At 58.5% G+C, this 57,516-nt stretch carries 51 protein-coding genes and 1 pseudogene; 29 read left to right on the top strand and 23 right to left on the bottom strand.

The annotated features are described in order from the left end of the window. Nucleotides 1–687 precede the first annotated feature (687 nt). Complete coding sequence (locus tag AC27FC_RS20345) at nt 688–1,044, top strand: hypothetical protein (RefSeq protein WP_029740047.1); 357 nt, start codon at nt 688–690, stop codon at nt 1,042–1,044. A gap of 174 nt (nt 1,045–1,218) precedes the next feature. After that, nucleotides 1,219–1,776, top strand: coding sequence for a YceI family protein (locus tag AC27FC_RS20340; protein WP_033146331.1), 558 nt, complete (start codon nt 1,219–1,221; stop codon nt 1,774–1,776). Here the strand turns inward: AC27FC_RS20340 and AC27FC_RS20335 are convergent. The 3 genes from AC27FC_RS20335 to AC27FC_RS20325 are packed head-to-tail and all read right to left on the bottom strand — an operon-like array spanning nt 1,768 to nt 3,621. Continuing rightward, nucleotides 1,768–2,559, bottom strand: coding sequence for an anti-sigma factor family protein (locus AC27FC_RS20335; RefSeq protein WP_112778434.1), 792 nt, complete (start codon nt 2,557–2,559; stop codon nt 1,768–1,770). The genes AC27FC_RS20340 and AC27FC_RS20335 overlap by 9 nt on opposite strands. Beyond that, nucleotides 2,556–3,086, bottom strand: coding sequence for a sigma-70 family RNA polymerase sigma factor (locus tag AC27FC_RS20330; RefSeq protein WP_112778433.1), 531 nt, complete (start codon nt 3,084–3,086; stop codon nt 2,556–2,558). Before AC27FC_RS20330 ends, AC27FC_RS20335 begins: the two co-directional genes overlap by 4 nt. Nucleotides 3,087–3,093: 7 nt before the next feature. Beyond that, complete coding sequence (locus AC27FC_RS20325) at nt 3,094–3,621, bottom strand: tetratricopeptide repeat protein (protein WP_112778432.1); 528 nt, start codon at nt 3,619–3,621, stop codon at nt 3,094–3,096. Nucleotides 3,622–4,382: 761 nt separating this feature from the next. Here AC27FC_RS20325 and AC27FC_RS20320 point away from each other — a divergent pair. From AC27FC_RS20320 to nudI, 7 genes are all read left to right on the top strand, one after another. Then, nucleotides 4,383–14,438, top strand: coding sequence for a BapA/Bap/LapF family large adhesin (locus tag AC27FC_RS20320; protein WP_487160339.1), 10,056 nt, complete (start codon nt 4,383–4,385; stop codon nt 14,436–14,438). A gap of 81 nt (nt 14,439–14,519) precedes the next feature. Continuing rightward, complete coding sequence (locus tag AC27FC_RS20315; protein WP_196355029.1) at nt 14,520–15,923, top strand: TolC family outer membrane protein; 1,404 nt, start codon at nt 14,520–14,522, stop codon at nt 15,921–15,923. Continuing rightward, complete coding sequence (locus AC27FC_RS20310) at nt 15,920–18,118, top strand: type I secretion system permease/ATPase (RefSeq protein ID WP_196355028.1); 2,199 nt, start codon at nt 15,920–15,922, stop codon at nt 18,116–18,118. The genes AC27FC_RS20315 and AC27FC_RS20310 overlap by 4 nt, the downstream gene beginning before the upstream one ends. Nucleotides 18,119–18,128: 10 nt before the next feature. Beyond that, nucleotides 18,129–19,298, top strand: a complete 1,170-nt coding sequence (locus AC27FC_RS20305; protein WP_086374946.1) for a beta-barrel domain-containing protein — start codon at nt 18,129–18,131, stop codon at nt 19,296–19,298. Nucleotides 19,299–19,549: 251 nt separating this feature from the next. Beyond that, nucleotides 19,550–19,849, top strand: coding sequence for a type II toxin-antitoxin system RelE/ParE family toxin (locus AC27FC_RS20300; protein ID WP_033146338.1), 300 nt, complete (start codon nt 19,550–19,552; stop codon nt 19,847–19,849). Nucleotides 19,850–19,859: 10 nt separating this feature from the next. Further along, nucleotides 19,860–20,207: a HigA family addiction module antitoxin gene (locus AC27FC_RS20295; protein ID WP_109844720.1), complete on the top strand. Its 348-nt coding sequence runs from the start codon at nt 19,860–19,862 to the stop codon at nt 20,205–20,207. A gap of 44 nt (nt 20,208–20,251) precedes the next feature. Then, nucleotides 20,252–20,677, top strand: a complete 426-nt coding sequence (nudI, locus tag AC27FC_RS20290; protein WP_033146340.1) for a nucleoside triphosphatase NudI — start codon at nt 20,252–20,254, stop codon at nt 20,675–20,677. On the opposite strand, the gene AC27FC_RS20285 is transcribed toward nudI, so the two are convergent. Beyond that, a complete protein-coding gene (locus AC27FC_RS20285; protein ID WP_094935696.1) occupies nt 20,649–21,380 on the bottom strand; it encodes a helix-turn-helix domain-containing protein in 732 nt (243 codons plus the stop codon). The two genes, nudI and AC27FC_RS20285, sit on opposite strands and share 29 nt — an antisense overlap. A gap of 97 nt (nt 21,381–21,477) precedes the next feature. Between AC27FC_RS20285 and AC27FC_RS20280 the strand changes: the two genes are divergently transcribed. After that, a complete protein-coding gene (locus AC27FC_RS20280; protein ID WP_196355027.1) occupies nt 21,478–21,897 on the top strand; it encodes a nuclear transport factor 2 family protein in 420 nt (139 codons plus the stop codon). Nucleotides 21,898–21,899: 2 nt separating this feature from the next. Here the strand turns inward: AC27FC_RS20280 and AC27FC_RS20275 are convergent, their stop codons facing one another. From AC27FC_RS20275 to AC27FC_RS20260, 4 genes are all read right to left on the bottom strand, one after another. After that, nucleotides 21,900–22,088: a hypothetical protein gene (locus AC27FC_RS20275; protein ID WP_487160338.1), complete on the bottom strand. Its 189-nt coding sequence runs from the start codon at nt 22,086–22,088 to the stop codon at nt 21,900–21,902. Next, nucleotides 22,085–22,405 carry a hypothetical protein gene (locus AC27FC_RS20270; RefSeq protein ID WP_487160337.1) on the bottom strand — a complete coding sequence of 107 codons (321 nt, stop codon included), beginning with the start codon at nt 22,403–22,405 and terminating at the stop codon, nt 22,085–22,087. Before AC27FC_RS20270 ends, AC27FC_RS20275 begins: the two co-directional genes overlap by 4 nt. 84 nt (nt 22,406–22,489) lie before the next feature. Next, nucleotides 22,490–23,671 carry an aminotransferase-like domain-containing protein gene (locus AC27FC_RS20265; protein ID WP_094935694.1) on the bottom strand — a complete coding sequence of 394 codons (1,182 nt, stop codon included), beginning with the start codon at nt 23,669–23,671 and terminating at the stop codon, nt 22,490–22,492. A 20-nt stretch (nt 23,672–23,691) separates the two neighbouring features. Beyond that, entirely contained in the window at nt 23,692–24,579 is an 888-nt protein-coding gene (locus AC27FC_RS20260) for a LysR family transcriptional regulator (RefSeq protein ID WP_094935693.1), read from the bottom strand. Between the two features lie 97 nt (nt 24,580–24,676). Here AC27FC_RS20260 and AC27FC_RS20255 point away from each other — a divergent pair, with 97 nt between their 5' ends. Next, nucleotides 24,677–25,279 (top strand): short chain dehydrogenase, encoded by a 603-nt coding sequence (locus AC27FC_RS20255; protein ID WP_094935692.1) that lies wholly within the window; start codon nt 24,677–24,679, stop codon nt 25,277–25,279. Here AC27FC_RS20255 and AC27FC_RS20250 read toward each other — a convergent pair. The 7 genes from AC27FC_RS20250 to AC27FC_RS20220 form a co-directional block, all read right to left on the bottom strand. Next, nucleotides 25,273–26,007: a class I SAM-dependent methyltransferase gene (locus tag AC27FC_RS20250; RefSeq protein ID WP_048979788.1), complete on the bottom strand. Its 735-nt coding sequence runs from the start codon at nt 26,005–26,007 to the stop codon at nt 25,273–25,275. The genes AC27FC_RS20255 and AC27FC_RS20250 overlap by 7 nt on opposite strands. Nucleotides 26,008–26,184: 177 nt before the next feature. After that, on the bottom strand, nt 26,185–27,564 hold the full coding sequence (locus AC27FC_RS20245) for an amidohydrolase family protein (RefSeq protein ID WP_196355026.1): 1,380 nt from the start codon (nt 27,562–27,564) through the stop codon (nt 26,185–26,187). A gap of 1 nt (nt 27,565) precedes the next feature. Beyond that, complete coding sequence (locus tag AC27FC_RS20240; RefSeq protein ID WP_047059377.1) at nt 27,566–28,522, bottom strand: carbamate kinase family protein; 957 nt, start codon at nt 28,520–28,522, stop codon at nt 27,566–27,568. Then, nucleotides 28,519–30,099 (bottom strand): xanthine permease, encoded by a 1,581-nt coding sequence (locus AC27FC_RS20235; RefSeq protein ID WP_196355025.1) that lies wholly within the window; start codon nt 30,097–30,099, stop codon nt 28,519–28,521. The genes AC27FC_RS20240 and AC27FC_RS20235 overlap by 4 nt, the downstream gene beginning before the upstream one ends. An 11-nt stretch (nt 30,100–30,110) precedes the next feature. Then, the gene (locus AC27FC_RS20230) at nt 30,111–31,526 is read right to left on the bottom strand and encodes a YlbE family protein (RefSeq protein ID WP_196355024.1); all 1,416 of its coding nucleotides are present in this window, start codon (nt 31,524–31,526) and stop codon (nt 30,111–30,113) included. Further along, complete coding sequence (fdrA, locus tag AC27FC_RS20225) at nt 31,526–33,067, bottom strand: acyl-CoA synthetase FdrA (protein ID WP_196355023.1); 1,542 nt, start codon at nt 33,065–33,067, stop codon at nt 31,526–31,528. Before fdrA ends, AC27FC_RS20230 begins: the two co-directional genes overlap by 1 nt. A gap of 107 nt (nt 33,068–33,174) precedes the next feature. Next, nucleotides 33,175–33,780 carry an ankyrin repeat domain-containing protein gene (locus AC27FC_RS20220; RefSeq protein WP_039263421.1) on the bottom strand — a complete coding sequence of 202 codons (606 nt, stop codon included), beginning with the start codon at nt 33,778–33,780 and terminating at the stop codon, nt 33,175–33,177. A gap of 320 nt (nt 33,781–34,100) precedes the next feature. Between AC27FC_RS20220 and AC27FC_RS20215 the strand changes: the two genes are divergently transcribed. Beyond that, nucleotides 34,101–35,030, top strand: coding sequence for a LysR substrate-binding domain-containing protein (locus AC27FC_RS20215; RefSeq protein ID WP_045888794.1), 930 nt, complete (start codon nt 34,101–34,103; stop codon nt 35,028–35,030). Here the strand turns inward: AC27FC_RS20215 and AC27FC_RS20210 are convergent. Next, nucleotides 35,027–35,185, bottom strand: a complete 159-nt coding sequence (locus AC27FC_RS20210; protein ID WP_023308917.1) for a YqaE/Pmp3 family membrane protein — start codon at nt 35,183–35,185, stop codon at nt 35,027–35,029. The two genes, AC27FC_RS20215 and AC27FC_RS20210, sit on opposite strands and share 4 nt — an antisense overlap. Nucleotides 35,186–35,364: 179 nt before the next feature. On the opposite strand from AC27FC_RS20210, the gene AC27FC_RS20205 reads away from it, so the two are divergent. From AC27FC_RS20205 to AC27FC_RS20195, 3 genes are all read left to right on the top strand, one after another. Then, a complete protein-coding gene (locus AC27FC_RS20205; protein WP_029742056.1) occupies nt 35,365–35,664 on the top strand; it encodes an ArsR/SmtB family transcription factor in 300 nt (99 codons plus the stop codon). Between the two features lie 9 nt (nt 35,665–35,673). Next, the gene (locus AC27FC_RS20200; protein ID WP_196355022.1) at nt 35,674–36,195 is read left to right on the top strand and encodes a rhodanese family protein; all 522 of its coding nucleotides are present in this window, start codon (nt 35,674–35,676) and stop codon (nt 36,193–36,195) included. A gap of 79 nt (nt 36,196–36,274) precedes the next feature. After that, entirely contained in the window at nt 36,275–36,454 is a 180-nt protein-coding gene (locus AC27FC_RS20195; RefSeq protein ID WP_023308920.1) for a YodC family protein, read from the top strand. A 38-nt stretch (nt 36,455–36,492) separates the two neighbouring features. On the opposite strand, the gene stpA is transcribed toward AC27FC_RS20195, so the two are convergent. Beyond that, nucleotides 36,493–36,897, bottom strand: coding sequence for a DNA-binding protein StpA (gene stpA / locus AC27FC_RS20190; protein ID WP_033146355.1), 405 nt, complete (start codon nt 36,895–36,897; stop codon nt 36,493–36,495). 496 nt (nt 36,898–37,393) lie between these two features. Between stpA and alaE the strand changes: the two genes are divergently transcribed. Continuing rightward, nucleotides 37,394–37,843 carry an L-alanine exporter AlaE gene (gene alaE, locus AC27FC_RS20185; RefSeq protein WP_087823303.1) on the top strand — a complete coding sequence of 150 codons (450 nt, stop codon included), beginning with the start codon at nt 37,394–37,396 and terminating at the stop codon, nt 37,841–37,843. A gap of 32 nt (nt 37,844–37,875) precedes the next feature. Here alaE and AC27FC_RS20180 read toward each other — a convergent pair whose 3' ends face one another. Beyond that, entirely contained in the window at nt 37,876–38,220 is a 345-nt protein-coding gene (locus AC27FC_RS20180) for a DUF2002 family protein (protein WP_023308923.1), read from the bottom strand. A 160-nt stretch (nt 38,221–38,380) separates the two neighbouring features. On the opposite strand from AC27FC_RS20180, the gene AC27FC_RS20175 reads away from it, so the two are divergent. The 13 genes from AC27FC_RS20175 (at nt 38,381) to leuA (ending at nt 53,229) form a co-directional block, all read left to right on the top strand. Next, nucleotides 38,381–38,707: an ElaB/YgaM/YqjD family protein gene (locus AC27FC_RS20175; RefSeq protein ID WP_023308924.1), complete on the top strand. Its 327-nt coding sequence runs from the start codon at nt 38,381–38,383 to the stop codon at nt 38,705–38,707. 243 nt (nt 38,708–38,950) lie between these two features. Then, a complete protein-coding gene (gene nrdH / locus AC27FC_RS20170; RefSeq protein WP_045889183.1) occupies nt 38,951–39,190 on the top strand; it encodes a glutaredoxin-like protein NrdH in 240 nt (79 codons plus the stop codon). Further along, the gene (nrdI, locus tag AC27FC_RS20165; RefSeq protein ID WP_021241965.1) at nt 39,187–39,597 is read left to right on the top strand and encodes a class Ib ribonucleoside-diphosphate reductase assembly flavoprotein NrdI; all 411 of its coding nucleotides are present in this window, start codon (nt 39,187–39,189) and stop codon (nt 39,595–39,597) included. The genes nrdH and nrdI overlap by 4 nt, the downstream gene beginning before the upstream one ends. Continuing rightward, a complete protein-coding gene (nrdE, locus tag AC27FC_RS20160) occupies nt 39,570–41,714 on the top strand; it encodes a class 1b ribonucleoside-diphosphate reductase subunit alpha (protein WP_196355021.1) in 2,145 nt (714 codons plus the stop codon). The genes nrdI and nrdE overlap by 28 nt, the downstream gene beginning before the upstream one ends. A gap of 9 nt (nt 41,715–41,723) precedes the next feature. Beyond that, nucleotides 41,724–42,683, top strand: coding sequence for a class 1b ribonucleoside-diphosphate reductase subunit beta (nrdF, locus tag AC27FC_RS20155; RefSeq protein WP_048979798.1), 960 nt, complete (start codon nt 41,724–41,726; stop codon nt 42,681–42,683). A gap of 331 nt (nt 42,684–43,014) precedes the next feature. Next, nucleotides 43,015–44,226, top strand: a complete 1,212-nt coding sequence (gene proV, locus AC27FC_RS20150) for a glycine betaine/L-proline ABC transporter ATP-binding protein ProV (protein ID WP_196355020.1) — start codon at nt 43,015–43,017, stop codon at nt 44,224–44,226. After that, a complete protein-coding gene (gene proW, locus AC27FC_RS20145; RefSeq protein ID WP_094935687.1) occupies nt 44,210–45,280 on the top strand; it encodes a glycine betaine/L-proline ABC transporter permease ProW in 1,071 nt (356 codons plus the stop codon). The genes proV and proW overlap by 17 nt, the downstream gene beginning before the upstream one ends. A gap of 9 nt (nt 45,281–45,289) precedes the next feature. Next, nucleotides 45,290–46,285 (top strand): glycine betaine/L-proline ABC transporter substrate-binding protein ProX, encoded by a 996-nt coding sequence (proX, locus tag AC27FC_RS20140; RefSeq protein WP_094935686.1) that lies wholly within the window; start codon nt 45,290–45,292, stop codon nt 46,283–46,285. Between the two features lie 214 nt (nt 46,286–46,499). Next, the gene (locus AC27FC_RS20135) at nt 46,500–47,684 is read left to right on the top strand and encodes an MFS transporter (protein ID WP_045889178.1); all 1,185 of its coding nucleotides are present in this window, start codon (nt 46,500–46,502) and stop codon (nt 47,682–47,684) included. A 313-nt stretch (nt 47,685–47,997) separates the two neighbouring features. Further along, nucleotides 47,998–48,528 carry a transcriptional repressor MprA gene (mprA, locus tag AC27FC_RS20130; RefSeq protein WP_023333174.1) on the top strand — a complete coding sequence of 177 codons (531 nt, stop codon included), beginning with the start codon at nt 47,998–48,000 and terminating at the stop codon, nt 48,526–48,528. A gap of 126 nt (nt 48,529–48,654) precedes the next feature. Next, nucleotides 48,655–49,827, top strand: a complete 1,173-nt coding sequence (gene emrA, locus AC27FC_RS20125) for a multidrug efflux MFS transporter periplasmic adaptor subunit EmrA (RefSeq protein ID WP_023308934.1) — start codon at nt 48,655–48,657, stop codon at nt 49,825–49,827. A gap of 16 nt (nt 49,828–49,843) precedes the next feature. Further along, nucleotides 49,844–51,391 carry a multidrug efflux MFS transporter permease subunit EmrB gene (emrB, locus tag AC27FC_RS20120; protein ID WP_032660391.1) on the top strand — a complete coding sequence of 516 codons (1,548 nt, stop codon included), beginning with the start codon at nt 49,844–49,846 and terminating at the stop codon, nt 51,389–51,391. A 182-nt stretch (nt 51,392–51,573) separates the two neighbouring features. Next, nucleotides 51,574–53,229 (top strand): 2-isopropylmalate synthase, encoded by a 1,656-nt coding sequence (gene leuA / locus AC27FC_RS20115; RefSeq protein WP_196355019.1) that lies wholly within the window; start codon nt 51,574–51,576, stop codon nt 53,227–53,229. Here the strand turns inward: leuA and AC27FC_RS20110 are convergent. From AC27FC_RS20110 to yqaB, 5 genes and pseudogenes are all read right to left on the bottom strand, one after another. Further along, nucleotides 53,216–53,982, bottom strand: a pseudogene (locus tag AC27FC_RS20110) (AraC family transcriptional regulator). The gene leuA and the pseudogene AC27FC_RS20110 overlap by 14 nt on opposite strands. Before the next feature lie 54 nt (nt 53,983–54,036). Further along, complete coding sequence (gene luxS, locus AC27FC_RS20105) at nt 54,037–54,552, bottom strand: S-ribosylhomocysteine lyase (protein ID WP_014884972.1); 516 nt, start codon at nt 54,550–54,552, stop codon at nt 54,037–54,039. A gap of 153 nt (nt 54,553–54,705) precedes the next feature. Beyond that, a complete protein-coding gene (gshA, locus tag AC27FC_RS20100) occupies nt 54,706–56,250 on the bottom strand; it encodes a glutamate--cysteine ligase (RefSeq protein ID WP_023333180.1) in 1,545 nt (514 codons plus the stop codon). 83 nt (nt 56,251–56,333) lie between these two features. Beyond that, entirely contained in the window at nt 56,334–56,762 is a 429-nt protein-coding gene (locus tag AC27FC_RS20095) for a YqaA family protein (protein ID WP_008499541.1), read from the bottom strand. Further along, nucleotides 56,759–57,325 carry a fructose-1-phosphate/6-phosphogluconate phosphatase gene (gene yqaB / locus AC27FC_RS20090; protein WP_032648006.1) on the bottom strand — a complete coding sequence of 189 codons (567 nt, stop codon included), beginning with the start codon at nt 57,323–57,325 and terminating at the stop codon, nt 56,759–56,761. Before yqaB ends, AC27FC_RS20095 begins: the two co-directional genes overlap by 4 nt. Between the last annotated feature and the right edge of the window lie 191 nt (nt 57,326–57,516).

The raw sequence follows: 57,516 nt of genomic DNA, 5'->3' as shown, positions 1-57,516 counted from the left end.
TACTGCCCTACGGATAGAATTCAGTTTTGCAGAAAAACTACCGCATTCACTAATCGGTGAAAAGCAGATCCTGCTTGCGCAGTTCAGCTACCAGCAGGGAGTTGAACTGAAGAATTTGTTTCCTTTTGATACAATTCTCCAATCCGCTAATCGTGAGAACACATACCATTAAGATTTATGGTTCCTTTTTAGAACCACACATAAAATTCAAAGTTTAAATAATATTTAAATTCAATGGAATGAATGGTTAATTACAGGGACGCCAGCCCACCAAAATTCTCCATCGGCGATCACCAGAGTCGACTGATGAAGTCCTAAAAGCCCGCACGGCGTAAGCCCTGCGGGCTTTTTTGTGCCCCATGCCCACGGTTCCTTCCATCCCTTTGACAAACATCAACCCCTTCCCCCTTCTCCTGTGCAAAATTATCCACACCACCCAGCGCTACGGAATAGCCGCTCAACCCGGAAGGAACCCACCATGTACAGACCCATAACCGTTATTATCTTCATTCTCCTGACTCTCGCCGCCCTTGCTGAAATAGGCTTTTTATCCTTTGGATAATCCTCAGGCGAAATATCCTTCAGCAGGGCACATTGATCTCATTACAGTTTTTTCCTAAAGCCATCCCGTTTCGCCTGTGCCATGCTGAATCACGCTCATAACCGATAACGTTAAATGAGGATATTATGAAAAAAACAATTATCGCATTATCTGCCGTTCTGCTGGCTTCCCCAGTATTTGCTGCGACCACACATGCAACTGACGATACCGTCGCTGCGGCGAACGCAAACGCCAACGAGGCGAAGCAAAAACTGCACGAAGAGCAGAACAAAGGTGAAGAGCTGAAGCTGAAGCAAAAACATGCTGCGGAAGGTAAAAGCGAAAGCCTGGGCAGCAAGGTCAGCGAAGATTCCCAGAAAGCCTGGCATAAAACTAAACAAGGCACCGAGAAAGGGTGGGATGCCACCAAAGAAGGCGCTGAGAAAGGCTGGAACAAAACCAAAGAAGGTGCCAGCGAACTGGAAAAGAAAGTCACTGAGTAATCCCTTCGAAAGGCCGCGCAAGCGGCCTTTTTTATTCCCCGCAGCTCTGCGTTCTCAAGGCTACACTTGTCACCAGGTCCGGTTATCGCGCTCCGGTTGAAATAATGTCAACAAAGCCGAATAGATCCCGGGGGTGACGCGTTTACTCCCTGCCCCCCTAAAAGAGATCCTGAGATGCTGCGACGCCTGGTGATAGTGCTTGTTTTGGTTTGTCCGTGGGCGATGGCTGCCCCGAAGAGCTACATAATTGACGCCAATAACACCGCCATTCGGCTGTCGTGGCATGCCTTCGGCGGCATCCTCTCCTGGGCGACGTTCAGTGGCGTGACGGGCGCCGTGACGCTCAACCCGGAAAACGACGTCGACGACCATATTCACGTCACCATTCCCGTAGCGACTCTCGTAGCCTCAAACAAGCTGCTCACCTGGCAGCTGAAAAGCGATATGTTTTTTGAATCCGAGCGTTATCCAACTATCGAGTTCATCAGCTCTCGCGTGGTCGCCCAGGGCGACGGGCGGTTCAGGGTGTTCGGCACGCTGACCGTACGAAACATCGCCCGCCCGGTGATCCTGGAGGCTGTCGTGAAAGACCCGCACGCGCAGGCCCTCACGCTGGATGCCACGACGGCGATCTCGCGCGCGGCCTACGGGATGGATAAGTTTGCGCTGGTCGTGGACGATCGTATTGCCATCGCTATTGCCATTCAGACGAACGACGTGCCGTCATCCTGAGATGAGGCGCTGTAGCTGCTCCGCGTTTCCCCGCAGGTGAGACGGCGGGTTGCGGCCAATCAGGACAAACTGGTAGCCCGCCTCCTGCCACCACGCCAGGTTAATGCCGTGCCGCTGCTCCTGGCGCAGAGAGGCCATAGTCTTCTCATCTACAGGAGAGATACAGAGCGCCATCGGGCCGTAGTCGGCGTTAATCCAGGCAATCTGCGCGATCGAGGTGGTTTCATAGCGCAGCATTCGCACCATTTTCAGCTCTGCCCCCTGCAGGACAAGCTGCGACATGTGCAGCTTGATGCCGATGTCCTGCGCGGCTCGTTCCAGCCCGCGCTGCAGGACCGGCGTTGCGCTGTCCATATCCAGCAGCGTCTCAACGCTGTACAGGGACATATATTGCGCTTCGAGGTCGCGAATATGGGCATTCTCATCCGCTGGCGCGGAAGCGGGCCGCAGCAGGTAGCCCAGCCCGGATCCGACCATCAAAAAGCTGGCCGACGCGGCGATCAGCGCCCGCCTGCTGACGCCAGCCGGCGTGGAGGATTGTGGATCGGGAAGTGCCGCCAGACGCGCCTGCATTGCCTCCAGAGGTGCCTCATCCAGCAGGGGGGCAAACGCCCCGGCGAAATCCTGGCTGCTTTTCATCAGTTCGGCGGTTCGCCCTGAGAGGCGTTCGTCACTTTTCAACTGTTCTTCAAATTGCTGCGCGTCGGCGCGGCACATCTCGCCATCTATCCATGCCACGATAGCGTCGTCGTTATAGGGCGGTGCAAAACGGTGCGAGTTCAAGAGCGTTTCTCCTTTGCCGGAGGCAGTGCGTCAGCGGACCTGGCAAGCCGAGCCCGCGCCGTCGCCAGCCGGCTCATCACGGTACCGATAGGCACCGCCAGAGTGTCCGCCGCCTCCTGGTAGGTAAAGCCTTCGACATAAACCAAAAATACCGCGTTGCGCTGGGCTTCAGGCAGCGCGTTGACGCGCTGCATCACCTTCATGTAATGCAGGCGCGTCTCATCCTGTTCGCGGGTATCCGGCGCCAGAAGCTCGTCGCTGGCCACAAATCCCTGCCCCTGACGCACGTGTCGTGCCCGAAGCTCAGAGATCCAGATGGAGTGCAGTATCGCGAACAGCCACCTGTCGATGCGCGTGCCCGGCGTATACTGGCTGCTCCTTTCAAGCGCACGCACGCAGGTGGACTGAACCAGCTCTTCGGCGATATCCCTGTTTCGCGACAGCACCAGCCCATAGCGCCAGAGGCGCGGCAGGTGTGCGGCTAACTGTTGACGAACCTCACTGGTAGCGATGTGTTTTCCCTCCACGAGAAAATCAGGATTCCGGATGCCCGTTGATGGCGGCCTGCAGGTCACGGTACTCCTCGCAGGACTGGCCACAAATACCGGCAATCACCTTCAGCTGTTCTTTCGCGAGGTCAGGACGTCCTTTTACCATCCACGCTTCACCGAGATATTCCCGGGCTTTGGCATAATCCGGTGCGATAGCCAGCGCGCGCTGGTAGTAACCAATCCCTTCGTCCGTGCGGCCAAGCTTGCGCGTGGCGAACCCGCGATAGTTCCACGCTTCAGCCGTATTGCCATTTTTCAGCGAATCAAGCAGGTTCAGCGCCGCCTGGTACTCGCCTTTCTTCGCGAGATGGTACGCATAGTTGGTTTTGTCCTGGTCGCTGAGGCTGCTGCTCTTGTCCGGCACGCATTTCTGGGTGGCGCTGTCATACACCTGTCCGGAAGGACAATCGGGCGTTTTGCTCTCGGTACTATTATTGCCCATTGCCAGCACCAAGGGGGACAGCAGGGAAAAAATCAGCACCGGGATCAAACGAAACGAGATCGTGTTCATATAAAGCTCCAGGGTAAGAAGGAAGTGACGTCAGTAAACGCCCGACTGACGATTTTTATTCATTCTCCCCGTGAATTTTTTGCTGTCGCAAAATCATGCTGACGTCGTAGCACCAATGGAAATAAATCAGGTTATTTTACCCTTTACTTAACGCTATTATTTTCGCGTGATAGCAGAGTTTTAAGCCTGCATAAGAATATATTTTATTGTGTGAGTGACATAATATATCTTATATCAAAAACGTTACCCTAACTTAAATGCATATTAAGCGCGCTTAAACAATAACGTTTTATATTATATTAAAAATGTCCCCTACCAATTATCATACTGCGTAAATCATATTCAGAATCAACGTCACAGGTTAAAACTAAAATGATATAAAACAAAAGGTTGAGCCAAGTAAATTATTAACCACCCCAATACATTAATGCCCTCTTCATTGTTTTGGCACTTATTTACGAAAGCTTAATTTGCACAACCTTCGTTTTCTGTCTATATCATTTTTATATTCTAAAAAATAATTCCTCTATTAATTACAGGGTTTTACACGATACAAAACACCCATAAAAATTGTTCACTTTTATAAGTCATTAGATTCGCTCTGATGTTGCCACTCTGAATTCTGGCGGGCATCGTGCGCGCTAAAAACAACGGTCAGTGCTGCGTAATAACAGCGACTGCGCCGGGGGCGCCCTTTACCTTCTGCAGAGATGGCTCGTCTTGCTCGCCGTTCATGACACATCTGCTGGAGTAATGCCTAAATGAGCCAAATCTCTGTTATATCGAAACTTACTGGCGTGGAAACGACCACGGAAGGCACACAGGTTACCCTGAGCCATTCCTCTATCGTTGAGCTTAATGTCGAGCGAGCGAGCGTCTCCCACTTCGCGCGAAACGGTAACGATCTGCTGGTTACGCTGCACTCCGGCGAGGTGATCACCCTTAAAAACTTCTACGTCACGGACGCGCAGGGCGTGAGCCAGCTGGTACTGCAGGACAGCAACGGCGCATTATGGTGGATTGAAGATCCGACCGGAGCCGCCACGTACGAATCTATCGCGTCCACGGACGTGCTGCTAGCGGCCTCCGGGAGCGACGCCGGTGGTGCAGCCATCTGGCCATGGGCACTGGGCGGAATTGCCGCAGCGGGCGGCATCGCGGCGGCGGCAAGCACCGGCGGCGGTGATAGTGGCGGCAGTAACAATTCGGCCAATGCGGATACGACAGCGCCGAACGCGCCTTCCGGCCTTAAGTTCTCTTCAGATGGCAAAACCGTCACCGGTACCGCAGAACCCGGCAGTACCATCACGCTGAAAGACGCGAACGGCAACGTCATTGGCACAGGAAAAACGGGCAGCGACGGCAGCTTTACCGTCTCTCTCGGCACACCGTTGACTAACGGCGAGCAGGTGACCGCCACCGCCACGGATAACGCCGGGAATACCAGCCCGGGCACAACGCTCAACGCGCCGGACACCACCGCGCCCGATGCGCCAGCAATCACCAGCGTAACGGATGATATCGCCCCGCAGACGGGAGCAGTCAGCAACGGCGGCAGCACCAACGATCAGCGCCCGCAGCTTACCGGCACCGGCGAAGCGGGCTCGACCGTGACGATTTATGACGGCGGGGTCGCCATTGGTACAGCGGTCGTCACCAGCAACGGCACCTGGACCTTTACCCCGTCGGTTGATCTGAGCGAAAGCACTCACCAGATTACCGTGCGGGCAACCGACGCCGCCGGCAACACCGGGCCAGCGTCGCCGGTGTTTACCCTTACGGTGGATCTTACTCCGCCGGACGCGCCGAGCGCGATTGTGTTGACCGACGATACGGGCCTTATCAAGGGAACCATCACGTCTGTCGCGCCAACCGATGCTTCACTGCCCATCCTCGCGGGAACCGGCGAGCCCGGCGGAACCATCACCATCTACGATAACGGCGTGGTGGTTGGCACAACGACGGTATTGCCCAACGGCACCTGGAGCGTCACGCCGAACGGCCCGCTTCCGGACGGGACACACTCTATAACCGTCACTGAAACCGATGCCGCCGGAAACCTGAGCGCGACCTCAGAGCCCGTCATTTTCACCGTGGACACCACGCCGCCGTCTGCCCCAGGTAATCTCGAGGTTTCGAATGATGGCGGCACCATCAGCGGCATCGCGGAAGCTGGCAGCACGGTGACCATCCGTGAAGGTAATGTCACCCTTGGCACTGTTGTTGCCGACAGCGAAGGGAACTTTAGCCTGACGCTGACCCCGCCGAAGCTCAACGGCGAAATCCTGACCGCTGACGCCACCGACACGGCGGGCAACACGGGGCCCGCAACCTCCGCGGCGTCACCGGATATTACCCCACCGCAGACGCCAATTATCGTGTCGGTGATGGATGACGTGCAGGCCACCACCGGCCCCGTGGGCCAGAACGGCCTCACCAACGACCGGGCCCCGACCGTGAACGGGACGGGCGAAGCGGGCTCGACCATCACGATTTATAACGGCAGCGATGTCCTCGGTACGACGGTTGTTCCCTCCTCCGGCCTGTGGAGCTTTACGCCGCCCGCACCGCTGACCGATGGCACCTGGGTGCTGACCGCGAAGGCGACGGATCCCGCCGGTAACCCAAGCGGGTTATCAGACCCGTGGACAATTAACGTCGACGGCACGGCACCTGGCGCCCCGGTGATTTCACAAGTTGTGGACGATGTTCCCGGTCGCACCGGCTCGCTCGACATTAATGAGACCACTAACGACGCCACCCCGACGCTCAGCGGTACCGCCGAAGCAAACGCGACGGTCACCGTGCGCGTGGACGGTGTTGCTATTGGTACGACCGTCGCCAATGGTCTTGGCGTATGGATCTTTACGCCTTCCTCGCCGATCGGTGAGGGTCCGCACGCCCTGACCGCCGTCGCGACCGATGCGGCAGGTAACACCAGCGGCGTCTCCAACACCTGGACTCTGACGATTGACAGCGTCGCGCCTGCCGCCCCGGTCATTACCCAGGTGCTGGATGATGTGCCGGAGCGCCTCGGCGCGCTCAACCCCAACGACAGCACCAACGACACCACGCCGACGCTCAACGGCACGGCTGAACCGGGCTCAACCGTCACCATTCGCCAGGACGGCGTCGATGTCACAACGATTGTGATCGACAGCAGCGGCACGTGGACCTATACCCCGACCACGCAGCTTGTTAACGGCACCTATACCTTTACCGTCGTCGCCACCGATACGGCGGGTAACACCAGCCAGCCGTCAGGCGGCTTTACCCTGACCGTCGATACCACGCCGCCTGCGGCGGCAACCATCGCCACCGTGACCGATGACGTCGGCGGCGTTCAGGGCACGCTCAGCAGCGGCGATACCACGGATGACACCACACCGCTGCTGCAGGGCACCGCTCCGGCTGATGCGGCGATCACCGTCTATGACGGCGCCACCCTGCTCGGCACCGCCACCCTCGACGGCAGCGGTGGCTGGAGCTTTACGCCCGTTACCCCGCTTACCGACGGCCCGCATTCGCTGACGGTTCACGCCACGGATGCCGCAGGCAATACCACCATCTCCAGCCCGTTTGTGTTGACGGTAGATACCGTCGCGCCTGCCACGCCGGACGTCCCGGCCATCACCGTCAATCCTGACGGAACAGCAACAACGCTAAACCCGGGCGAAACCACCCGCGACACCACGCCAACCCTGAGCGGTACCGGCACGGCGGGCGATACCGTGACGATCTACAACAACGGTGCCAAAATCGGCGACGCTGTCGTGGACAATACCGGCAGCTGGTCGTGGACGCCATCAGCCCCGCTGCCCGGCGGTACCTATGACATCACCCTGACCGTCACCAACGTGGACGGCACGGGCAACGAAAGCGCCCCGTCGCAGCCGGTAACCATCACCATTGATACCGAAGCGCCGGCTACGCCTGCGGCACCGACCGTCACCGACAGCGTCACCCAGATCACCGGCCCCGTACCCGATGGCGGAACCACCAACGATCCGCGCCCGGTCCTGAGCGGCGCCGGCACGCCGAACGACGTCATCAACATCACTGACACCGTCAACGGCATATCGACCGTCGTGGGCACCGTCACGGTAGACAGCAGCGGCAACTGGAGCTGGCGCCCTGGCAGCGACATTGCCGAGGGCAGCCACGCCTATACCGCCACCGCCACCGATGAAGCGGGCAACGTCTCTGACCCTTCTCCAGCGATTACCATCATCGTGGATACCCTGGCGCCGGATACGCCGGTGATTAGTGCAGTGGGCGGTGAGCCTAACGGTGGCTACATCACGGATACCACACCGACCGTGGGCGGAACCGGCGTCAACGGTGAGACGGTGATCGTCTACAACAACGGCGTCGAAGTGGGCCGTGTCGTGGTGGCTAACGGGGAATGGAACCTGACGCTTCCAACGCAAACGGACGGTCCGCTCAACATTACCGTGGCGGGCGTGGACGCAGCGGGCAACGTCAGCGCGCCGAGTTCGGTCTTTACCGTTACCCTCGATACCGTTGCGCCTGAGATCCCCGTCATTAGCGCCGTAGCTGACAGCCAGCTGTCTAATAATGTGCTCTACACGAAGGACGGCACGCCAACCCTTACCGGGACCGGTGAACCCGGTACCACCGTTATCGTTTCCGTAGACGGCACGCCATCTACGGTGCTGGTGACGGTCCAGCCGGGCGGCACTTGGAGCTGGACTGCCGACACGACGCTGTTGGATGGCCCGCATACCTTCACCGTCTCTTCCCGCGACCCCGCGGGTAATCTCTCAGGCAGTTCAGCGCCGCTGAGCGTGACGGTAGACACCGTCGCCCCGGCAGATCCGGGCAACATGCTGCTGGCTGATGAAGGAACACCGCTGACCGGTACCGGTGAAGTGGGAAGCATCATTACCGTGACAAACGGTTCCACGGTCATTGGTACCGGCGTTGTCGGCAGCGACGGCAACTTCTCCATTGCGCTGAGCCCGGCGCAGCTGGATCCGACCACGCTGACCGTGACCGCTACGGATGCCGCAGGGAATGCCAGCGCGGGCGTGCCTTTTGTCGTCGTCGATTCACCGATCGACCTGCCGCAGGTGCCCGTCATCACGGCGATCGTCGATGACGCGGATCCGATCACTGGCGATGTGAAAGGCAAAACCACTAATGACACCACGCCAACGCTTACCGGTACGGCCGAAGCGGGCAGCCTGATAACCATCTATCAGGACGGTAGCGCGACGCCATTGACGACGGTGACCGCCGACGGCAGCGGCAACTGGAGCTATACGCCAGCCGCGCTTGGCGAGGGGCTGCACACCTTTGAGGTGACGGCGACCCTCAACGGCCAGACCAGCGGCCGCTCTCCGGCGGCCAGCGTCACCGTCGACCTCACAGCACCGGGCACGCCGGCTATCGGCGCGGTGATTGACGACGTCGGTCCGGGCACCGGCCCGCTGACCAGCGGCCAGACCACCAACGACAACCAGCCGACCCTCACCGGCACCGGCGCGGTCGGCGATACCATCTCCATCTACAACAACGGCGTGCTGCTGGGGACCGCGGAGGTCGGCAATACCGGCACCTGGAGCTACACCACGCCCGTCCTGACAGAAGGCAACCATATCCTGACCATCCGCGAGACCGATCCGGCGGGTAATCAGAGCGGTCCTTCGGCGGGCTTCACCGTCGTGGTGGACTCCGTTTCCGCCACGCCGGTCATCACCAACGTCACGGATAACGTCGGTAACGCCGCCACCACGGTGGTCAGCGGCACCGAGACGAACGATGCCACGCCAACCCTTTCGGGGACAGCGGACGCAAACAGCGTGGTGACCATTTTCGACGGCGGTACCCAGATTGCCGTGGTAACGGCTGACGGCACCGGCGCGTGGACGTTTACTCCTGACACCGCGCTCGGCGAAGGCTCGCACAGCTTCACCGTCCGGGCGACCGATCCGCTGGGCAACGTCAGCGCGGTCTCAGCTCCCTGGAGCGTGGTGGTTGACCTGACGGCTCCGACGGTTCCGACGCTGGATAATGTGAGCGACAACGTCCCTGGCGGCGTCCAGGGTAACCTCACCAGCGGCCAGGTGACCAACGACAGCACCCCGACCATCAGCGGCACCGGGCAGGCGGGCAGCACGATTCACATCATGAATAACGGCACGCAGATTGGCACGGCGATCGTTGACGGCAGCGGGAACTGGTCCTTTACGCCGACCGCGCCGCTGGGCGACGGCAGCTACTCCCTGCGCGCGTATGCAACGGATACCGCAGGCAACGCCTCGGCTAACTCATCGGTCTTCGCCTTTACCATTGATACCGCAGCCCCCGGCGTACCGGTGGTGACCAGCGTGATTGACGACGTCGGTCCGGTCACCGGGGCGCTCACGTCGGGTAACAGCACCAACGACGCGCGCCCAACCTTCAACGGTACGGGCGAGGTGGGTTCTACCGTGCACGTGATCGTTGATGGCAACGAAATTGGCACTGCGGTGGTGAATGCCCAGGGCAGCTGGACCTTCACCCCGGGTACCGATCTGGGCGAAGGTCCACACGCCATCACCTTCAATGCCACCGACGTGGCTGGCAATACCGGCAGCACGACGACACCGTTTAACCTGACGGTGGATACGGGCGTGCCGTCGGCGCCGGTCATTTCGACCGCGGGTGACAACGCGGGCAGCATTCAAACTTCGCTCTCTTCCGGGCAGAGCACCGACGACACCACGCCGACGCTAAACGGCACCGCGACCGCCAACGCCACGGTCACCGTGTATGAGAACGGGCAGCCGGTCGGCACCGTTCAGGCGGACGGTACCGGCGCATGGAGCTTTACGCCGTCAACGCCGCTGACCAACGGCAGCCATACCTGGACCGCCACGGTCACCGATGCAGCGGGCAACGTCAGCCTGAACTCGCCGGACTTTACCCTGATTGTGGATACCACCGCACCGAACGCGCCGGTTATCAGCCAGGCGATAGACGACGTGGGCACCATCACCGGCCCGCTTACGTCCGGGCAAACAACAGACGACACCGTTCCGCGCCTTGTCGGAACCAGCGAACCGTTTGCCATCGTGAAGATCTATGAGGGAACTACCCTTGTCGGAACGGGCACCGCGGATGGCAACGGAAGCTGGAGTATCTTGCTCAACACCACGCTGACCGCGGGCGCGCACAGCTTCACCGCGCAGGCGACGGATGCGGCAGGCAACACCAGCGTGTCGTCCACCAGCTTCAGCCTCACCGTCGACACCACGCCGCCTGCGCTGCCGGTGCTGACCAGCATTCTGGATGACGTGGGCAATGCGGCGACGCCGGTGGCGAACGGCGGGTTCACCAACGACGCGCAGCCAACCCTTAGCGGTACGGCGGAAGCCGGGTCGACGGTGAAAATCTTCGATAACGGCGTACAAATCGGCAGCGTGACGGCGACCGGCGGGGCGTGGAGCTTTACGCCATCTCCGGCGCTGGGCAACGGTTCGCACAATTTAACCTTTACCGCCACCGATGCGGTGGGCAACGCGAGCGCGCCGACCGCCGGGTACGTGATTAACGTCGATACCCTCGCGCCGGGCGCACCGACCATCATTTCAGTGATTGATGACGTCGGCAGCGTTACCGGCCCGGTGACCGGTACGAATCCGACCAACGACACGCGCCCAACGCTGAGCGGAACCGCCGAAGCGAATGCCACGGTGCGGATCTACGATGGCATTACGCTGGTGGGCACGGTGACCGCCGACGGCAGCGGCAACTGGACCCTGCCGCAAACCACCACGCTGGCGCAAGGCACGCATAACTTCACCGCCACGGCCACCGATGCGGCGGGCAACACCAGCGTGGCGTCAGCCGTGACGACGATTATCGTCGATACGACCGCTCCAACGGCGCCGACCGGGACCTTCAACGCTGACGGTAGCGTCCTGACCGGGACTGCGGAAGCAGGCAGCACCGTCGCGATCCGCCTTGCGGACGGCTCGACGGTGACCGCCATTGCGGGCAGCAACGGCACCTACACCTACACCTTCATTAACAAACAGACCGAAGGCCAGACGCTGCAGATCACCGCCACCGACGCCGCGGGCAACACCTCGCTGCCGGGCTCCGCCCTTGCGCCGGTGGTGCCGCTCTCCGCCAGCAATAACGTCGAAGAGCTGAACCTCAGCACCACGGCAACCGTGACCAACAGCCAGTACAGCGATTACGGCTTCCTGCTGGTCGGCGCCGTCGGCAACGTCCTGACGCTGCTGGGCAATGATACGGCCCAGGTCAACTTCACGGTGGGCAGCGGCGGCAGTGCGGATATCGTGGTGAACGCCAACGCCACGGGCGCGGTTCTCTCTCTGCTCAACACCCTTGAGCTGGTGGTTCAGCATTACGTCAACGGCGCCTGGACCACCGTGGTGGATACCGGCCAACCGCAGTTTGCCGATCTCCTGACCCTCGGCGCAACCGGCGTATCGCTGAACCTGACCGGGCTGGCCGACGGCAACTATCGCGTGCTCAGCTACAACACCAACCTGCTGGCGACCGGCTCCTACACCAGCCTCGACGTGGCGGTGAAAGAGACCGGTCCGGGTACGGTCACGGGCGATACCAGCCTCAACGGCAACGTGATCCTCGATACGGACCCGACAGCCGGCAGCGACAACGCGCCAGCCGGAACCACCGTTTCCGCAGTCACTAACGCCCAGGGCGTCACCACCAGCGTGAACGCCGACGGCACGGTGATCCAGGGCAAATACGGTACGCTGACCATCAACCGCGACGGCAGCTACACCTACAACCTGACCGACACCAGCGCCGCGGTCGTTGGCCGGACGGAGAACTTCACCTACACCATCACCCATAACGGCGTCAGCGCGTCGGCGCAGCTGGTGTTGTCTCTGGGTGCCGGTACGGTAATCAACGGCATTGTGGCGGTGGACGATACGGCCTCGCTGACCTTTGACACCACCGTGAGCGAGATTAATAACGGCGCCTCGTCTCAGAACGGTTTTACCCTGGTGGGCATTAATCTCGGCAGCACGCTGGGGCTTAACCTGCTGGACGACATGACCAACCCGATTATCTACAACGTGGAGGAAGGCACGACCCGCACCATGACCATCCAGGCCTCCGTGGGCGGCGTGGCGCTGGCGTCGGTATTCGATCTGTACGTCTATAAGTTCAACAACGCCACCCAGACCTTCGAGCAGGTTCGCGTCGAGTCGGGCTGGCTGCGCGCTCCGCTGTTGGGGGGCTCGTCATCCCAGCTTACGCTGAATCTGCCGGCCGGGGAGTACCTGTTCTTACTCAATACCGCATCGGGGATCGCCGTCCTGACGGGCTACACGCTGAGCGTCCTGCAGGATCATGTCTACAGCGTGGCGAGCATCAGCGAAACCACCACGGGCGACGTGCTGGCGAATGACCCAGTTCCTCCAGGCACGTTGGTCACCGAAGTGAACGGCGTGGCGGTCAACAGCAGTGGAACCACCACCATTCAGGGGGAATACGGCACGCTGACCATCAATTCGTCCGGACAGTACACCTACACCCTGAGAAGCGGCGTGGGGGCGGACCATATCAGCACGCCGGATACCTTCGTCTACACCGTTACCGCGCCTGACGGCTCGAAGGATACGGCATCGCTCAACATCACCCCAACCCCCCGGGCGATGGATGCCGTGAACGATGTCAGCGCCACGATGGACCTCACCTCGGTGCATCACACGTCAGCATACTCGGATACGACCGTGGGCACCGCCAGCTGGACGACGGCCCTGCTCTCGTCAACCCAGGGCTCCGGCAGCGGAACCTTCGTGGTCGACGCGAACACCGCGCTGCACAACGTGTCGCTCCACTTTAACGTGGCTTCGCTGCTGGCGCTGGGCGGGCTGACGGTAAACTGGTCCATCAGCGACGGCTCGGGCGTGATACGCAGCGGCTCCTTCAGCGGCGGTTCACTGCTGGGCGGCAGTATCGACATCCCGCTCACCGGGCTGGATCTGAACGCCGGGACCTATACGCTGAACTTTACCGGTAGCGTACCGGGGCTGAGCGTGGGGAACATCACCATTACGCCAAGCGTGAACGGCACCACCTACTCGCTGAGTGATTTCGACGTCACCGGCAGCCACACCGTCAACGGCAATATCTTTGACGGCACCGATTCTGGCGGCGTGCTGGATCAGCTCCACTCGGTGGATACCCGTCTGAGCGTGACCGGGTACAACGGCGTGACCACCACGCTGGATCCGTATACCGGCAGCGCAACGGTGAACATCACCGGCCATTACGGCGTCCTGGCGATCGGCGCTGACGGCCATTACACCTATACCCTCAACAGCGGGGTATCGCTCTCATCCATGACGTCGAAGGAGACCTTCAACTACACCCTGACCGACTCCACCGGGAGAACGGACAGCGCCACGCTGACCATCAATATGGCGCCGCAGTTCATCAGCTCGGAACATAACGACGCCATCACCGGTACGGCCTACGGCGATACGCTGATTTACCAGGTGCTGAACAGTACCGTGGGGAATGCCACGGCGGGTAACGTCAGCAGCACCGCGGGCGATCACTGGACCGGCTTCTCGCTGGCGCAGGGGGACAAAATCGACATCGGCGATCTGCTGGTGGGCTGGAACGGTAGCGCCGCGACGCTGGGGAATTATCTCCATGTCACTAATAGTAATGGCAATACCGTGATCTCCATCGACCGTGACGGTGCGGGAGGCACCTACACTAATACCACGCTCGTTACGCTTGATGGCGTTCAGACCACCTACGACGAGCTTGTTAACCAGCAACACATCATTACCTGATAGCACCTGCAAGAGATGACCCGGGCGCACAGCGCCCGGGCATAAATAATAAAGACATACTCTTTTTAATAGGGACATGACATGGGAATGAAGATGCCTCACTGGTGGCTCTCGTGCTGCCTGATATCTGTGCCCGCTCTTTGCGCGAACCCGGCGGCAATCATCAATACCGGACAGCTTCGCGAAACGCAGGAACTCCCCTCGCTCAATGGCCGCGTCGCACCTGCGGCTGGCAAAGCCGCCCCCGGTTCGCTGCAGCTTGGCGATGCCGTCAACCGCGCCGTCACCTGGCACCCGGCCATCAGCGAAGCCGTGGGGAAACTCTACCAGCAGAGCGAAGAGGTGGACGTCGCTAAATCAAAATACTATCCGCAGATTAATGCCGGCGTGGACAACGGTTATTCCCATGACGGCGACCAGAACGGCTTTACCCCGTCGCTGGTGCTTTCTCTGTCACAAATGCTCTACGACTTTGGCAAAGTGGACAGCCAGGTGCGGGCCGAGAGCGCGGGCGTTGCCCAGCAGCAGGCCAACGTGCTGGTGAGTATCGACACCATCGCTCACGATACCGCCATCGCCATGGTGCAGGTGCAAACCTGGCAGCAGATGGTCGAGACCGCTAAAGAGCAGCTCGACGCCCTCTCCTCGATTGGCTCTCTGACCCGCCAGCGTAACGACGAAGGGGCCACGTCGCTCTCTGACGTGGTGCAGACCGATGCCCGTATCGAAGGCGCCCGCGCCCAGCTGATGCAGTACCAGGCCAGCCTGGACAGCACCCGCGCCACGCTGATGAGCTTTCTCGGCTGGAACAGCCTGAACGCAATCAGCAATGACTTTCCGCAAAAGCTGGGCCGGAGCTGCGACATCGCCGAGCCGGATGACCGTCTGGTGCCCGCGGTGCTTGCCGCCTGGGCGCAGGCTAACGTCGCCCAGGCTAACCTCGACTACGCCGACGCGCAGATGACGCCAACCGTCTCGCTGGAGCCGGAGGTGCGTCACTACATGAACGATCGCTACGCGGGGAGCGAAACCCGGGATCGCACCCAGTATTCCGCATGGGTGAAAGTGCAGATGCCGCTCTACCAGGGCGGCGGCCTCACCGCCCGGCGTAACGCTGCCGGACACGCGGTGGAGGCGGCGCAGTCCACCGTTCAGCGTACGCGCCTTGATGTCCGCCAGAAACTGCTGGAAGCCCGCAGCCAGGTGATGAGCCTGCAAAGCACGCTGCAAATCCAGGGTCGCCAGGAAGCCCTCAGCGCCCGCACCCGCGAACTGTACCAGCAGCAGTATCTCGATCTCGGCTCGCGCCCGCTCCTCGACGTGCTCAACGCCGAGCAGGAGGTCTACCAGGCGCGCTTCACCCAGCAGCAGACCCTCGGTCAGCTGCACCAGCTGCAGCTCAACTGCCTGTATAACACCGGGCAGCTGCGTCATGCGTTCGATCTAGATAACCGCACCATCCAGACCGTGGAGATCCAGCCATGAAGCAACGCGAAATTCCGCAGGGCGAAACGATGACGGATGAGGCGCTGGCGCAGTGGGCGCAGGCCTTTGGCTTTGTCGCCACGCGCTACCGCGTGGCCTGCTCTCCCGGCGCGCTGATCGCAGGCGCGCCGTGGCTGAAAGGCAAACCAATGGTTCCCGCCCTCACCCAGCTGGCCCGCGAAGCGGGGCTGTCGTTTCAGCTCCTTACCGACGATCGGCAGGCGATCAACAGCTGGCGTCTGCCGGTGGTGGTGGCGATGCATGACGGCAGGATCGGCGTGATCGAGCATTTCGACGGGGACGATACGCTGGAGATCAGCTTCTTCGACGATGAGACCTACACCAACCGGCTGTCGATGACGGCGATGTTGCCCGCTATCCGCCACGTCATTGCCCTGCGTCCACTCGCCGCGCTGAAGGACAGCCGCGTGGATGCCTATATCTCAAAATACCGTCCGGACTGGCTCTACCGGCTGGTGATGCGCGACCTGCGCCCCTACAGCTGGGTCATGCTGGCCGCCCTCTTTATCAACGTGCTGTCGCTCTCCGGGATCGTCTTTTCCATGCAGGTCTATGACCGGGTGATCCCCGCGCAGTCCTACCCGACGCTTTACGTCCTGACCATCGGGGTGCTGATTGCCACCCTGTTTGGCTTTGTGCTGCGCGTGGCGCGCGGGCACATTATGGATCTGCTCGGCAAGCGCTCGGACATGCGCGTTTCGGATCGCGTCTTCGGCCACGCGCTTCGGCTGCGCAACAGCGCGATCCCCCGCTCCACCGGCAGCTTTATCTCTCAGCTGCGCGAGCTGGAGCAGATCCGCGAGATGGTGACCTCGTCCACCATTTCGACCATTGTCGACCTGCCGTTCTTTCTCCTGTTCGTGGTGGTGCTGGCGATCATCGCCCCGCAGCTGGCGTGGATCGCCCCGGTCGCGGCGGTGATCATGGTCCTGCCCGGCCTGCTGCTGCAGAAGAAGCTGGCGGAGCTGGCAAAGCAGTCGGCCCATGAATCCACCCTGCGCAACGCGGTGCTGGTGGAGAGCGTGCAGGGGCTGGAGGACATCAAGCTGATGCAGGCGGAAAACCGCTTTTTGCAGCAGTGGAACAGCTATATCCAGATCACCGCGGAATCCGGCCTGCGCACCCGCGAGCTGACGCAGAACCTGATTAGCTGGGGGATGACCATTCAGAGCCTGGTCTACGCCGGGGTGATTGTGGTCGGCGCCCCGATGGTGATCGACGGCACCCTCACCACCGGTTCGGTGGTCGCCGCGTCGATGCTGGCCTCCCGCATGATCGCCCCGATGGCGACGCTGTGCGGCGTGCTGGCGCGCTGGCAGCAGGTCAAAGCGGCAAAAGAAGGGCTGGACAGCATCATGCAGCTTCCCACCGAAAATCAGCGCGAGGAGACGCCGATCCGCCAGGACGTGCTGCGCGGTCATTACCTCTTCGAGCAGGCGCAGTTCTGCTATCAGCCGGACGATCCGCGCATGGCGCTGCGCATTAACCGGCTGGAGATCAGACCGGGTGAGAAAGTGGCGATCCTCGGGCGCAACGGCGCGGGCAAATCGACCCTGCTGCAGGCCATGGCGGGCGGAATGGATCTGGCGGCCGGCGAGCTGCGGCTTGATAACTTCAGCCTGCCGCATCTCGACGTCGCCGACGTCCGGCGCAACGTCGGCTTTATGACCCAGAACGCCCGTCTGTTTTACGGCACCCTGCGCGAAAACATCACCCTCGGCATGCCGCGCGCCACCGACGAAGAGATTTTCGAGGCGCTGGAGCTGACCGGCGCGGCAGGCTTCGTGCAGAAGCTGCCCAAGGGGCTGGACTACCCGATCATGGAAAACGGCGTGGGATTATCCGGCGGGCAACGCCAGTCGATTCTGCTGGCGCGGATGCTGCTGCGCGATCCGAATATTGTGCTGATGGATGAACCCACCGCCTCGCTGGACGAGCACACCGAGCGGGAATTCATCCAGCGTCTGGGCGACTGGCTCGGGCATCGCACCCTGATTGTCGCCACGCATCGCGTACCGGTGCTGGAACTGGTGGAGCGCGTCGTGGTGTTAAAAGAGGGGATGCTGGTGATGGATGCGCCAAAAGCCCAGGCGCTGAACAACAGCCGTATGCAGCAGCAACAGCAGCAGGCAGCAACCGGACGGGAGTGGAAAAATGAAAATCAGTCAGCGTGACGTGGCGGCAATGGACGATCTGGATAACGCCCTCGACTCCGAAAGCGGCTACACCGGCGCGCGTCGGATCGTGATCTTCTCGCTGCTGATGTTTGTGGTGCTGGGCGTCTGGGCGTGGTTTGGCGTGCTGGATGAGGTATCAACCGGCTCGGGTAAAGTGATCCCCAGCTCGCGCGAGCAGGTCTTACAGTCTCTCGACGGCGGGATCCTCACCGAGCTGAACGTCCACGAGGGCGATCAGGTGCAGGCCGGGCAGGTGCTGGCGCGGCTCGATCCGACGCGTTCCGAATCGAACGTCGGCGAAAGCGCGGCGCGCTACCGGGCTTCACTGGCCTCCAGCGCCCGCCTGTACGCCGAGGTGAACGATCTCCCGCTGAAGTTCCCCCCTTCGCTGGCAAAGTGGCCGGATCTGATTGCTGACGAAACGCGACTCTACAACTCCCGCCGCGCGCAGCTGGAGGACACCCAGCGGGAGCTGCGCGCCGCGTTAGATCTCGCCAATAAGGAGCTGGCCATCACCCAGCGGCTGGTCAAAACCGGCGCCGCCAGCCACGTGGAGGTGCTGCGCCTGCAGCGGCAGAAAAGCGATCTGGAGCTGAAGCTCACCGACGTACGTTCGCAGTATTACGTTCAGGCGCGCGAGGCGTTATCCAAGGCCAACGCCGAGGTGGATATGGTTTCGGCGATCCTCAAAGGCCGCCAGGATTCCGTCACCCGTCTGACGGTAAAATCCCCGGTGCGCGGGATCGTGAAAAACATCAAGGTCACCACCATCGGCGGCGTGATCCCGCCCAACGGCGAGCTGATGGAGATTGTGCCGGTGGACGATCACCTGCTGATTGAAACCCGCCTGTCGCCGCGCGATATCGCCTTTATCCACCCGAACCAGGAGGCGCTGGTTAAAATCACCGCCTACGATTACGCCATTTACGGCGGCCTGCACGGGGTCGTCGAAACGATCTCTCCGGACACCATCCAGGACGAGGCCAAGCCGGAGGTGTTCTATTACCGGGTGTTTATCCGCACCAGCCAGGATTACCTGGTGAATAAGGCCGGCAGGCACTTCTCGATTGTGCCGGGGATGATTGCGACGGTGGACATTAAGACCGGCGAGAAAACGGTGCTGGATTATCTGATCAAGCCGTTTAACCGGGCGAAAGAGGCGCTGAGGGAGCGATAGTCAATCGCCGAGTGGCGGCTCCGCCTTACCCGGCCTACATACCCGGAGGCCCTTGCAAGCGCAGCGCCGCCGGGTATTTAACCGCACGTCAGAACTGGAACCTACCTCGAAATATTAATCTTTAGTCATGCATCCCACTTCCCTTCAGCCATCGCCAAGGTAATATTAACCGCAGACAAAAACGCACTTGCGCACTGTGCAGGAGTGCATTACTATTCAATCAGCTTCAAGGACTGGAGCTCAGCACCATTATGATTAGTTATTTTCGGGATCAATGGCTTGAGGATTTTTTTCTTTACGGCAGATCGAGCAATGTTATTCCTGCAAATCTGGAAACAGCGCTTGCGAGAAAGCTCGATATCATCAGGGCAGCAACCTCGCACAGGGATTTGCGATCGCCACCGGGCAATATGTATGAAGCATTGAATCCTCCGCTGAAGGGATATTCCTCAATCCGGGTAAACAGGCAATACAGGCTCGTATTTCGCTGGACAGAGGGTAAAGCAGAAGATCTCTACCTCTCTCCACACAAGTACACGCAACACAAGTGAGGCATCACCTATGACACTTCAACAGGCACTCCGCAAACCCACCACGCCGGGCGACGTGTTGCAATATGAGTATCTTGAACCGCTCAATCTGAAAATCAGCGATCTGGCGGAGATGCTCAATGTTCACCGCAACACCATCAGCGCGCTGGTCAATAACAATCGCAAGCTGACTGCCGATATGGCGATCAAACTGGCAAAAGCCTTTGATACCACGATTGAATTTTGGCTTAACTTACAGCTGAACGTCGATATCTGGGAAGCGCAATCCAACCCCAGGACGCAGGAGGAGCTAAGCCGTATAAAGACCGTTGCGGACGTCATAGCTAAGCGAAAATCAGGCCAGCCGGATGTAGCCTGATTCGGTAAACACTTCACCTATTAATACTTTTTCAGGAAGAAATCATGCGCCAACGAACCATTGTCTGCCCCATCATCCAGAATGACGGTGCCTACCTCCTGTGTAAAATGGCCGACGATCGCGGCGTGTTCCCCGGCCAGTGGGCTCTCTCCGGCGGTGGAATGGAGCCGGGCGAAACCATGGAACAGGCGTTGCGCCGTGAGATCCGCGAAGAGCTGGGCGAAGCGCTGGAGATTGTCTCGGTTACGCCATGGGCTTTTCGCGATGACATTAGGGTGAAAACCTACGCCGATGGCACCACTGAGGAGATTTACATGATCTATCTGATCTTCGACTGCATCAGCGCCAACCGGGAAGTCACGTTTAATGAAGAGTTTCAGGAGATCGCCTGGGTTAATCCGGAGTCGTTAAAAGAGCTGGATCTCAACGCAGCCACGCGCATTACCTTCGCCCAAAAGGGCCTTCTTTAATCACCCACTGCCCCGGCGTTTTACCTGTCCATGCTCTGAAAACCTCAATAAATGCGCTGACGCTGCTGTAGCCGCAGGACAGCGCAATCCACCCTACCGGCTTCCCCGCCGCCAGCCACTCCATTGCCCGCATGACGCGAGCCAGCTGCCGCCAGTTAACAAAGTTCATTCCGGTCTGGGCGCTAAACCGACGGTTGAACGTACGCACGCTCATCCCAGCATGAACAGCATGGCTCTCGACCGTCTGGTTATCATCGACACACTGCAGCAAATGGCTGACCACGTTCTTCAGACGCGGATCCGTCGGCACGGGCAGAGAAAAGCGAGCCTGGGGCGTCAGGGCAAGCTCATCCAGCAGCAAAGCAAGCTTTCGCGGATCGTACTCGCTCTCTGCATCGCATAAACGGGAAAACAGTGCATGGGTGAGATCGTCGGGCTCGAACAGCGCGGGCGCATCGGGAAGCATTGCGCACACGGCGGGGTCAAGAAAGATAGCGCAGCCTTCTACCGCACTTTCGGAAAAAGCGGCGTGCTGCCGATCCGGAGGGATCCAGCCGATGTGTTTTGCCGGTACGACCGATCGCGCCTGCTGCGTCTCAATGACCAGCAGCCCCGTTGCAATGCGCCACAGCTGGCCGGTGCGATGACTGTGCCGGGGCGTTCGGTACCCGCCGGGATGAAGGAGCGTTTCAACACTGACCATATCATTTTGACCGAAAATCGTTATTCTTCGGCGTATTAGAGAAACTGCGACTTCGGCTGTCAAGGATAATGGTGATTCAACCACATAAGGAGCCCGCATGAGCATTATCACGTCCCTGATAGCCCACACCGACAACGCCGCGCAGCGCGAAAAGATGGCCTGCCTGTTAACCCGCTTATTCAACGGCGATATCGATCCGGCAGAGGTATTTACGTCCGATTACCAGCAGTTTACGGACGGTCACGCGCTTGACTACCGGGGTTTTGTCCAGCATCTGAGCCACGTCAGCTCACAGATCCGCGCAATCGCCTTTACCGTGGTGGAGATAGCCTGCCATGACGAACTTCTGGCTGACCGGCATATCGTAACGGTCACGTATCCTGATGGTCGTCAGGCAGAGATCGAGGTTTACCTGTTTGCCGCGCTGCGTGAAGGGAAAATCTGGCGGATCCATGAAGTCACGCGAGCACTCAGCGGTGATGCTGCAGATCGCACGCTGGCACACGCGACAGAATAACCTTACTCCGCCGGGCGCGATGCGGCACTGTTATATACCCCAACGTAACGCGCAAATTTCCCGAGAAACACGCCGGCAAACACGCCGCCGGAGACGATCGCCAGCGCGCTCATGGCGGGCTGCTGCATCGTCTGGGGAGAGACCGCGCTCATCACGCCCAGCACATACTTCACGCCGAACGCCAGCATCATAAACGGCAGCGCGGTGTAGTCTGCCTGGCGGTAAAGGCTGCGCGGGTGATAACCGCCTGCTTAATCAGGATATACCCCAGCGCGGCCCCGGCGAGGATCCCCGCCGTCCACAATGCGACAGTTCCGGGCGTCAGGGTGCGGTAGACCACCAGATCGTAGATATCCCAGATTAGAAATATTGCCGGAATGATGGCAAGCCTCTCCAGCGTAACGGTGGCAGGCCTGCGGGCTTTAATGCCGCGAGAGATAAGGAAGATAAACAGCACCCACACCCAGGCGGGCGTGTGCGTAACGACACCGAACAGAAATTCAAACATGGAGATCTCCATGGACGATCGCGGCCCGTGCCGCCTGAACGCGTATTGCGCATAACGGCAGGAAAACCATTATGCGCAGGTCTTTTACAGCGATTTTTTCAGGCGTTGAACCGCTTCCTTCAGCTCTTCATCCGTTGGCGTGACAAACGACATACGCAGCGTAGAATGGTCTGGCTCATTGCAGTAGAAAAATTCGCCCGGCACAAATACTACGCCGTTACTTAACGTTTTTTCCAGCCAGCGGGTGGTATTACTACCATTTTTCATATTCGCCCACAGGAACATGCCGCCCTTCGGCTTGTGGAACGACATCACATCGCCCAGCTCGGCCTCCAGCTCGGTTGCGAACGTCTGGTATTTCTGGCGATAGGCTTCGCGGATCGTTTTAATCTGATCGGGCAGACGACCGGTTTTCAGGTATTCATACGTCATCAGCTGCGACAGCGTGCTGGTGTGCAGGTCGGTGGTTTGCTTAAGGTTGACTACTGCGCGCTTCAGCCATTCCGGCACCAGCACCCAGCCCACGCGGGTTCCTGGAGCAAGAATTTTGGAGAAGGTTGAGGTATACACCACGTTCTCTTCGTTGCCGATATCTTTGGCATGGGCAATTAACGGGCGGAAAACTTCATCGGTATAATTAATTTCGCTGTACGGATCGTCTTCAATAATGACGAAATCATAGCGCTTCGATAATTCCACCAGCTGTTTGCGACGCGCCTCAGAAAGGGTTACCCCGCCAGGGTTGCCAAACGTCGGAACAATATAGACCGCTTTGATGGTTTTATTTGCCGCCAGCGCTTCAAGCTCGTCGACCTTCATGCCGTCGCCATCGGTGCCAACGGATTCAAAATTCGCCTGCGCCAGGCCAAATACCTGCAGCGCAGCAAGATAGGTTGGACGCTCAACCACAACGGTATCGCCCGGGTTAATTAATGCACGCGCCAGCACGTCGAGGGACTGCTGTGAACCGGAGGTCACGATCACATCATCCGCCTTGCAGCGGATCCCGCGCCCTTCACAGATGCGCTGAATTTCTTCCCGTAGCCCCGGTACGCCTTCGGTCAGACCGTACTGAAAGGCCTCACCAAAATGCTGTGATAATACGGCATCAGCGGCAATTTTCAGCCCTTCGTGATCGAACAAGGCCGGGTTAGGAATCCCCCCACCCAGCGAAATGACGCCGGCCATTTTGCTATGTTTTAACAATTCACGGATGGCAGATGATTGCAGGCCCTGCGCGCTGCTGGCGAGTTTATTCACAGACATTCTTTGCATACCTTCTTTTTTTATAGTGTGCCCAATCTTAGCAGAATATGGGCGATAAATTCCGTTAGCTTAGGGAGAGGTCGTAAATCCTGACGCCACAGCAAATGCACGGGTCTAGGCGCCGGAATATACGCCTCCAGCACCCGCACCAGCCTGCCGCTTTCCAGATCTTCCGCCACCAGAACCTCCGGCTGCAGCAGCAGTCCCGCCCCGGCTCTCGCGGCCATCCGCAGCCCGTAGCCGTCGTTGCATCTTAAGACCGCGTCCCGCTTCCAGCGCACTTCGCCCTCAACGCCCGGCAGCCGCCACTCGTTGCGCGCGGTCCACACGCTGTGGGACAGGCAGAGATGATCCACCAGATCGGCAGGGGTTTGCGGCGTACCGTAGTGCGCAAGGTAGTCCGGCGCGGCGCAGATCACCATCCGGTAAGGGCAGAGGTATTTCGCCACCAGATCGTCGTTGTGAATGTCGCCAATGCGAATGGCCAGATCGATGCCCTCCTCCACCAGGTCCACCATCCGGTTGGTGAGATCCAGCTCGATGCGCACCTCCGGGTAGCGTTGTAAAAAAGAGGCCGTAAGCGGCGCGATCGCGCTGCCGCCAAACGAGGTGGGCGCCGTCACGCGCAGGGTGCCGGACGGCGCGGCGCGCAGGCGTTCCACGGCGCTTTCGGCGATCGCGACCTGCTCCAGCACCCGCTTCGACTCGTCGAAATAGACCCGCCCGGCGTCGGTCAGGCTCTGGCGCCGCGTGTTACGCTCCAGCAGGCGGGTACCGAGCTGTGATTCCAGCAGCGCAACGTATTTCCCCACCATTACCGCCGACATCTCCAGCCGTGCCGCCGCGCCGGTAAAGCTGCCGCTTTCAACCACGGCAATAAAGGTCTCCATGCTGCGAAGCTTATCCATATTCCAAACTCCTGGTTAGCAATCTTCTAACTTTAGCCCAGTTTATCTCCATTTTTATTTATTAAAGAATGGGGGTTCACAACATAAGGAGTCGGCTATGAAAATCGTCATTATTGGTGCCAGCGGTACGGTCGGTCGTGCGGTAACGGAAGAGCTGAGTCGTCGCCACGAGGTCATCCGCGTCGGCCGCACGCAGGGCGACGAGCAGGTGGATATCACCTCGCAGGCGAGCGTCCAGGCGCTGTTTGAGAAAATCGGCCCGGTGGATGCGATTGTCTCCGCCAGCGGTGGCCTTTACTTTGGCCCACTCGCGACCATGAAGGACAGCGACTTCAACCTGGGCCTGCAGGACAAGCTGCTCGGGCAGGTGCGCCTGGCGTTGACCGGCCAGCATTATCTGAACGAGGGCGGCTCGATTACGCTGATAAGCGGCATCGTGGCGCACGAGCCGATTGCCCAGGGCGTGAATGCCACTACGGTGAATGCGGCGCTGGAAGGGTTTGTCCGCGCCGCAGCCTGCGAGCTGCCGCGCGGGATCCGCATCAACCTGATTAGCCCGACGGTACTCACCGAATCCGTCGAAACCTACGACGGCTTCTTCCCGGGCTTTGAGAGCGTTCCCGCCGCGACCGTGGCGCAGGCCTATCGCCGCAGCGTGGAAGGCGTGCAGAGCGGGCGGGTGTATAGGGTGGGTTATTGAGCCTTACGGGCGGCGATCAGCACCAGCATCGGGCGCTCCGCCTCTTCGGCCAGCGCGGGCCAGGCGTCAATCTGCGCCTGCGCTGGCCCCCACTCGTTGACGTCGTTTATCGTTAATCCGGCCCCGATCAGCGCGTTAAGCGTGGTGCCGAGCGTGCGGTGGTATTTAACCACCCCGTCCGCCAGCCAGTTGCTGACGCGTTTGCCTTCATCCTGATAATGGTTCACGCCCCAGAACCGCTCGCCGTTATCGTCGGTCAGCCAGCCCTGACGGGTGGCGCAGGTGTAGATCGGGTGCTCCATTGAGAACACCAGGCTGCCGCCGGGCTTGAGCGCGCGCTGAACCCTGGCGAATAACGTATCCAGTTCCGGCAGGTAGTGCAGCGCCAGCGAGCTGTAGACCAGATCGAGGCTATTCTCGTTAAGCTTAAGAGATTCCAGATCGCTACGCTGATAGTGAATCTGTGGGTCAGCGGTAAGCTCCGCCGCGCGGGCGAGCATCTTTTCTGAGATATCGACCCCCGTGACGTCAGCAGCGCCCAGCTCGCGGGCCGCGCGGCAGAACCAGCCGTAGCCGCAGCCGAGATCGACAACCGATTTGCCGGTTAAATCCGGCAGCATACTTTTTAGCGCGGGCCACTCCGGCGCGCCGTCCAGACCCTGCACCGAGCGTGGAAGCCGGGCGTAGCCTTCAAAAAACGCCGGATTGTCGTAGATATTTTGTGCCATGGCAGATCCCTCTTTAAGAATATGCATAGCAGTATACTGCATTGTCGGGTGGCGGCTTCGCCTTACCCGACCTACGGAAGTGCGGCCTGATGCCCTCACCCCAACCCTCTCCCACAGGGAGAGGGAGAAATGCACCTCACCCCAACCCTCTCCTACAGGGAGAGGGAGAAATGCACGTCAACCCACCGAGCCCCAGACAAGGTTGCCCTTATGGAACGTCGCGGTGCGCGGAGAAATGCGCGCCACGGCCTCGGCGGAGCAGGAGGCATCCACCAGCACAAAGCTGGCGTCGTCCTGCGCTTTCGGCCACACGCGCTCGCCTTTGTCGTTCAGCGGCAGCACGTCGCCGGTGGCGATACCGAGCGCGCGGGAGAGCGTCTGCTCGTTCGGGCGGATGTAGAGCTGAGCGTAAAGATTCGCTTTCTCCAGCATGTCCCCCAGACCGTACGGCGACCAGTGGTCGATGACGCTGTCGGTCCCCGTCATCACGAACACGCCCTTCTCACGCAGCTGCTTCAGCGGCATATGCAAGGTGCCAATCGGCACGGTGGAGGCGATGGTCACCTGCTGCGCCGCCATGCGGGTGGCGATCTCATCTACCTGCTGCTCGTTGAGCGTCGCCAGCGCGAAGGCGTGGCTGATGGTCAGCTTGCCCTTCAGCTCCGGCGTTTTCTCCACGGTTTCCACCATATAGTTCACCGCCGCCACGCCCGCCGGGCTGGTTTCGTGCAGGTGGATATCCACCCCTTTGTCGTAGTCCAGCGCAATCTGGAACATGGCGTCGAGGGATTTCTCCATCGCGCCGTCGACGTTGGTAGGATCCAGCCCGCCCACGTAGTGCGCCCCAGCCTGCATCGCCTCGCGCATCAGTTTTTCTGAGTTTGACAGCAGCAGCCCGTGCTGCGGAAAAGCGACGATTTCGCAGTCAAAGCCGGGCTTACGGCGCGATAAAACCGCCTGCAGGTTTTCCAGATTCTTCAGGCCGGAGGTCGGCTCGATATTGCAGTGGCTGCGGGCGATGGTGGAGCCTTTCGACTGGATCAGATCGATCAGCTTTTCCGCGCGCTCCTGGGTGTAGGGCTGTAGCTCCGGCAGCAGCTTCTGCTCAAGGCGGATCATGTCCTGAATCGTCGTGCCCGCGGGGCGGTTCAGGGAGCGCCACGGACCGCCGTAAAAGGTTTTATCCAGGTGAATGTGCATGTCGCGCATCGCCGGGAGCATCAGCTTGCCGCCCGCATCGTAGTGCGGCAGCGTGGCGTCGGCGTGGCGCTTGTTATCGCGCAGGGCGACGATCTTCCCGTCTTTAATCTCCAGCGTTTTCAGCTCGGTGCGGGTGCTCGTCGCCACGCCGCCGTCGACGTTAAACCCGGCTTCGAGCAGCACGTTGTCCAGATAGTAATGTTTCGCGGTGATGCTCATCGGTTTGCCCGTCTCGCAGGTTGGCTTCGCGGAGTCAGCAGCATACGCGACGGATCCGGTGGCGCCAAACAGCGCGCAGGCGGTGACCATTTTGCCGCTGTGGCTGATAAATTCGCGGCGGCTTTTGTTTTCACTCATCTTATCTTCCTTCATTAACAATATGGGTGCCGGTTTCCCCGCGCAGCGCCGCGGGCAGGCTGTCCGGCGAGGTGATAATCACGCGCCTGCCGCCGTGGTGTAAAAATTCCAGCGAGGCGACGATTTTGGGGAGCATGCTGCCCGCCGGGAAGTGGCCCTCTTCCCTGTAGCGCGTCATCTGCGCCACGCTGACGGTGTCCAGCGCCTGCTGGTTCGGCTTGCCGAAGTTGATGCACACCTTCTCCACGCCGGTGGTGATCGCCAGCACGTCGGCACCGATCTCGCGTGCCAGCAGCGCGGTAGAGAGATCTTTATCAATCACCGCATCGACGCTCTGGTAGTCGCCCTGCTCGCTGCGAATCACGGGTATTCCGCCGCCGCCCGCGCCGATCACCACAAAGCCTTTTTGCGTCAGCGTTTTGATGGCGTCGGCCTCAACGATGCGCAGCGGCTGCGGTGAGGCCACCACGCGACGGTAGCCACGGCCTGAATCCTCGACAAAATGCCAGTCCGGGTGTGCCTGCTGCAGCTCGTCGCGCTGCGCCTCGGTGAAGAACGCACCAATAGGTTTGGTAGGGTGAGTAAAGCCCGGATCGTTTTTATCCACCTCCACCTGCGTGACGACCGTGACCGCTTTTTGCTCCCCGCGCGCGGCCAGGCGATTGTTGAGCGCCTGCTGGATCAGGTAGCCAATCCCGCCCTGGGTGTCCGCCACGCAGTTTGCCAGCGGGGTTAGCGGCAGCCCTTCCCGCTCGTGGGCGATTTCGGCGCGGCGCAGATCCAGCCCCACCTGGGGGCCGTTGCCGTGGGTGAGCACGATGTCATAGTCGGATGCCAGCATTTCCAGCACCGACTCTGCCACCGCTTTCACCGCCTGCGCCTGGTGTTCAATCGACTGGCTGGCGTTGTCTTTGATAATGCTGTTGCCGCCGATGGCGACGACCATAAGCTCTTTCATTTTGTGTCCTTTAGAAGGTGCGTTCTGGTGCCCTCACCCCGGCCCTCTCCCACAGGGAAAGGGGGAGTAACAGAGATATCCAGCACATGCTTCACCACAAACATGCCGCCCATCATCAGATACGCGGTGACGAACATCAGCGAACTGCCCTCGGCAAAGCCCACCACCGGGGCATGGATCACGCCAAACAGCGCCAGCAGCGCCCCGACGGCGGCCGCAACGGCTCCGCGCAGCGGCTTGTTGATAATGGCGAAGATGGCGATACAGCCCCACAGCATGCTGGCGAGCGGCGCGCCGTTGCCGAGATGCACCAGGCCTTCGTAGTAAATTCCTTTGCTGTGCAGCACGTCGGTGCCGATCTTCGCCGCGCTGGTGCCCGCCGCCCCCATCACGCTGTTCATCATGGTCAGCGCCCAGTTGGCGATCCACGGGAACAGGCAGATGAAGATCACCGGCACCTCCACTTTGGGCGTTTCCCTCACCACCTGGTTGGCGGTGACGACGCCGATAAACACCAGAATCGGCACGATGGCGGTCATCGGAATGATGGCGAGCATAAATGCCCCCAGCCCGAACAGCGGCACGATGAACATGGTCACGCCGGAGGCCAGCGTATAGCCGATGCTCGCGCCCATCGCTTTCCAGCCAGGGTGGCCAACGTAGACCGTCACCGGGAACGGGTTCCCCATCAGGCAGCCGAGCATCGACGCCAGACCGTTCGCCAGCATCACCTTACGCGTCGGGTACGCATCTCCCGCCGCGTGGGCGCTTTCGATGTTCTCCAGGTCAAAGATGTAGTTCGCCAGCCCCAGCGGCACGGCAGAGGCCAGATACGGCAGCGCGTGCGGCAGGCCCTGCATGAAGCTGTCCACGTGCACTTCCGGCGGGTTAAAGCCGAAGGATGACATGGACGCTTTAATCGCTTCCGGGCTTTGCAGGCCGGAGATCCACGCCAGTGCCGTACCGGCAATCAACAGCAGCAGACCGGTCGGGATACGGGCGAAAATCGGCTTTTTACCGAACCAGTTGATGAAGATCAGCAGCAGCACGATAAACGACACGGTCGGCGCTTCGAACGCCTGCAGCATCGGGTTCATCGCCAGCAGCAGCAGGCCCAAACCGGAGAGGCACGACAGCAGCACGGTACGCGGGATCATCTTGCGGATGGTTTCCCCCAGGAACGAACCGCCCGCGAGGATCATCGCCTCCACGAAGCACCACACCAGGCCAATCTGGATCGCGAAGTCCGCATCGCCGGTCTGCTGATAAACCGGCATCAGCACCAGGAAAGTCACGGTAAAAATCGACGGCGCGCTCGGGCCGGACGGCAGCGCGGTCACATCCTTACGCCCGGTGGCGCGCGCCATCTGCATGCCGAACCAGGCGTAGCAAATACTCGCGACCAGCACCGCCAGCCCGAAGGCCGGCGCGATGCGTCCATAAACAATCTCCTTCGGGATGCCGACGACAAAAATGAGCAGCCCCATCATGGTCAGCAAATTGGTCAGGTTATTGGTCATCAACCCGAAATACGCCGCCCAGTCACCTCTTTTCCACTCCAGCTTCATGTTTTTCATGGATGCATGCCTTATAAAAAGTAGCGATCGCGGAAGGTCAACAGCGCCTTTTCAAAACAGCTAAACGGCGGGTGAACGATGCCCGCCCCAATCATGCCGATGCCCGCGTCTTTATGGGCAATGGCGGTGTTAATCACCGGCAGAATGCCGCTGCCCGCGACTTTGGTGATGTCGATAGCGGTCGGAATGCCCATAAACGAGAGCAGCGGAATGGTGACGTTCGGGTTTTCGCCGAGGGTGATTTCGCGCATCTGACGGGAGAAGTCGATGGCTTCCTCCACCGTGCCGCCCACCAGCGCAACGATTGCCGGGGCCGTCGCCATCGCAAAGCCGCCAATGCCGTAGGTTTCGGTGATGGCGCTGTCGCCGATGTCCAGCCCGGAGTCTTCCGGCTTATAGCCCGCAAACATCGGGCCAATTACCTGCTGCGCCGGGCCGGTGAACCACTGCCCCGGCAGGCCGGAAACGCGCAGGCCGAACTCATAGCCGTTACGCGCCATGGTGGTGACGACGGTGCTGTACTCAATGCCGTGAGCGGCGTCCAGCGCGGCCTTACACATCGCCATCCACGTCGGGCCGGAGAAGTAGTCGCTGCTGGCGACAAACTCGAACACCTCGCGCTGCTGCTCCACCGGGTAGCCCGCCTGGATCAGCCCCGGCGTCAGCGCCTGGATCAGCAGCGTGGTGCCCGCGTTGTTGCGGTTGTGGCACTCGTCACCCATGTGCAGCGCCTGGGCCAGCATCAGGCGCAGGTCGATTTCGCCGACGATCTTCATCGCGTCGCGCAGCATCGGGCCGAGCACGTCGCGCATCCAGTTCAGGCGGTCGATCACGCTCTGGTCGTTGGCGCCCATGCGCAGGATCTTCGCCATCTGCTCGCTGAGGTTGGTGAACGCGCGGTTGCCGTAGGTTTTGTTCTCCACGATGTGCATAAACATCGACGCGGAGGTGACGCCCGCCATCGAGCCCACGCAGTCGTGCTCGTGGCACGGCGAGAAGGTAATTTCTCCGGAGGCGGCGAGCCTTGCCGCGTCGTCCAGATCTTTCGCCAGCCCTTCAAACACCAGCGCCCCGGTGACCGCCCCCTTCATCGCCCCGCACATGTTCTCCCAGGCGACAGGCGGACCGGCGTGCAGAATGGTGGTGCGGGTCATGCCCGGCACCACATTAATGGCCTGGTCATAGCCCACCAGCACCGGATGAGACTGAATAATGCGCTCAAGGGCGATTTGGTTAGCGGCGGCGATTTTCTCCGCCAGCGGTTTTTCCGCCAGTTGGTCGATCGCTTCAACGACCTGCATATTGCCCCGTCCCGGCGGCGTCCAGTCGAGTTGGGTCACGGGAACGTGCTGTTTTTTAAGATCGTCGCTGAACATCGCAATGCCGACGTTAATCACGTTCAGCGGCTGGTTGAATAAGGTCTTCATTATGCTTTCTCCCCTTTGCAGACAAATTCGCGTGCCAGTAATCCGGTGTTGGTGCTGCTGCTGGCCCAGATGACGCCTGCGTCGGTCAGCAGCTGGCACTGCTGCGCCAGCGACTGCGGATCCTGGTCGGTGCCGAGCACGTAGCCGAGGATCTCCAGCGGACGGTTATCGGCCTTCGCGATCGCCTGCGCCTCTTTGATAGCGTCGATCATCACCCCGACCGGATCCTCGTGCGCGCCAAAGCCCAGCACGAAGTCCATCACAATTACCCCGACTTCCGGGTCGCGGGCTTCCTGCAGCAGGCGGCTGATGCGGTTGGTCGGGTCGATCATCGGGTGCGGCTTGCCGTTGGTGAAATCGTCGTCGCCAAAGTCGAGGAAGGTGTGGGCTTTACTGACGCTTATGTCGCTCAGGCGCTTAGCCGGATCCGGCTGGATGTTGCTGTAGACGTCGTCGAATTTCGCAAGCGCGGCAAACATCGCCTCGTCGCACAGGGTGCCGCCGCAGAACAGGCCGCGAATGTACTTCTGCTGCGGAGTCAGGCGGGCGCGCACCTCTTCAATCAACGGCCAGTTGAGCGGATGCAGATCGAGGGACTCTTTATTGATGCCGGTGAGCAGGACCGCCTTCAGGGCCGCCTCTTTGGTGCCGCGCGCAAACTGCAGGCCGTCTTCATCGGCGGGCGGTTCGCTGCGGCCGAGGAAACAGATAACCACCGGCTTGCGGCAGGCGCGCGCGCGGGCCAGCACTTTTTCCGCTACGGCTGGCGCTGGCGGCTTGGAGATCAGCACGATAACCTGGGTGCCCTCGTCGGCTTCCAGCATGTCGATGGCGTCGAGCATCATCAGGCCGCCGATTTTCTCGCTGAGATCGCGTCCGCCGGTACCGATCAGCTGCGACACGCCGCCGCCGAATTCGTGAATGCGCACGCTCAGCTCCTGGCTGCCGGTGCCGGATGCGCCGACGATGCCAATCGGTCCGCGGCGCACCGCGTTGGCGAAGCACAATCCCGCGCCGTTGATGATGGCGGTGCCGCAGTCCGGCCCCATCATCAGCAGCCTTTTCTTATGCGCCAGCTGCTTCAGCGCCAGCTCGTCGTCGAGCGACACGTTATCGGAAAACAGCATCACGTTAAGATCGTTTTCCAGCGCCTGGCGCGCTTCGCGGGCGGCGAAGGTGCCGTTGACGGAAATCACCGCGAGGTTGCTCTCCGGCCGATGGGTTTTGGCGCTGGCAATCGTAGCGTAGCGCGCTTCATGGGTGCCGCCGCTCTCTTTACGCGTGAACAGCGCTTCGATGGCCGCCAGCGTTTCATCCTTCGCCGCGTCGCCTTTAATTACGATCATCAGGTCGCCGTTTTTGGCTTCCGCTAATTCCGGCGTTAATAGCCCGAGGTTTTTTAATACGCCTTTGTTCATTTCCGTCGCCATCGCGACAAACGCCTGCTCGACGCCCGGTAATTTATTGGCTTTGGTGGAAACGAACATTAATGAGACGGAGTCAAAATATGTGTTCTTTTTTATGACGATTTTTGTGGGCATTATTTTCTCCTGAACGCGGATAAAAGTGGGCCGCCGTCGTGCAAAATGCACGTCGGTAAAAATGCTTTTTAAATTAACGGCCAGCCGGACGCGGCTGACCGAATGCGTTATGCGCCCGCCGCCAGCAGCAGGTCAGCTATTGCATCGAAGCCTTTTTCCCGCGCCAGCTCGAGCGGGGTTTTACCGTATTTATCGGTCATGTGCGGGTTCGCGCCGTGATCCAGCAGCAGCTTAACGATCTCCTGCTGCTTTGCGCCGCCGTCGTTGAGCACGATCGCTTCCAGCAGCGGCGTCCAGCCGACAAAGTTGGTGTGGTTGACGTTGATATCCGTTTTCTCCAGCAGCTCGCGCACGATCTCCACGTGCCCTTTTTCGCTGGCAGGGGTAATGCCCACGCCGCCAAAGCGCGTCAGGCGGTCGAGATCGGGATTTGCAGGAAGGACAAGGCGCAGCAGGGTGATATCGTTGGTCAGGCAGCTAATCAGGAAAGGGTTAAAGCAGGTCTGATCCTGTTTATCAATATCCGCCCCGGCGGCAATTAATAACGCCACGCAGTCATAATGTTTTTTCAGGCTGGCAATAATAACGGCGGTTCTTTTCTGTCGATTGGTGGCGTTAATATCCACGCCTTTCTCCAGACAGGCTTTTAGCGCATCGCTATTGCCCTCTTCTGCCGCCAGCAGAAATTCAGTAACGAGTTCGTTCGCAGACATATCCAGACTCCCGATGTTTTTATTTCTGTTGACCTGAGAATAGCAACAGCCTGGTGATAAAAGAATCCGCTTAAAAATGATTCATCGACAGTCAATTCATTGTTGAGGTAAATTCAATAAACTGGTTAAAACGTGCGTCTGTGCAACCTTTTTCTTATGTTTCTCCGCTTTTTAGCGCTTCTGGCTGCATTATGCTTATGCCTGACGAAGCCTTACTGCGTGCGGCTTTCGACAAAGAGTCAGAACTGTGATCGGCTTCAAATGCGTTGTAACGACGCTGTTAAAATATGTTCAAAACTGATGGCTGAAGGGAGTGAGATATGAATTCCATCTTTACCGAGGAAAACCTGCTGGCCTTTACTACCGCCGCACGCTTCGGCAGCTTCAGCAAAGCCGCCGCCGAACTGGGCGTGACGACATCTGCCATCAGCTACACCATTAAGCGCATGGAAACCGGGCTGGACGTGGTGCTGTTCGTCCGCAGCACGCGCAGCATCGAGCTGACCGAGTCCGGGTTTTACTTTTACCGTAAGGCCACCGACCTGCTGAACGACTTTCACGCCATCAAGCGCGGGATTGATACCATTTCTCAGGGCATTGAGGCGCGGGTGCGCATCTGTATCAACCAGCTTTTGTATACCCCACGCCACACGGCGCGGCTGCTGCAGGTGCTGAAAAAGCAGTTTCCTACCTGTCAGATCACCGTGACCACCGAGGTCTACAACGGCGTCTGGGACTCCATCATCAACAACCAGGCCAACATCGCGATTGGCGCGCCGGACACGCTGCTGGACGGCGGCGGGATTGATTACACAGAGATCGGCGCCATTCGCTGGGTGTTTGCCATCGCGCCGGAACACCCGCTGGCATTCACCCCGGAACCAATAGCGGAAAGCCAGCTGCGCCTGTATCCCAACATCATGGTGGAAGATACCGCGCACACCATTAACAAAAAGGTTGGCTGGCTGCTGCACGGGCAGGAGGCGATTCTGGTCCCGGACTTTAACACCAAATGTCAGTGTCAGATCCTGGGCGAAGGGATTGGCTTTTTGCCGGAATACATGGTCCGCGAGGCGGTAGACACGGGGCTGCTGGTCACCCGACGGATTAACAACCCGCGTCAGGACTCGCGCATGCTGCTCGCCACGCAGCATGCCGCAACCGGCCAGGTCACGCGGTGGATCAAGCAGCAGTTTGGTCCGGCGGGGGTACTGACCGATATCTATAGCGATTTACTGTGGCGCGCCTAGCTTTTGCTCTGTACCCAAAACGCGTGAATGAGGCCGGGGAAGTAGCCCAGCAGCGTCAGAAGAATGTTGATAATAAACGCCCAGCCAAACCCTTTACCCAACAGCACGCCCAGCGGCGGTATGAGGATCGTAAAAACAATACGCCAAAATCCCATATAAACACTCCGTTCAATCTAATCCATTGAAAATAATAAAGAGAACGTTGTAAGCATAGCCAGTTTATTCGTCTGTACCAGTTCCGGGCCTCGCGTTTACCCTCTTTTACGCTTTTGACGCTAGTTTAATGCACCGGATTAGTTTAGCATTCACTTAATTAAGCAAATACTAAACAATCATGACCGAACTCGAACAGCTTCAGGCCAGCGCCGGGCAGGCCGCCACACTTTTAAAAGCGATGAGCAACCCGCGTCGGCTGCTGATCCTCTGCACCCTGTGCGGAGCGCCCGGCACCAGCGCGGGGGAGCTTGCGCGAGCCACGGGGCTAAGTCCTTCCGCCACGTCGCAGCATCTGGCGCGCATGCGTGAGGAAGGGCTTATCGACAGCACCCGCGACGCGCAGCGCATTCTCTATTCCATTAAAAACGATGCGGTACATCAGCTTATCAGCACCCTGAAAACCCTTTATTGTCCGTAAGGAGCCGCCATGTCACTTCCTCTTATTTCACCGCGCCAGGCCAATGCCCGGGTCGCTGAAGGCGCAAAACTGATTGATATTCGTGATGCCGACGAGTACGCCCGCGAGCATATTCCCGCCGCGCGGTCCGTGCCGCTGGATACCTTACCCGGCGCACTTAACGCGCAGGCGGGCGATACGGTGATTTTTCACTGCCAGTCCGGCGCCCGGACGTCGGGGAATGCCGAACGCCTTGCTCAGGCCGCCACGCCCGCAGAGGCATTTGTGGTCGAGGGGGGGATTCAGGGCTGGAAGCTGGCGGGGCAGCCAACCGTCGAAGACAAGTCCCAGCCGCTGCCGCTGATGCGTCAGGTGCAAATTGCCGCCGGGCTGTTGATACTCTGCGGCGTGGTGCTGGGCTATAGCGTCTCCAGCGGCTTTTTCCTGCTCAGCGGTTTTGTCGGAGCCGGGCTGCTGTTCGCCGGTGTGACGGGCTTTTGCGGCATGGCGCGACTGCTCAAGGTGATGCCATGGAACCGGCGTACCTCATAAGCAGTAATCGGTGAATTACGCTGTACCCGGCGTCATGCGTGGGCTAAGGTGAAGATCGCTAAAACGATGAGGAGGTAATATGTTTTCTGTCGGTGATTATGTGCAACCGCGTAAAGGCGGCCCGAAACTGAAAGTGCTCGAAGTGAACGGTGACAGCATTGTGGCGGTCCAGGCCAGCAATGAGCAAGGCGAGAAATATACGCTGAAAGCCGCCGACGTGGCGCCTTATACCGAAGAAGGCGATTTCGGCGTCTGCTGAACAGTCAGCCGGGCGGCGTGTTCCGCCCGGCTCATCCGTTAGATCAGAAAATCATCCAGTGATTTACCGTCTGCCAGCGCGCTGGCGATAGGCTTCGGCGTGCGGCCCTGGCCGGTCCACGTTTTCTCTTCGCCGTTCTGGTCAATAAAGCGATATTTTGCTTCACGCGGCTTACGCTTTTTCGCTGGCTTACCCGCCTGCGCCAGTTCAGAACCCAGCAGGTCAGTCGGGGAAATACCATCGGCTTTCATCCGCTCCAGCAGGGCATTAATTTTTTCCTGCTGCTCAGCACGCTGCTGCTCTAATTCCGTCAGCTCGCTGCGTTTCTCTTCAGTAACGACCCTGACCTTTTCCAGCATTTCCTCAAGAACGTCCAGGGATAATTCACGCGCCATAGCGCGCAGGGTTCGGATATTATTAAGATTCTGTAACGTCAAAGACATATTATTTGAAAACCTTTTCTTTGGGGGATAAATAGATAAATCGCCGACAGAATAATTCATTTGAGTTGAAATATCTACCCAAGGGTCCGTACGGGCATCAGCGTTAATATATTTAGAACTCGCTGTTAATAATAGCGCAAGGCGCTGACAGGACACCGGTGAATCCAATCACCACATTAATATAAATAGCCAACTTTAATCCAAACCACAGCATACTCCACCGCTATCAGGTGGGGATTCCTGCTTCTCGCCACCAACAAAATCAAGTTGTTGATTTTAATATAAAAACTCTCAAACGAGACAGATTATAACGATCGGAACAAAAAACGAACAACTTTAGAGAATTTTGTGGACAAAAGGCGATTAAATAAAAATTAATCACTAGTTGTTAGTTCAAACACAGAGATATACGCTATACACGACAAACAAACCAACCTAAAGCACTAACCGCTGAAGGAAAATCGTTTCTTTTGTGTTCTTCTCAAGGAGTTCAGACATGTTCTCGCCACAATCTCGCCTGCGCCACGCGGTGGCGGATACTTTCGCGATGGTTGTTTACTGTTCCGTTGTGAACATGCTGATCGAAATATTCCTCTCCGGAATGTCCTTCGAGCAGTCGCTTTCTTCTCGTCTGGTGGCGATCCCGGTCAATATTATTATTGCATGGCCTTACGGTTTATACCGCGATGCGGTAATGCGTTTCGCGCGTCGTATCAGTCCTACAGGCTGGGTGAAAAACCTGGCGGACGTTCTGGCGTATGTGACGTTCCAGTCGCCGGTTTACGTAGCCATTCTCCTGACAGTCGGTGCAGACTGGCACCAGATCGCTGCGGCGGTGAGTTCGAATATCGTTATTTCGATGTTGATGGGAGCCGTTTACGGCTATTTCCTCGACTACTGTCGCCGCCTGTTTAAGGTCAGCCAGTACAGCCAGGCAAAAGCGTGATGTGAAGCGACTGGCGCACGCCAGTCGCGGATTTACTGTACGTCGCCAAACAGTCCCTTCAAAAATCGCTCCAGCGCCATACGCGAACTGAAACCGTGCGGAATACCATAATGCTCATGCCGTTCACCGCCTAAATAGAGCGGAAATTGCTGATAATGATCGCAGGTTTTAATATCCGAGGCAGGCTCAGCAAATGACAGACTTCTGTCTTTCAGCGTCGGGTGAATAATGAGAGCGGTACGTCCCATTCTTGCTTCGCGATTAACATAAACATAATTCTCGCCGCGGCGATATCCATACGCTTTTGGCGTCACCTCATCCATGGTGAATCCCTCTTTTTCAAGAACGCGTGCCACCTCGTCAGGTCGTAAATACATATCTTTTCCTCGTTATCTTTTCCTGCCCGGCAACCTTACAGTATTCAGCAATAGCAGGGCTTTCAGAATAGTCCATAAACTGCCGGATAACGCGTGATGCGCTTCAGATATTAAATTTCTGAACTAAACTGAACGGGAACACAAAATTACGGAGGATCGTATGTTTAACAGACCGAACCGAAACGATATTAACGACGACGCTCAGGATATTCGTAATGATGTCAGCCAATTAGCGGACACGCTGGAAGAGGTGCTGAAGTCCTGGGGAAGTGACGCGAAGGACGAAGCGGATGCCGCAAAGCGTAAGGCTCAGTCTCTGCTCCGTGAAACCCGCGCCCGTATGAACGGACGTTCACGCGCCACGCAGGCTGCCTGCGACATGGCAAGCTGTGCTACGACCTTCGTGCGTGAAAAACCGCTATGTACTCTGGGAACCGTCGCGGCGGTCGGCATCTTCGTCGGTGCCCTGCTCAGCCTGCGTAAATAATCCCGCGTATTCTGCCCCGGTAGCCTCAGGCGCCGGGGCTTTTTTATGCCCGTTAGCCTGAAAAACCCGTACAGCCTGCCCTGCCCCGCTGTGCTCATCACAGGGGCGATATCAATCTAAATTTCCCATATCTTGTATGGTTGAAAATTAAGACAACTACATCTAGTATTCCTTTTAGCAAGACATACACAACCCGACGCGATGATTCGCGCCGCACCCTCATTTTAAATGGAAATACGAATCATGAGCATTATTATTTACACTCGTAACGATTGTGTTCAGTGCCACGCGACCAAACGGGCAATGGAAAGCCGTGGCGTGGCGTTTGAAATGGTGAATGTTGACCAGGTCCCCGAGGCCGCAGACACCCTGCGCAAGCAGGGTTTTCGTCAGCTTCCGGTGGTAGTCGCCGGGGAAACAAGCTGGTCTGGCTTCCGCCCGGACATGATTAACCGCCTGAGCGCTCAGGCCGCCCGGGCATGAGTGGGCTGGTTTTCTTCTCCAGCAGCTCGGAAAACACGCTCCGCTTTATTGAGCGCGTCGGGCTGCCTGCGGTGCGCATTCCGCTGAACGAGCGGGAGCGGATCCGGGTAGAGGAACCTTACATTCTGGTGGTGCCCAGCTATGGCGGCGGCGGTACGGCAGGAGCCGTGCCTCGCCAGGTTATCCGCTTTCTGAACGATCCTCATAACCGCGGGCTAATCCGCGGCGTGATCGCGGCGGGGAATCGCAATTTCGGCGATGCCTTTGGCCGCGCCGGGGATGTCATTTCTCAAAAATGCGGCGTGCCGTATCTCTATCGTTTTGAGCTGATGGGGACACAGCAGGACGTCGAAAACGTGCGTAAAGGAGTGAACGAATTTTGGCAACGACAACCGCAGAACGGGTGATTCAGGCGACACCGGATTACCACGCATTAAACGCCATGCTTAACCTCTACGATCGGGAGGGGCGCATTCAGTTCGATAAAGATCGTGAGGCGGTGGACGCCTTTTTTGCCGCCCACGTGCGGCCCAACAGCGTGACGTTTGCGAGCCAGAATGAACGTCTCGACTATCTGGTTAACGAGGGCTACTACGACGCGCGCGTGCTCACCCGCTACGACCGCGCCTTTGTAGTGAAGCTGTTCGAGCGCGCCCACGCCAGCGGCTTTCGTTTCCAGACCTTCCTCGGCGCGTGGAAGTATTACACCAGCTACACCCTGAAGACCTTTGACGGTAAACGCTACTTAGAAAGCTTTGAAGATCGCGTGGCGATGGTGGCGCTAACCCTGGCGCAGGGTGATGAAGCGCTGGCGGAACAGCTCGCCGACGAGATCCTTTCCGGACGCTTCCAGCCCGCCACGCCGACCTTCCTCAACTGCGGCAAAGCCCAGCGCGGCGAGCTGGTCTCCTGCTTCCTGCTGCGTATCGAAGACAATATGGAGTCGATTGGCCGCGCGGTGAACTCGGCGCTGCAGCTTTCCAAACGCGGCGGCGGCGTGGCGTTTCTGCTCTCGAACCTGCGTGAAGCGGGCGCGCCGATCAAGCGCATCGAAAACCAGTCCTCCGGCGTGATCCCGGTGATGAAGATGCTGGAAGATGCCTTCTCCTATGCCAACCAGCTTGGCGCGCGTCAGGGCGCGGGCGCGGTTTACCTGCATGCGCATCATCCGGACATTCTGCGTTTTCTTGATACCAAACGCGAAAACGCCGACGAAAAAATTCGCATCAAAACCCTGTCGCTCGGCGTGGTGATCCCGGATATCGCCTTTAAGCTGGCTAAGGATAATGCCGAGATGGCGCTCTTCTCGCCATACGACATCGAGCGTATTTACGGCAAAGCGTTTGGCGACGTGGCCATCAGCGAACTTTATGACGAACTGGTGGCCGACGATCGCATTCGCAAAAAAAACATCAACGCCCGCGATTTCTTCCAGCGGCTGGCGGAGATCCAGTTTGAGTCCGGCTATCCGTACATCATGTATGAGGATACGGTGAACCGCGCGAACCCGATTGCCGGGCGTATCAACATGAGCAACCTGTGCTCGGAGATTTTGCAGGTCAACAGCGCGTCAGCCTACGACGAGAACCTGGACTACGCGGACATCGGCAAGGATATCTCCTGCAACCTCGGGTCGCTGAATATTGCCCACACCATGGATTCCCCCGACTTTGGCCGCACGGTGGAGACCGCCATTCGCGGGCTGACGGCGGTATCGGACATGAGCCACATCCGCAGCGTGCCGTCTATTGAAGCGGGCAACGCCGCATCGCACGCCATCGGGCTGGGGCAGATGAACCTGCACGGCTATCTGGCGCGGGAAGGCATCGCCTACGGCAGCCCGGAAGGGCTGGATTTCACCAACCTCTATTTCTACACCATTACCTGGCACGCGCTGCACACCTCGATGATGCTGGCGCGCGAGCGCAACCAGCGGTTCGCGGGCTTTGAGCAGTCCCGCTACGCCAGCGGGGAATATTTCAGCCAGTATCTGGAAGGCGACTGGCAGCCGAAAACCGAAAAAGTGCGCGAACTGTTTGCCCGCGCGGGGATTAACCTGCCGACGCGCGAGATGTGGCAGCAGCTGCGAGACGAGGTGATGCGCTACGGCATTTATAACCAGAACCTACAGGCCGTCCCGCCGACCGGATCGATTTCCTACATCAACCACGCCACGTCGAGCATTCACCCGATCGTGTCGAAAATTGAAATTCGTAAGGAAGGCAAAACCGGGCGCGTTTACTACCCTGCCCCGTTTATGACCAATGAGAACCTGGCGCTGTATCAGGACGCGTATGAGATCGGCCCGGAGAAAATCATCGATACCTACGCGGAGGCGACAAAACATGTGGATCAGGGGCTGTCGCTGACGCTGTTCTTCCCGGACACCGCCACCACGCGGGATATCAACAGAGCGCAAATCTACGCCTGGAAGAAAGGCATCAAAACGCTCTACTACATTCGCCTGCGCCAGCTTGCGCTGGAAGGCACCGAAATCGAAGGCTGCGTGTCCTGCGCGCTGTAAGGAGAAAGGATGAAACTGTCACGCGTGAGTGCCGTTAACTGGAACAAAATCCAGGACGATAAAGACCTGGAGGTATGGAACCGCCTGACCAGCAACTTCTGGCTGCCGGAAAAGGTTCCGCTCTCCAACGATATTCCGGCCTGGCAAACGCTCGGCCACGCCGAACAGCAGCTGACGATCCGCGTCTTTACTGGCCTGACGCTGCTGGACACCATTCAGAATACCGTCGGTGCACCGGCTCTGATGAGCGACGCGCTGACGCCGCACGAAGAGGCGGTGATGTCGAACATCAGCTTTATGGAGGCGGTGCATGCCCGCTCCTACAGCTCTATTTTCTCGACCCTGTGCCAGACCAAAGACGTGGACGCGGCCTACGCCTGGAGTGAAGAGAGCGAGTCACTACAGAGAAAGGCGGAGCTGGTTCTGGAATATTACCGCGCCGACGAGCCGCTGAAGAAGAAGATCGCCAGCGTGTTCCTGGAATCTTTTCTCTTCTATTCCGGCTTCTGGCTGCCCATGTACTGGTCGAGCCGGGGCAAGCTCACCAACACCGCCGATTTGATTCGGCTCATCATTCGCGATGAAGCGGTGCACGGGTATTACATTGGCTATAAGTATCAGAAAGGGCTGGAGAAAATCAGCGAGGCGAAGCGCGAGGAGCTTAAAGGCTTTGCGCTCGATTTGCTGATGGATCTGTACGACAACGAGCTGAGCTATACGGAGGAACTCTACGCCGGCACCGGCTGGGAGGACGACGTGAAGGCCTTCCTCTGCTACAACGCCAACAAGGCGCTGATGAACCTGGGCTACGACGCGCTTTTCCCGCCGGAGATGGCGGAGGTGAACCCGGCGATTCTGGCCGCGCTGTCGCCCAATGCCGACGAAAACCACGATTTCTTCTCGGGATCTGGCTCATCGTATGTGATGGGCAAAGCGGTGGAAACCGAGGATGAAGACTGGGATTTTTAATGAACGCTAACGTTCGTTAATTTAATATAATCCCAACAATTCCCTCTCCAATATTTAAAAAACAACTACACTGTAATTTCAACGTCATATTCGCCTGAATGATTCCGGTTCAGGCGAAATTTCCCGATGCAGCAGCAAAAAATTGAGAAAAATTCAAACCGCCCTCAGCCCTTTATTCATGGGAAATTCAGCCGTTTCGCTTACTTCAAAATTCCGCCCTTAGCCCGACTCAGGGTTGCCTCAGATTCTCAGTATGTTAGGGTTATGCCCGTTAACAATTTACCATGGTAATCATATCGGCATAAACAAATAACAGGACACTCTCTATTGCATGGCAATTAAATTAGAAGTGAAAAATCTTTATAAAGTATTTGGCGAGCACCCGCAGCGCGCATTCAAATATATTGAGAAAGGCCTTACGAAAGAGCAAATTCTGGAAAAAACCGGGCTATCGCTTGGCGTGAAAAACGCCAGTCTGGCCATTGAAGAAGGCGAGATTTTTGTCATCATGGGGTTATCCGGTTCGGGTAAATCCACTATGGTTCGCCTTCTCAATCGCCTGATTGAACCCACCCGCGGGCAGGTGCTGATTGACGGCGTGGATATCGCCAGAATATCAGACGCAGAGCTTCGCGAGGTGCGCAGAAAGAAGATTGCGATGGTGTTTCAGTCATTCGCGCTGATGCCGCATTTGACGGTGCTGGATAATGCCGCTTTCGGCATGGAATTAGCCGGCACGCCGGCTCAGGAACGTCAGGAAAAAGCCCTTGATGCCCTGCGTCAGGTCGGGCTGGAAAATTATGCGCATGCGTACCCGGATGAACTTTCCGGCGGTATGCGTCAGCGCGTGGGATTAGCCCGTGCATTAGCCATTAATCCAGACATATTATTAATGGATGAAGCCTTCTCCGCCCTCGATCCATTAATTCGCACCGAGATGCAGGATGAGCTGGTAAAATTACAGGCTAAACATCAGCGAACGATTGTCTTTATTTCCCACGATCTGGATGAAGCCATGCGTATTGGCGACCGCATTGCCATTATGCAAAACGGTGAAGTGGTGCAGGTCGGCACGCCGGATGAAATTCTCAATAATCCGGCGAACGATTATGTCCGCACCTTCTTCCGCGGCGTGGATATTAGCCAGGTCTTTAGCGCCAAAGATATTGCTCGTCGAACGCCAAACGGCATTATCCGTAAAACGCCAGGCTTCGGCCCGCGCTCGGCGCTGAAGCTGCTGCAGGATGAAGACCGTGAATACGGTTATCTGGTTGAACGCGGCAATAAATTTGTTGGCATTGTCTCCATCGACTCCCTGAAAACGGCTCTCACTGAGAACCAGGGAATCGATACGGCGTTAATTGACGCTCCGCTTGCCGTGGACGCCGAAACGCCGCTCAGCGAGTTGCTTTCTCACGTGGGCCAGGCGCCGTGCGCCGTGCCGGTCGTGGGTGAGGAACAACAGTACGTCGGCATCATCTCAAAAAGGATGCTGCTGCAGGCTTTAGATCGCGAGGGGGCAAACAATGACCGATCAATCTAACCCGTGGGGCGCCACTGAGGCAGCGGACAGCGCTGCACAATCCACCGACGCGTGGGGTTCCACGCCCGCTCCTGCCGATGGCGGCGGCGCGGCAGACTGGCTCAACAGCGCACCCGTGCCTGCGCCAGAACACTTCAACATCATGGATCCGTTCCATAAAACGCTGATCCCGCTGGACAGCTGGGTTACGGAAGGGATCGACTGGGTGGTCACCCACTTCCGTCCGGTCTTCCAGGGGATCCGCGTCCCGGTGGATTACATCCTGAACGGCTTCCAGCAGCTGATGCTGGGCATGCCGGCGCCGGTGGCGATTATCCTGTTCTCCCTGATCGCCTGGCAGTTCGGTAGCGCGGGCATGGGGCTCGCCACGCTGATCTCTCTGATCGCTATCGGCGCGATTGGCGCGTGGTCGCAGGCGATGATCACCCTGGCGCTGGTGCTGACCGCCCTGCTCTTTTGCATTGTCATCGGCCTGCCGATGGGGATCTGGCTGGCGCGCAGCCCGCGAGCGGCGAAGATAATTCGTCCCCTGCTGGATGCGATGCAGACCACCCCGGCGTTCGTCTATCTGGTGCCTATCGTGATGCTGTTCGGCATCGGCAACGTGCCGGGGGTGGTAGTGACCATTATCTTCGCCCTGCCGCCGATTATTCGTCTGACCATTCTGGGGATTAACCAGGTACCTGCGGACCTGATCGAAGCGTCACGCTCGTTCGGCGCCAGTCCGCGCCAGATGCTGTTTAAGGTTCAGCTTCCGCTGGCTATGCCGACCATCATGGCGGGCGTTAACCAGACGCTGATGCTGGCCCTGTCGATGGTAGTCATTGCCTCGATGATCGCCGTTGGCGGACTGGGTCAGATGGTGCTGCGCGGCATTGGCCGTCTCGATATGGGGCTGGCCACCGTCGGCGGCGTCGGCATTGTGATCCTCGCCATTATCCTTGACCGCCTGACCCAGGCCGTCGGTCGTGATTCACGCAGTCGCGGCAACCGTCGCTGGTATACGACCGGTCCTGTCGGGTTACTCACCCGCCCTTTCACGAAATCAAAATAAGGAACAACGATGCGACATAACGTACTTCTTGCCACAGCGTTTGCCACCCTTGTCTCCACCAGCGCGTTTGCGGCTGACCTGCCTGGCAAAGGCATTACCGTACAGCCGGTGCAGAGCACCATTTCGGAAGAGAGCTTCCAGACCCTGATCGTCAGCCGCGCGCTGGAGAAGCTGGGCTACACGGTTAACACGCCGAGCGAAGTAGATTACAACGTGGGCTACACCTCGATTGCCTCCGGTGACGCCACCTTTACCGCCGTCAACTGGCAGCCGCTGCACGACGACATGTATGCCGCCGCCGGCGGTGACAAGAAGTTCTATCGCGAAGGGACCTTCGTGACGGGTGCGGCGCAGGGGTATCTGATTGACAAGAAAACTGCGGACCAGTACCACATCACCAATATTGAACAGCTGAAAGATCCGAAGATCGCCAAACTGTTCGACACCAACGGTGACGGCAAGGCCGACATGATGGGCTGCTCGCCGGGGTGGGGCTGTGAAGCGGTGATTAACCACCAGAACAAAGCATTCGATCTGGCGAAAACGGTCGACGTGAGCCACGGCAACTATTCAGCGATGATGGCCGACACCATTGCCCGCTTCAAAGAGGGTAAACCGGTGATCTACTACACCTGGACGCCGTACTGGGTGAGCGACGTGCTGAAGCCGGGCAAAGACGTGGTGTGGCTGCAGGTGCCGTTCTCCTCCCTGCCGGGCGAGCAGAAAGATATCGACACCAAGCTGCCGAACGGCATGAACTACGGCTTCCCGGTGAACACCATGCATATCGTGGCTAACAAAGCCTGGGCGGAGAAAAACCCGGCGGCGGCGAAGCTGTTCTCGGTGATGAAGCTGCCGCTGGCGGACATCAATGCCCAGAACGCAATGATGCATGCGGGCAAATCGTCTGAAGCGGATGTGAAAGGCCACGTTGACGGCTGGATCAAAGCCCACCAGCAGCAGTTTGACGGCTGGGTGAAAGAGGCGCTTGAAGCGCAGAAGTAAAAACAAAACCCTACCCCTCACCCTAACCCTCTCCCAGAGGGAGAGGGCACGATGACCTCCCTCTCCCCTTGGGAGAGGGCCGGGGTGAGGGGATCAAACCGCACAATCCCCCTAAACCGCACAATACATCACCCAACAATCCCCCAACTTTCACAATCATTAGCTATTATGGTTTCCGGAAAAATAATCACTCAACTAACGATTCCTGAAACTAATGACAAAAACAACTCAAGGGCTTAGCCCCGCACTCATCCTTTTAATGTCCGTGGCAACGGGTCTGGCGGTCGCCAGCAACTATTACGCGCAGCCTCTTCTCGACACCATCGCCCGCGCGTTCAATCTCTCCGCCAGCTCCGCAGGCTTTATCGTCACCGCTGCACAGCTGGGCTATGCCGCCGGGCTGCTGTTCCTGGTGCCGCTCGGCGATATGTTTGAACGCCGAATGCTGATCGTCTCCATGACCCTGCTGGCCGCCGGTGGGATGCTGATCACCGCCAGCAGCCAGTCGCTGACGATGATGATCGTCGGTACCGCGCTAACGGGGCTGTTCTCCGTGGTGGCGCAAATCCTGGTCCCGCTCGCCGCGACCCTCGCCTCCCCGGAAAAACGCGGCAAGGTGGTGGGCACCATCATGAGCGGCCTGCTGCTGGGGATTTTGCTGGCGCGTACCGTTGCAGGGCTGCTGGCAAGCCTCGGCGGCTGGCGCACCGTATACTGGGTGGCGAGCGTGCTGATGGTCGTCATGGCGCTGGCGCTGTGGCGCGGGCTGCCAAAAGTGAAGCAGGAAAACCACCTGAACTATCCTCAGCTGCTGGCCTCCGTTTTCAGCCTGTTTACGCAGGACAAGCTTCTGCGTACCCGCGCCCTGCTGGGCTGTTTCACCTTCGCTAACTTCAGCATTCTCTGGACGTCAATGGCGTTTCTGCTGGCCGCGCCGCCGTTCAATTATTCCGAAGGGGTGATTGGCCTGTTCGGCCTGGCCGGTGCCGCAGGCGCGCTGGGGGCACGCCCCGCTGGCGGGCTGGCCGACAAGGGCAAATCCCACCTGACCACCTCCGCAGGGCTGGTTTTACTTCTGCTCTCCTGGGCGGCGATCTGGTACGGACACATCTCGGTGCTGGCGCTGATCGTCGGTATCCTGGTGCTCGATCTCACCGTTCAGGGCGTTCACATCACCAATCAGACCGTCATCTATCGCGTGAAGCCAGAGGCGCGTAACCGCCTTACGGCCGGATACATGACCAGCTACTTCATCGGCGGCGCGGCGGGTTCACTCATTTCAGCGTCGGCGTGGCAGCATGCGGGCTGGTCGGGGGTATGCGCGATCGGGGCCATCGTCGCCACCCTCAACCTGCTAGTATGGTGGCGCGGTTATCACCGTCAGGATGCAATTAACTAACATTTACATTGAGTTGCCCTCTTAGGGTGTTAAGAGGCCCTTCACTCTGTTAATGTAAACGTAATCATTTATCCCAGAAATTTTAATGTGGGTGACATATTTACAATCGGCATGAATAGTTCAGACCCCCGTCCTCACATCCTCTCTTCAGCGGGTTCACACCCAACGCTTTCTGTGCTCACCGGGTCACGGACTTACCCGGCGCTTTCTGATGGTGACATAAGTTTGGCGGATATAACCGCACAAATAATTCATTTACATTATTTGTCACTATCGTTACTATATCGGCTGTAATTAATGAGGTTATGCCCAAATGGATAGTTCGTTTACGCCCATTGAACAAATGCTTAAATTCCGCGCCAGTCGCCATGAGGACTTCCCGTATCAGGAAATCCTGCTGACTCGCCTGTGCATGCACATGCAGGGTAAGCTACTGGAAAACCGTAATAAAATGCTGAAAGCTCAAGGGATTAACGAGACGTTGTTTATGGCGTTGATTACGCTGGAGTCTCAGGAAAATCACAGCATTCAGCCTTCCGAACTGAGCTGCGCGCTGGGCTCCTCCCGTACCAATGCGACCCGAATTGCCGATGAACTCGAAAAGCGCGGCTGGATTGAGCGCCGTGAAAGCGACAACGATCGCCGCTGCCTGCATCTGCAACTGACCGATAAAGGTCACCAGTTCCTGCGCGAGGTGCTGCCACCTCAGCACAATTGCCTGCACAAACTCTGGTCTGTACTCAGCACCGCCGAGCGCGACCAGCTTGAGCACATCACTCGCAAGCTGCTCACCCGTCTGGACCAGATGGATGAAGACGGCGCCGTTCTTGAGGCGCTGCGCTAACGCGACGACACGCTCACCATTCCAGATTCATAAGAAAACCGACAGGCCAGCACGTCACAGTGCTGGCCTTTCTGACAACAGGTCGGCTCAGCCGATGTGAAAATAAGAAGATCGTGGAGAACAACAATGAGCGCAAATGCGGAGAGCACTACCCCGCAGCAACCGGCCAACAAGAAAGGCAAACGTAAGAGCGCCCTTCTTCTGTTGACCTTGCTCTTTATCATTATTGCCGTGGCATATGGGATCTATTGGTTTTTAGTACTGCGTCATGCTGAAGAGACTGACGACGCGTACGTGGCAGGGAACCAGGTACAAATTATGGCGCAGGTGTCGGGCAGCGTGACGAAAGTCTGGGCTGACAATACCGACTTTGTGCAAAAAGGCGATGTGTTGGTGACCCTCGATCCAACCGACGCCCAGCAGGCGTTTGAAAAAGCACAGACCGCGCTGGCCTCCAGCGTCCGTCAGACCCGCCAGCTGATGATCAACAGCAAACAGCTGCAGGCCAACATCGACGTGCAGAAAACGGCGCTGGCGCAGGCGCAGAGCGACCTGAACCGCCGCGTACCGCTCGGCACGGCTAACCTGATTGGCCGTGAAGAGCTGCAGCACGCCCGCGATGCCGTTGCCAGCGCTCAGGCACAGCTGGATGTGGCCATTCAGCAGTACAACGCCAACCAGGCGATGGTGCTGGGCACCAGCCTGGAAAACCAGCCTGCCGTACAGCAGGCGGCGACCGAAGTGCGCAACGCGTGGCTTGCCCTGCAGCGTACCAAAATCGTCAGCCCGATGACCGGCTATGTCTCCCGTCGTTCCGTCCAGCCAGGGGCGCAGATTAGCCCAACCACGCCGCTGATGGCGGTCGTGCCGGCAGACAATCTGTGGGTAGACGCCAACTTTAAAGAGACGCAGCTTGCCCATATGCGTATCGGCCAGAGCGCGACGGTTGTCAGCGACATCTATGGCGATGACGTGAAGTACACCGGTAAAGTGGTCGGCCTGGACATGGGGACCGGCAGCGCCTTCTCCCTGCTGCCTGCGCAAAACGCCACCGGTAACTGGATCAAAGTGGTTCAGCGTCTGCCCGTGCGTATTGAGCTGGATGCCAAACAGCTGGCGGATCACCCGCTGCGTATCGGCCTCTCTACGCTGGTAACGGTCGACACCGCCAACCGCGACGGTCAGATCCTGGCAAGCCAGGTGCGCAGCAGCCCGGCTTATGAAAGTAACGCCCGTGAAATTAGCCTCGATCCGGTCAACAAGCTGATCGATGACATCGTGAAGGCAAACGCCGGTTAATCCGAAGGTGAGCGTTATGCAACAGCAAAAGCCGCAAAAACCGCTGGAAGGCGCGCAGCTGGTCATTATGACCATCGCGCTGTCGCTGGCGACATTCATGCAGGTGCTGGACTCCACCATCGCAAACGTAGCGATCCCGACCATCGCCGGTAACCTTGGCTCGTCGCTGAGCCAGGGGACCTGGGTCATTACCTCGTTTGGGGTGGCAAACGCCATCTCCATTCCGATTACCGGCTGGCTGGCAAAGCGCGTCGGTGAAGTGAAGCTGTTCCTCTGGTCAACGGTATTGTTCGTTCTTGCCTCCTGGGCGTGCGGCATGTCCAGCAGCCTGACGATGCTGATTTTCTTCCGCGTCATTCAGGGGATTGTCGCCGGGCCGCTGATCCCGCTGTCGCAGAGCTTACTGCTGAACAACTACCCGCCAGCCAAACGCTCGATTGCGCTGGCGCTGTGGTCAATGACCGTGATTGTCGCGCCGATTTGCGGGCCTATCTTAGGCGGCTATATCAGCGACAACTATCACTGGGGCTGGATCTTCTTCATCAACGTACCGATTGGCGCCCTCGTGGTAATGCTGACGCTCCAGTCGCTGCGCGGCAGAGAAACCCGTACGGAACAGCGGCGTATCGACGCCATTGGTCTGGCACTGCTGGTTGTCGGCATCGGTAGCCTGCAGGTCATGCTCGACCAGGGCAAAGAGCTGGACTGGTTCAACTCCAGGGAGATCATCATCCTGACGATTGTCGCGGTGGTGTCGCTGAGCTTCCTGATTGTCTGGGAGCTGACGGACGATAACCCGATAGTCGACCTGTCGCTGTTTAAGTCGCGAAACTTCACCATAGGCTGTCTGTGTATCAGCCTCGCCTACATGCTCTACTTCGGCGCGATTGTACTGCTGCCGCAGCTGTTGCAGGAGGTATATGGCTACACCGCAACCTGGGCAGGTTTAGCCTCGGCGCCGGTTGGATTGATTCCGGTTCTGCTGTCGCCGATTATTGGCCGCTTCGCCCACAAGCTCGACATGCGCCGGCTGGTGACGTTCAGCTTTATCATGTACGCCGTGTGCTTCTACTGGCGCGCGTATACGTTCGAACCGGGAATGGACTTTGGCGCGTCCGCGTGGCCGCAGTTTATTCAGGGCTTTGCCGTGGCGTGCTTCTTTATGCCACTGACCACCATCACGCTTTCCGGTTTACCGCCTGAGCGCATGGCGGCCGCATCGAGCCTGTCGAACTTTACGCGAACGCTGGCGGGCTCGATAGGTACGTCGATCACCACCACCCTGTGGACGAACCGTGAATCGATGCACCATGCCCAGCTGACCGAAGCGGTGAACCCGTTCAACCCGAACTCTCAGCAGATGTACAACCAGCTGCAGGGAATGGGTATGACGGAGCAGCAGGCGTCCGGCTGGATTGCCCAGCAGATCACCAACCAGGGGCTGATTATCTCGGCCAACGAGATTTTCTGGATATCGGCGGGGATCTTTATCGTCCTGCTGGGGCTGGTATGGTTTGCTAAACCACCGTTTGGCGCCGGTAGCGGCGGCGGTGGCGCGCACTAGTCCTGTGACAGTTGCCCGGTGGCGCTTCGCTTACCGGGCCTACGAACGTAGGCCGGATAAGGCGTAGCCGCCATCCGGCAAAAAACCGCACCGTGTCCAGAACGCGACAGCGATTGACAGTGTCGATAAAGCAGCGCTCCTGAAATCCATTCACGATAGTGAAAAGACAACAGGAGCGCATCATGCTGAACACACCCGCCGACAAGTACCAACCCTATCCGACCCTTTCCCTGCCCGACCGCCGCTGGCCGGAGCAACGCATTACCCGCGCGCCGCGCTGGCTCTCAACCGACTTACGCGACGGCAACCAGGCCCTTGCCGAGCCGATGGACAGCACCCGCAAGCTGCAGTTCTGGGATCTGCTGCTGGGCTGCGGATTCAAAGAAATTGAGGTGGCTTTCCCATCCGCCTCGCAGACCGACTTCAACTTCGTTCGCCAGCTGATTGAAGAGAACCGCATCCCGGATGACGTCACGATTCAGGTATTAACCCAGGCGCGGGAAGATCTCATCCATCGCACTTTCGAATCCCTGCGCGGTGCGAAACAGGCCACCGTCCATCTGTATAACGCCACCGCCCCGCTGTTCCGCCGCCTGGTGTTCGGCATGGAAAAAGCGCAAATCGTTGAGCTGGCGACGCGATCCACGCGGCTTATTCGTCAGCTGTGTGAAGAGAACCCGGACACTCGCTGGCAGTATGAGTATTCCCCGGAGACCTTCTGCTTTACCGAGCCGGAGTTTGCGCTGGAGATCTGTGAAGCCGTGGCGGAGATCTGGCTGCCGTGCGACGAACGGCCCATGGTGATCAACTTACCGGCCACCGTCGAAGTGAGCACGCCGAACGTCTATGCCGACCAGATCGAGTATTTCTGTCGCCACTTCAGCCGCCGCCGGGATGTCTGCATCAGCGTGCATCCGCATAACGACCGCGGTACCGGCGTCGCCAGCGCCGAGCTGGCCGTGATGGCGGGGGCAGACCGCGTGGAGGGCTGTCTGTTTGGTAACGGCGAGCGCACGGGCAACGTCTGCCTGGTGACGCTGGCGATGAACCTCTACAGTCAGGGCGTCAGCCCGAATCTCGACTTTAGCGATATGAACCGGATCGTGGAAGTGGTGGAAGTCTGCAACCAGCTGCCGGTGCATCCGCGCCACCCGTGGGCCGGACGGCTGGCCTATACCGCTTTCTCCGGCTCGCACCAGGACGCGATCAAAAAAGGTTTTGATGCCCGCAGGCCTGGCGAGCGCTGGGAGATGCCGTATCTGCCGGTCGATCCGCAGGATATCGGCTGCACCTACGAAGCGGTGATCCGCGTAAACAGCCAGTCAGGGAAAAGCGGCAGCGCGTGGCTCATCGAACAGAATCATGGCCTGAAATTACCCCGCGCCCTGCAGCAGGATTTCAGCCAGCACGTGCAGCAGGAAACCGATCGCCACGGAAAAGAGATGACGCAGAATGCGCTGTGGCAGCTGTTCCGCACCCGCTACGGCCTGGTAGCCACGCCGCAGTTTGCGCTGCAATCCTACCGCAGCGACAGCCAGCAGGACGGCCAGCTGCGTTTGACGGCAAGCATCGCTACGCAGGGGGGAACGCGTCAGCTGGAAGGTCAGGGTAACGGTCTGCTCTCCGCCGCCGCTCACGGCTTAAGCCGCTGGGTCAACGCCCCGTTCGTGATTAAGGATTATCACGAGCATACGTTAGGCGAACGCAGCGACAGCCGCTCGGTGGCCTACATCCGCTGCCTGTTCCAGGACGGCAGCAGCCGCTGGGGCGTGGGCATCGACAGCGACGTGGCGCGCGCGTCGCTTCAGGCGCTCTTAAACGCCGTCAGTCGTTCTTAAAGTAATCGCTGGGTGAGACACGCCCATCACCCGGCGAAACATTGCCGTAAAGGCGCTGTGGCTGCCGTAACCCAGTTCCAGCGCCACGCGCAGCACTGGCTGGCCCTGCGCCAGCCGCACTAAGGCTTCCAGCAGGCGCGCCCTTCTCAACCACTCGCCGTAGCTTAATCCCGTCTGCTGCTGAAAATGGCGGTTCAGGGTGCGCTCGCTCACGTTCATCATGCTCGCGGCCTGCGCGCTGCTCCAGCTCTCCCCCGCGTTTTGCCGGATTTGCAAACACAGGTGACGTAACGCCTCGCTTTCCGGCTCCGGCAGATGAAACGGCAGCACAGGCATAGTGCGGATTTCATCGAGAATGAGTTCATAGACGCGTTCATCCCGGCTGCCGGGCGAGTACGATTCAGGTAAAGCAAGGGAGACGAGGATCAGCTCGCGCAACAGCGGCGCGATCTGCACGATCTGACAGGTGGCCGGGAGATCGGCCCGCGCCAGCGGATCGATAAACAGCGTTCGCGCCGCCACGTTGCCGGTGATGCGAAGCGAGTGGCGAGTCCCCGCCGGTAGCCAGACGCCGCGACCGGGAGGAACAACCCAACAGCCCGAAGCCGTATCGACCCGTACCACGCCGCTCAGGGTGTGCAACAGCTGCGCGCAGTCGTGCTCATGCCACGGCTCGCTGTCACCATGAACGTAATCATGGGCAAACGGAACGAGGGGACGATGGGTAAAGGAGAATGTTGAGGTTGTGGTCATGGGGTTAAACCACCCTCACCCTACCCTCTCCCGGAGGGAGAGGGAAAAGGTGCACTAGATGTGCAGTTCCTGCAGTTTTTCTTTTGGCAGGGCCAGCTCTTCGTTGCTGTTCACGCGAACATCACGCTCGATGATGTGACGCGCGATGTCCTGCGCTTCTTCCAGAGAGTGCATCTGGTAAGTACCGCACTGGTAAACGTTCAGCTCAGGGATCTGGTTCTGCTCTTTCACCTTCAGCACGTCTTCCATCGCCGCTTTCCACGCATCAGCGACGCGTTTCTCTTCCGGCTGGCCAATCAGGCTCATGTAGAAACCGGTACGGCAGCCCATCGGAGAGATGTCGATGATCTCAACGCCGTTGCCGTTCAGATGGTCACGCATGAAACCGGCGAACAGGTGTTCCAGGGTATGAATGCCTTTCTCTGGCATCACTTCTTTATTTGGCACGCAGAAACGCAGATCGAAGACGGTGATCGTGTCGCCGTGCGGGGTGTGCATGGTCTTCGCCACGCGTACTGCAGGTGCTTCCATACGGGTATGGTCGACAGTAAAGCTATCTAATAACGGCATACGTCACCTCCGACAGTGATTTTTTTTAAAATAAACTGAACTCTTCTACAGAATGCACGTCTGAGTATATGAAAGACGCGCATTTGTTATCATCATCCCTGAATTCAGAGATGTATATTTTGGCCACAGCGATGTGGCCTTTTTCTTTTCTGCTTAAGCCTGCTTCGCCAGAAACGCCTCAAACGACTCGGTATCCGCCGCTTCAACCTCTTTCTGACGCACCACGGACGCATCGCGTTCCGCGACAAAATCCGCTTCGCTCAGCACTTCTAACGGCTCCTGCATCAGCATCTCGCGGTACTCCGCTGAGAGTGAACGCCCGGTGCCGCCAATGCCCTGATCGATCATAGAACGCAGAATACGCGCTGAGAACGTCAGTTCCGGATTATCAAAACATTCCACCAGCTGGTCGCAGATCTGTTGATACGCGTCGCCGCCGTCAATGCTGTCCATTGTGCGGGCAACACGCTTCAGATCGCGGAACAGATCTTTGCCGACTTTGGTCAGCGGGAACTGTGCCGTTTCGCAGCCGATACCCAGCGTCAGGCCCGGCTTACGCCCTTCCAGAATCACGCGATTCCAGTTTGTACGGGTACAGAGCAGTTCGTCTGAACTCATTTCCGGCGCATCCGCCAGCACGCACCAGACCATAAACAGATCCAGGAAGCGAATCTGCTGCTCATCAACGCCAATCGGTGAGAACGGGTTGATATCCAGCGAACGCACTTCAATGTATTCGATCCCGCCGCGCTGCAGCGCATCCGACGGGGTTTCACCGCTGCGCGTTACGCGCTTAGGACGGATAGGCGCATACAGCTCGTTTTCAATCTGCAGCACATTGCTGTTGATTTGCAGGCGCTTGCCGTCTTTTTCGAGGCCGATTTTCTCGTACTCTTCCGACGGGGTTTTGATCGCCCGCTTCAATCCTGCCACATATTCGTGCAATTCGTTAAACGTAATACCGAGATTGCTTTGCGATTTATTGGTATAACCGAGATCGCTCAGGCGCAGAGAGGTGGCGTACGGGAGATAGTACATTCCGCACTCGGTCTTCTCGAACGGCAGCGTGGTCGGTTTCCCCTGCAGGAACGAAGAACAGATCGCCGGGGAAGCACCAAACAGATACGGGATCACCCAGCCGAAACGGTAATAGTTGCGGATCAGGCGGAAGTAGCCTTCAGAGATCGCGTCTTTATCCGTTTCACCGCATTTCGCCTGCCAGAACGCCATTGGCAGCGAGAAGTTGTAATGCACGCCCGAGATCGTCTGCATCAACGCGCCGTAGCGGTTTTTCAGCCCTTCGCGATAGAGCGTTTTCAGCCGGCCGATATTTGACGTGCCGTACTGCGCCAGCTCAATCTCCTGGCCCTGCTCGATATAGCACGGCATGCTGAGGGGCCACATACGTTCGTCGCCCATGTTGCGCGCGGTGTAGCGATGGATATCGCGCATGATCGTCAGCATATGATCAATATCACCCTCTACTGGCGTGATGAACTCCAGCAGTGCCTCAGCGAAATCGGTTGTGATCCATTTATGTGTCAGCGCCGAGCCTAACGCCTTCGGGTGACCCGTCGTCGCTAAGCTACCGTCCGCGTTAACGCGCAGCGTTTCACGCTCAAGACCACGCTGAATACCCTTCAATGCCTGAGGGTGGTTTTCCAGCCAGGCCAGCGCCTGAGATACGTCCGGGATCAAATTGACCTCCCGCCTGTCAAAGTAATGTTACTCAGCATAATTGTAATGGTTGACGATTGAAGGTCGCGTATTCATTCCACCAATTAGTGCCACCACGTCATACCCTGTAGTGTTGCCCACGCCACGAGAACATAGCGCAACGCCTTGCCAAGGCACAAAAAAAAGAGCACCGGTCCCCAGGAGATGCGCATCCATCCCGCCAGCAGACACAGTAAATCGCCTATTACAGGCATCCAGCTTAATAACAGCGTGGCAGCGCCATAGCGTTTTAGCCAGCCGACTGCCTTTTCCTGCCAGCGCGATTTTTCGCGCAGCGGAAAGAAACGCCCAAGAATAACGTTAGTCAGCCCTCCAAGGCTATTACCCATTGTTGCTATTAATACAAGCAGCCAGGGCTGACTCACGCCGGACAACAGCATCGCCACCAGCACCACTTCCGAATTTCCCGGTAACAGCGTGGCGCTTAAAAAACTGCTGGCGAATAATGAGGCAAGTGACAGCGCGTCACTCACAGTAAGCGCACATCCACCGCATCCATTCCGGCATCACGCGCGGCCTGAATGCCGAAATCGGCGTCTTCAAACACGACACATTTTGCCGCCGGGACGCCCATTAATTCTGCGCAAAGCAGGAAGGTGTCCGGTGCGGGCTTGTGATGTTTAACATGATCGGCGGCGACCACGGCAGAAAAATAGTGGCGCAGGCCAAGATGGTTGAGCAAAGCTTCTGCAATCGCGCTTTCGCTCCCGGTTCCTACCGACATCGGGCGGCGCCCGTGCCACTCTTTTACCACATCAATCAGCGGCAGAGGGCGTACGGTATCTAAAAGCATGGCTTTTACCGCATCGGTTTTTTCGCGCGCGAGCAGGTGCGGGTCGAGATCGGCCTGATTCAGTTCAATCACGGCCTGCGCAATACGCCAGGTGGGGGATCCGTTGAGGGCAATCATCGCCTGAAGATCGAAACGCATGCCGTAGCGACCCAGGACGTCAGTCCAGGCTTGACGATGCGTGGGTTCGGTATCCAGGAGAGTGCCGTCCATATCGAAGATCAAACCGTCATACTGTGCGTACATCGTGCTCTCGCTAAACGATTAACAAAGCATTACTTTATCGTAAATGGTGATTTTTGTCGCTGACTGAGAGTGTGATTACTGACGGAACGTCGAAGGAATAAACAAAGAAGGAAAAGATGGTGCATCCGGGAGGATTCGAACCTCCGACCGCTCGGTTCGTAGCCGAGTACTCTATCCAGCTGAGCTACGGA

The sequence above is a fragment of the Enterobacter sp. C3_dUdeg genome (genome assembly GCF_057536195.1).
Note: the sequence above shows the minus strand (reverse complement) of the source record. Positions and strands in the feature narration are given on the sequence as shown.

What these genes read in the sequence shown, in the direction of transcription:
- AC27FC_RS20345 (WP_029740047.1), top strand. Translation starts at nt 688, where the DNA reads ATGAAAAAAACAATTATCGCATTATCTGCCGTTCTGCTGGCTTCCCCA.
- AC27FC_RS20340 (WP_033146331.1), top strand. Translation starts at nt 1,219, where the DNA reads ATGCTGCGACGCCTGGTGATAGTGCTTGTTTTGGTTTGTCCGTGGGCG.
- AC27FC_RS20325 (WP_112778432.1), bottom strand. Translation starts at nt 3,621, where the DNA reads ATGAACACGATCTCGTTTCGTTTGATCCCGGTGCTGATTTTTTCCCTG.
- AC27FC_RS20320 (WP_487160339.1), top strand. Translation starts at nt 4,383, where the DNA reads ATGAGCCAAATCTCTGTTATATCGAAACTTACTGGCGTGGAAACGACC.
- AC27FC_RS20315 (WP_196355029.1), top strand. Translation starts at nt 14,520, where the DNA reads ATGGGAATGAAGATGCCTCACTGGTGGCTCTCGTGCTGCCTGATATCT.
- AC27FC_RS20310 (WP_196355028.1), top strand. Translation starts at nt 15,920, where the DNA reads ATGAAGCAACGCGAAATTCCGCAGGGCGAAACGATGACGGATGAGGCG.
- AC27FC_RS20305 (WP_086374946.1), top strand. Translation starts at nt 18,129, where the DNA reads ATGGACGATCTGGATAACGCCCTCGACTCCGAAAGCGGCTACACCGGC.
- AC27FC_RS20300 (WP_033146338.1), top strand. Translation starts at nt 19,550, where the DNA reads ATGATTAGTTATTTTCGGGATCAATGGCTTGAGGATTTTTTTCTTTAC.
- AC27FC_RS20295 (WP_109844720.1), top strand. Translation starts at nt 19,860, where the DNA reads ATGACACTTCAACAGGCACTCCGCAAACCCACCACGCCGGGCGACGTG.
- nudI (WP_033146340.1), top strand. Translation starts at nt 20,252, where the DNA reads ATGCGCCAACGAACCATTGTCTGCCCCATCATCCAGAATGACGGTGCC.
- AC27FC_RS20285 (WP_094935696.1), bottom strand. Translation starts at nt 21,380, where the DNA reads ATGGTCAGTGTTGAAACGCTCCTTCATCCCGGCGGGTACCGAACGCCC.
- AC27FC_RS20280 (WP_196355027.1), top strand. Translation starts at nt 21,478, where the DNA reads ATGAGCATTATCACGTCCCTGATAGCCCACACCGACAACGCCGCGCAG.
- AC27FC_RS20275 (WP_487160338.1), bottom strand. Translation starts at nt 22,088, where the DNA reads ATGATGCTGGCGTTCGGCGTGAAGTATGTGCTGGGCGTGATGAGCGCG.
- AC27FC_RS20270 (WP_487160337.1), bottom strand. Translation starts at nt 22,405, where the DNA reads ATGTTTGAATTTCTGTTCGGTGTCGTTACGCACACGCCCGCCTGGGTG.
- AC27FC_RS20265 (WP_094935694.1), bottom strand. Translation starts at nt 23,671, where the DNA reads ATGTCTGTGAATAAACTCGCCAGCAGCGCGCAGGGCCTGCAATCATCT.
- AC27FC_RS20260 (WP_094935693.1), bottom strand. Translation starts at nt 24,579, where the DNA reads ATGGATAAGCTTCGCAGCATGGAGACCTTTATTGCCGTGGTTGAAAGC.
- AC27FC_RS20255 (WP_094935692.1), top strand. Translation starts at nt 24,677, where the DNA reads ATGAAAATCGTCATTATTGGTGCCAGCGGTACGGTCGGTCGTGCGGTA.
- AC27FC_RS20250 (WP_048979788.1), bottom strand. Translation starts at nt 26,007, where the DNA reads ATGGCACAAAATATCTACGACAATCCGGCGTTTTTTGAAGGCTACGCC.
- AC27FC_RS20245 (WP_196355026.1), bottom strand. Translation starts at nt 27,564, where the DNA reads ATGAGTGAAAACAAAAGCCGCCGCGAATTTATCAGCCACAGCGGCAAA.
- AC27FC_RS20240 (WP_047059377.1), bottom strand. Translation starts at nt 28,522, where the DNA reads ATGAAAGAGCTTATGGTCGTCGCCATCGGCGGCAACAGCATTATCAAA.
- AC27FC_RS20235 (WP_196355025.1), bottom strand. Translation starts at nt 30,099, where the DNA reads ATGAAAAACATGAAGCTGGAGTGGAAAAGAGGTGACTGGGCGGCGTAT.
- AC27FC_RS20230 (WP_196355024.1), bottom strand. Translation starts at nt 31,526, where the DNA reads ATGAAGACCTTATTCAACCAGCCGCTGAACGTGATTAACGTCGGCATT.
- fdrA (WP_196355023.1), bottom strand. Translation starts at nt 33,067, where the DNA reads ATGCCCACAAAAATCGTCATAAAAAAGAACACATATTTTGACTCCGTC.
- AC27FC_RS20220 (WP_039263421.1), bottom strand. Translation starts at nt 33,780, where the DNA reads ATGTCTGCGAACGAACTCGTTACTGAATTTCTGCTGGCGGCAGAAGAG.
- AC27FC_RS20215 (WP_045888794.1), top strand. Translation starts at nt 34,101, where the DNA reads ATGAATTCCATCTTTACCGAGGAAAACCTGCTGGCCTTTACTACCGCC.
- AC27FC_RS20210 (WP_023308917.1), bottom strand. Translation starts at nt 35,185, where the DNA reads ATGGGATTTTGGCGTATTGTTTTTACGATCCTCATACCGCCGCTGGGC.
- AC27FC_RS20205 (WP_029742056.1), top strand. Translation starts at nt 35,365, where the DNA reads ATGACCGAACTCGAACAGCTTCAGGCCAGCGCCGGGCAGGCCGCCACA.
- AC27FC_RS20200 (WP_196355022.1), top strand. Translation starts at nt 35,674, where the DNA reads ATGTCACTTCCTCTTATTTCACCGCGCCAGGCCAATGCCCGGGTCGCT.
- AC27FC_RS20195 (WP_023308920.1), top strand. Translation starts at nt 36,275, where the DNA reads ATGTTTTCTGTCGGTGATTATGTGCAACCGCGTAAAGGCGGCCCGAAA.
- stpA (WP_033146355.1), bottom strand. Translation starts at nt 36,897, where the DNA reads ATGTCTTTGACGTTACAGAATCTTAATAATATCCGAACCCTGCGCGCT.
- alaE (WP_087823303.1), top strand. Translation starts at nt 37,394, where the DNA reads ATGTTCTCGCCACAATCTCGCCTGCGCCACGCGGTGGCGGATACTTTC.
- AC27FC_RS20180 (WP_023308923.1), bottom strand. Translation starts at nt 38,220, where the DNA reads ATGTATTTACGACCTGACGAGGTGGCACGCGTTCTTGAAAAAGAGGGA.
- AC27FC_RS20175 (WP_023308924.1), top strand. Translation starts at nt 38,381, where the DNA reads ATGTTTAACAGACCGAACCGAAACGATATTAACGACGACGCTCAGGAT.
- nrdH (WP_045889183.1), top strand. Translation starts at nt 38,951, where the DNA reads ATGAGCATTATTATTTACACTCGTAACGATTGTGTTCAGTGCCACGCG.
- nrdI (WP_021241965.1), top strand. Translation starts at nt 39,187, where the DNA reads ATGAGTGGGCTGGTTTTCTTCTCCAGCAGCTCGGAAAACACGCTCCGC.
- nrdF (WP_048979798.1), top strand. Translation starts at nt 41,724, where the DNA reads ATGAAACTGTCACGCGTGAGTGCCGTTAACTGGAACAAAATCCAGGAC.
- proV (WP_196355020.1), top strand. Translation starts at nt 43,015, where the DNA reads ATGGCAATTAAATTAGAAGTGAAAAATCTTTATAAAGTATTTGGCGAG.
- proW (WP_094935687.1), top strand. Translation starts at nt 44,210, where the DNA reads ATGACCGATCAATCTAACCCGTGGGGCGCCACTGAGGCAGCGGACAGC.
- proX (WP_094935686.1), top strand. Translation starts at nt 45,290, where the DNA reads ATGCGACATAACGTACTTCTTGCCACAGCGTTTGCCACCCTTGTCTCC.
- AC27FC_RS20135 (WP_045889178.1), top strand. Translation starts at nt 46,500, where the DNA reads ATGACAAAAACAACTCAAGGGCTTAGCCCCGCACTCATCCTTTTAATG.
- mprA (WP_023333174.1), top strand. Translation starts at nt 47,998, where the DNA reads ATGGATAGTTCGTTTACGCCCATTGAACAAATGCTTAAATTCCGCGCC.
- emrA (WP_023308934.1), top strand. Translation starts at nt 48,655, where the DNA reads ATGAGCGCAAATGCGGAGAGCACTACCCCGCAGCAACCGGCCAACAAG.
- emrB (WP_032660391.1), top strand. Translation starts at nt 49,844, where the DNA reads ATGCAACAGCAAAAGCCGCAAAAACCGCTGGAAGGCGCGCAGCTGGTC.
- leuA (WP_196355019.1), top strand. Translation starts at nt 51,574, where the DNA reads ATGCTGAACACACCCGCCGACAAGTACCAACCCTATCCGACCCTTTCC.
- luxS (WP_014884972.1), bottom strand. Translation starts at nt 54,552, where the DNA reads ATGCCGTTATTAGATAGCTTTACTGTCGACCATACCCGTATGGAAGCA.
- yqaB (WP_032648006.1), bottom strand. Translation starts at nt 57,325, where the DNA reads ATGTACGCACAGTATGACGGTTTGATCTTCGATATGGACGGCACTCTC.